The sequence below is a fragment of the Leptospira selangorensis genome (genome assembly GCF_004769405.1).
In the GTDB taxonomy this organism is placed as follows: domain Bacteria; phylum Spirochaetota; class Leptospiria; order Leptospirales; family Leptospiraceae; genus Leptospira_B; species Leptospira_B selangorensis.
In genome coordinates, this window is record NZ_RQES01000001.1 from 57,672 (window position 1) to 115,342 (window position 57,671).

The following is a 57,671-nucleotide window of genomic DNA, read 5'->3' on the forward strand; positions in this document are numbered from 1 at the left end:
ATTACAGGTAAGGCCCGGGAGGAATACTTGGAACACGTATCTGATCTAAAGGAAAAATTAAAACAAGTTACTGGTGAAACCAGCGAAAAGGCCAAACAAATCATCGATCAAACAGGAATTTATATCAAGGAAAATCCGCAAAAAGCAACTTTGATCGGACTAGGAGTCGGAGTCGGGATAGGCGTGATAATAGGAATGCTTATCGGTCGTAGAAAATAATACGGAAATTACCCATTGGCCGCTAAAAGAACGGATTCAGAAGAAATTCCTTACGGAAATAACGAGAAGCAGGATGGAACTTCGTCTTCAAGTTTCGAGCTGAAGGAACACCTGCTCGCTTTCATCAATTCAATCGCAGAGTATTTCGAAACTCTTCTTCTATACGCAAAGAAAATCGCAACGGAAAAGATTGTACTAGGCATCCAGGCATATATATTCTTCCGAATTGCTCTTTTCTTCATTAGTTTAAGTGTAATATTCTTTCTCGCCGCCTTTTTCCTCTATTTGCAGAGGCAATTTGCGGGCGATCCGCTACCTGCGGCCTTAGGAACTGGTGGTCTTTGCTTCTTCATTTCTCTAATAGGCGTTTTCGCTCTTGCTCGAAAACTTAAAGCGTAAGAGTGGAAGGAACTCCCGCCAATATGAGCAAGGCTAAGACTAAAGATAATCGAATCTTCTCCCTGAATCCTCTTTCCGGAGAAGACTACACTCCCTGGAAAGACCCGTCCAAAATGAGCAAGGAAGAACTCCGGCTCTATCTACAGATCAAAAAACTCCAGGTTCGATTGAGTTTCGAGAGATTACAATCTTCCATTAGTTATACAGGAATGATCATTGAGGCCTTCCAAAGCCTGGGACTTCAAGATTGGGTCCTAAAATTGCTGAACCAAGAGGCCGAGAACACTTCAGAATAGTCTGGAGTTCCTACCAACCCTTACTTCACCTCTCTGATCTGGATCGTCTCCACCCGATCAGCACCAGCAATAATATCCGACAAAATTACAACCTGATCTCCATCCTTCACTCGGCCGCTTGATTTCAAAGTTTCAATCGCCAGCTTGATAGTCTTCTCAGGATCGCTGGAAAAATCGATCCGATACGGAATTACACTTCGTGTCAGCCAAAGTTTACGACGAACCGTGGTCATATTCGTAAACGCATAGATAAGCGGAAATCTTGGATGGAAGGAAGCAACATTCAGAGCAGTAGTTCCCCTTCTGGTAATCACAATAATAGCAGGAGATTTGATAGAATCCGAAAGCATAGCCGCTGATCGAGCCATTTCTTCCTTCTTGTTGGAAGGAACTCTTTCCAAAACATAACCTAGTCCCGGTGCCTTCTCCACTCTCTCCGAGATCTTATGGAGCATATCCACACAACGAACTGGGAATTTTCCTGCGGCAGTCTCACCGGATAACATAATTGCATCCGCTTCTTCAAAAACCGCGTTGGCAACGTCAGTCACTTCTGCGCGAGTAGGAGAAGGATTATTGATCATAGACTCTAAAAGGTGAGTCGCAACGATCACTCTTTTTCCTTTGATCGCACATTCTCGGATAATAGCACGTTGAATTAGAGGAAGTTCTTCAATAGGAAGTTCCACTCCAAGATCGCCCCTTGCTACCATAACACCGTCAGCAGCTTCCACAATTTCTAACATGTTCTTAACGGCTTCTTGGTCTTCAATCTTTGCGATGATATCTGTGTGACCGTTATTTTCCTCGATAATCTTACGAAGTTGATGGATATCTTCCGCAGAACGAACAAAAGAAAGAGCAATAAAATCCACATCTTCTTCTAAACCAAAAAGAATATCTTTCTGATCTTTCTGAGTAATAGAAGGCAAATTAACTCGGATTCCCGGAAGATTTATATGTTTGCGAGAGCCTAATTTCCCACCATCGACAACTTTACATTTCAAAGCAGTCTCTTGGATCTCTTCTACCACGAGATTGATGAGACCGTTATCTACGGTAACTCTATCCCCAATTTTTAGATCTTTTACGATGTCTCGATAATTTACGAAGACGGATTGTTCTTCCGATTCTTCACCAGGAATAATATGAAACGTAAAGGACTCGCCTACTTTTAAGTCCAAATGATCGACTTGCAGATCGCCAGTCCGAATCTCGGGGCCTTGGGTATCCAATAAGATTGCAATAGGATGTTTTAATACATCTTTATTCAGGGACTTGATGGCTCGAATTATGGATCTATGAAAATCATGATTCCCGTGGGACATGTTCAATCTAGCGATATTCATCCCAGCTTCCGCAAGGGATTGGATCATTTTTTTGTCGGCGGTTGCAGGGCCGATCGTGCAGATAATTTTAGTTTTTCTGAAATTAACTAATTCATTCTTCATGTATATTCGGTTTTATTAAAATTGCTCTAATGATCCGAGCTCAGATTTTAGGAAGGGTTCTGTTCAGAAAATCTTCGAAAGAAATATAAAAATCGAACTTTTCCTGTTCAGGCATACCCGCGTTTTTCTGCTCGTCTACGATCCTTTTCGCCTTATCCAGTAAGGCCTTGCCGTTCTTTTTCAAGAACCTTCTGCTAATAAGGATCGGAAAAGAATACTGCTCTTCCTGGTTTCTAACCATAAAGGAATGGATTTCCTTTTTTGCATTCTTTTTCAGGAAGTTGATCAGAGTATTTTCATCCATATCTCCGCCTAAAGCCTGTAAGAGATATTCCCTATCCGGAAGTTCGTCTTGGCCCCAAGCATGATCTATAACATCTAAAACCGCAGAAAGATTTCGTTTAATTTCGGCCTCTTGTTCAGAGCTAAGTCCTGAACTTCTTGCAGGAGCGTTCGACTCTGAATTCGCAACTGCAGCTGCAGCTCTCGCTTTTGCGGTCGCTTCGGCTACTTCTCTGTCTTTTACTCTTCTTTCAGCAAGTTTTACCTTCTCTTCTTGAGCGACCTTAGTTCTTGCTTCTAGGATCTTTTTATTCTGCTCGGAAGCAAGCCTTGCTCTAATTTCTTCTGCTTCGAATCTATGAACTACATTATTCCCAAATAGAGATCTGAAAAATCTGGTGATAAAGGGAAGATATTTAAAAAGAGAAGAATATTCCAATTTTTCAAATTGAGAACTTGCCTCCCGAGACTCCATCATGTCCCGGATATTCATTTTTGCTAAAACACGGATCTCACTGTCGTTCCCAGTAGCTGCAAAAACTCTTTTTGCGGTTTCAACTGCTCCGTTGATACAATCCTTATGAAGAGCGAAAACGTATAGGCCCTTTTTATCCGCAAAATCAGCGCTTAGGATCATATCATGATTGACGATCAAGTTTTTGACTTCTTCTTCGATAGGTTCTCCGCGGAATCGAAGATAATTCAGATCCACTAATCGATTTGCGGATTTAATATAGTCGAGCAATTCGGAAAGTTTGGCCTTCTTCTCTTCTTTTTCTTTTTTCTCCTTCTCCTCTTCTTCAAAATGGATCAGAGAAAGAAGTTCCTCAACTGCGGTTTTTTGATCACCGTACGCCGGGCTTAGAAAAGGAAGGACTTGTCCTGCAATAGCGCGAGTATTCTGAAGATCTTGTTCCGAAAAATTGCCAAGCACACCTATCCTTTGCAATTCCGGGATAATCCTTTCGTTCAGATACTTTTTATAAGCATCCAGTCTCGCGATAATCTCATCTTGGACATTATAATAAAAAACGGAACGGTTTCCCGGGCTTAAAGCATTCTCATTCCTATAAAAATATAGAATTCGAGAATCCACTAACTTCTTAAGCACAGGTTTCAAATGGATATTGATCGTGGTTTGTTTTAGAACAGGAGTAACATCGAAATTATCCTGAAACAAATTCCCGATCTCGGAAGAAGCGTAGGTCTCGCTTAATTTATTATTATCGATACAATCGTAGATCCATTTCTGAAAGCCTTCCTTTCCAGGGAATTGCCTCTTCTCCTTGACCCATCTTTGAATGGAACTGAAAGAAGTTTGGTTCACTCCATCCACATATCTATGACTAGAACCTGCATCTGTTTGAGAAGGTCTGGCAAATACGGTGATTAATCTTAGGAAAGATGCAATCCTTCCATCGGAAGAATCTCCGGTAGGATTATAATCCACCATACAGATCTTTTTTATAACGGGAGGGTTTTGGCGAGCGCTCATTTCTCTAAGATAAGCGTTTACCCTTTCCTTATCCAAGGTTAGCTCCCTGGAAAGTTGTTCCGCACTCGGAAGAATTTTATTCGCAACGAACTTTTCAGTCCAATCGCCGATGATCAGTACTAATTTATGAATTCCCTTGTACTGGAAATCCCCTCTGGCCTCTAAAGCTTGGGTTAACTGTAAGGCCGAGTTATAATCCGCTACCTTGAGTTCCGGAGATTGGGGATCCAGCATGAGTCATCCTCTTCGACTAGAGTAGGTTTTTCCGATACATCAATTCCGCGTTTAAAATCGCGGCACCGGCAGCCCCACGGACCGTATTATGACTTAGGACAACATATTTCCAATCTAAAATCGGATCAGGTCTGAGTCTTCCCACTACGGTAGTCATACCTTTCCCTGTCTCCAGGTCTAGGCGAGGCTGGGGTCTGTCTTCTTCTTGACGATAAAGAATCGGAAAATCCGGAGCGAGAGGCAACTTTAATTCTTGAGGCTCGCCTTTAAATGAAGACCAGGCTTCTAAAATTTCGGATTCAGTTGGCTTCTTCTTGAATTTCACAGAAACACAAACTGTATGTCCGTCGAAAACCGGAACTCGATTACAATGAGCGGAAATTTTAAAATCCGCATTCACTATCTTTCCACCTTCAGCCTTTCCAAGACATTTCAGAGGCTCGATCTCCGCCTTATCTTCTTCTCCACCTATAAAAGGAACTACGTTCCCCAAAATATCCATGGTAGGAACTCCCGGATAACCTGCTCCGGAAATCGCCTGCATGGAGAATAACATAACGGATTCTATACCGAACTTTTCGTATAGAGGTTTCAGAGAGATGGTCACTCCCATGATCGTACAATTGGAGTTAGTGATGATCTTGCCCGGAGTTTTTTGGCTGGAAAGCACATCCAAATGATTCGCGTTCACTTCTGCAGAAAGAAGAGGAACATTCTCCACCATTCTATGATTTTTAGAATTGGAAATAATATGGATGCCTGCTTGGGCAAAAGAAGTTTCCACCTCTCCTGCAACAGAAGCGTCCAAACCGGAAAACGCCAGTTTCACACCTGGAGTAACCTTAGGGTCCGGTAACGTGATAATTATGTCACGAGCGTATTTAGGAATATCTCCAGAGATCTTCCAACGCTTCTTCATAACGTCCGCATATGTTTTGCCTGCGCTATTCTCGGATGCGCATAGATGGGTTACCTGAAAATAAGGATGGTTTTCCAAAAGTTGGATAAACCTTTGCCCGACGGAGCCAGTGGCTCCCAAAACAGCTACGTTAATTTTGCTCATAGAACTTATTTACCGCTCTCAGACTTAAAGTCTGCATTTCATTGTTTTTCTCTATTTTTTTCTAAGACCATGGACTGTCATTCGACAAATTTAGATATGAGCGAAGCATACTTAGAATTCATCTTATGAGTTCCTTCATACGTGAGATGATGGAAGTCCCAAAAATCAGTCGAAGGCAGATCCCTGCTTAGATCCACAAAATTGTCCCCGCCACCGCTGATCTCTTTCAGGTATGACAAATGCTCTTTATACCATTCCGAATCCCCATACCAGGAAAGGCTAACTGGGTTCTCAGGATTGTTTATTAAGAGAAATGGCAAATCCTTCTCTTTAAAAAAAGAAATGAGCTTCTTCATATAACGAAAATGAAGAATGGGCCGGAACTTTTCCTTTGCGATCTTCTTCTTAGAGTCCGCTAACACCTGAATGTACTGTAAACCTGGTCTTTTTTTTAGATCCGTAAGAAGGCGAAAGTAAAAGTATTCTTCGTATTCCTTATCGGACATCCCTAGAAAGCGTAGGTCTTCCAACCTTTCCTCTCTCACCGGTCTTCTATCCAAAAGAGAAAGATCATCTTCTTTTCCGAAAATCTGCTGTAACCTTACTCCCAGGATATCCAGAGCCCAATCCTTATGTTCTGGTCCCGCAAAATAAGGGATCCAAGTATTAGAAACTTCAGCACGGATCCAGTGATCCTTCTCCCCTGGATCCAAAAATCTAGGATCCAAAAGAATTTTTTTCCAACCGGGGCTCTTAAACTCAAAAGTCTGCTTAACAGTATGAGAAAAATTTTCCAGCTCTAGGATAAACTTTCCATCCTTAAGTACTTCTTCCACTACCTGGATATAAAAACCTTTGCGAGCCATATAAGGTTTAGGTTGAAAAGAGAAAACTTTCCCGGTCCAACCCCGAAAGGTCACTTTCTCCGGAATGTCCACACCATTATACTCTCTGAAGCTGGTGTTCCTACCAAAACGATGTTCATAGAGAGAAGTAGAAATTTTCCAATAAATTTCCTTATAACGATAAGAACCAAAAATAGAAGCGGCTAGATATTCCGCACTTTTCTCCAATCCGATTAAATCCCAAAATTCAAGGAGACTTTCCAAAGGAAAAATAATCTTGGATTGGGGAGCGTCCCTAAAATCCAAAGCATCCAAGATCAGCTTTGATTCTTCCGCAGTTTCGTTCTTACCGTTTTTAGGATCCAGAACGTAAGCCCTGTACAATCTCCAATCCACAAAGTTCACAGGATATACGATAAGATCCGGAGACAAACTCAGGAATTGGTCCTTCATCAAGTACGCATCCAAGGGAGGCATACCGGCATAAGACAAAAAGATAATATCCAGATCTTTCCCAGTGACCTTACGAAGTTCCTTCTCTAAGTCTTTAGGGTTAATCGAATAACCTGTAACACTGGAACCTATTACTAAAACACGGAATTTCTGCTTCGAAATTTTTTCGAAAGTTTTAAACTCGTGTAAAAAATTATAAAAATAATCCGCTCCCCAGGAAGATTCGTTAGGCAAGAGCCAAAACGAGTATCGGAACAAGAAGAAGTCCAAAAAAATAACTGAGATAACAACGGAAAATAAGATCGTTAATTTGGAACGGGACACAGCTCCATAAACTGAAAGTAATTGCCTCTTTGTCCAGAAATTGTTTCGTTTTCTACTTTACCTTGGATGAGGCATTGGCCAGGATTCCCAAGTGGTTTGGCTCTGGACTTCTATAATTATTTTCCTGGCCTCACTTATATTTTCCCTATTTACCGCGCCTAAAGAAATTTTCTGGAACATGGAAGCCCTGTATCTTCCTTCCGTGTTAATAGATGTGCTTAGGGATGGTGGTTCCTTAAGGGCCTGGTCGTTCGCACCTACACCTTATTTTTTTCCGGATCTACCGATCGTTTTTATATTCGGTTATATCACTGAAAATGTTTTCAGGACATTAACACTCTACGCGATCTTCCAAACTTCTTTACTCGCATATCTTTTAGGAAGGTTCATCCGTGCAATGGAGCCAAAAATGCCCCGGCCCCAAAGTTACGTATTCAGCTTACTCATATTATCTTTCTTATTTCTGATCGCTGAAAAATTTCCGTTGTTGTACTTTTTATATTTTCCTTCCGTACATATCAGCGCATTTCTCACGAGTCTCTGGATATGGCCTTATTTAAAAAGAGAGAAGGTGCCGAAATATTCCATCTTCCCTCTGCTTTCCCTACTCACGGTTTCGGATAGGATCCTAGTTTTAGAATTATATCTGCCGACTTTACTTGCTTGGGCGAGAAGGTACGGTCGTTGGGGAGTTTCTTTCCCGCTGATCTCCATCCGATTTTTTGCAACCGGACTCATCGGGTTAGGGCTTCATTCTTTCATAAAAATATTTTTAGCAATCAACTCACCCAATAAACTTTCCACACTTGAATCAATCTCGCATTGGTGGACTGATTTTTATACCGCAATACTTAGCCTAAACCTTTCAGGGATCTTTCTCGCATTCGCGATTTTAGGCGGAATTTTATGTTTAAGAAAAGGAAAAGAATCCGGGCATAGTTACGGATTTTTAGGATATTTCCAACTTAGTCTTTGTATATTACCGCCATTACTCGGGCTATATTCCGGCCAAAATTCACTCAAATACAGCCTACCTGCAATCGTGATGGTCCCTGTATTATTTGGGATTTTACCTTCTATCAAGAACCAAAACTATTTAAGCCATTCCAGGAATTTCGCGTTTTTAGGACTGATATTCGGACTTGGGATATTCACGATATTTGGAGAAGGAACGGGACAATTCAGAGATCCATGGGAGTCCATCACCATCAGACCGCCAGAAACAGTCTGCGTAGATGAATGGAAAGAAAAAGATTCGTTTGTTTTTGTGCTCTCAGAACCTCGAAAAGCTAGACGAATCCTCACATACTCCGAAAAAAGAGTCCTGGCATACCCGATAGATTTCAGCACATTAGAAGGATCTTATTCAGTTTCCAATAAGGAATGGTTTTTATTTCCACCGGAAGGTCCGATCGCAATATTGCCGGAAGGACTAGGAGAATCCAGGATCAAATCATTCTATGGGGAACCTTCTCGCGTTCTAAATTGTGAGTCCGGAAACGGAAAAATTTGGATCTACGAAGATACAGCAAAGATCCGAGATTATCTACAAAGACCAGTTCAAAAAACAAAATAAATAAACGGTTGGGACTCGGAAGAGAATACGGCTCCTAATAAAAACCCAATACCTACCAAAACTCCGAAAATTACCGGATGTAAACCTTCATAAAACTTACGAAAACTACCGTATTTCTCGTCTCGATTTCCTATCCAAGTGGCGGCAAAAAACAAAAAGAATGCGATAGAGAGAATACGCAAAGAAGAAAGCGTCGGATCCGCTCCGTTCGAAAAGTGAAAAAGTTTTTCGAAAACGATCCCTGTAGTTTTCCAATCCGGAGATCTGAAAAATACCCAACAAAGAACAACACCTAAGATCACAAAGATCCTATACGAGAACCTTCCTAAAATCCCAGGTCCGTTTTCAGCGGAGAAAAAATCGGGGCAAAATTTTTTACCTAATCTCTCCAAACCTAAAAAAATGCCGTGAAATCCACCCCAAACCACAAAATTCCAACTAGCACCATGCCATAGGCCGCCCAAAAGCATGGTCAAAAATAAATTCACATAAGTTCTTAGTTCGGATTTACGATTACCGCCCAAAGGAATGTATAAATAATTCCTAAGCCAAGAAGACAAAGAGATATGCCATCTTCTCCAAAAATCAGAAAATCCGGAAGCGAGATAAGGCATCCTAAAATTTTCAGTAAGTTTAAAGCCGAGAAGAAGAGCTGAGCCTAAAGCAATATCAGTATACCCGCTGAAATCACAATAGATCTGAAGAGAATACGCAAAAACCGCTGCCCATGCATAGGCACTCGAAAACTCCAAAGGAGAACGATAAAAAGAATCGGGCAAAATAGACAGTTGATCCGCAATCACCACCTTCTTCCATACGCCAATTAAAACTAAAACAAGACCTTCTCTAAGAGGGAGTTCCTTCCAAGCCACCCAGGTCCTAAGTTGAGGCAAAAAGGTCCTGGCAGGAACAATTGGTCCTGCAACCAACTGGGGGAAGAAGGAAAGAAAGAGGGCATAGTTCCAAAAATTTTTCTCAGGCAAAATTTCTCTTCTGAACACGTCGATCGTGTAACTTAGGGACTGAAAAGTGTAAAAAGAGATACCTACAGGAAGCACAATGCCCCATACAGGAAGACTTAAATTTAGCCCAAATGCCGAAAATACGGCATTTCCAGACTGCATAAAGAAAATGAAATATTTAAAAAATGCCAAAACCCCTAGATTCAAAACGAGAGAAAGTGAAAGTAAGATCGCACGAAACCTTCCTTCCTTCTGATCCATTATTCTACCAATCCAGTAATCCAGAACTGTCGTCCCGAAAAGAAGGAGCCCGAATTTAGGATTCCAGGACATATAGAAGAAATAGCTTCCAGCTAATAAAAATGGCTTCGGAACCCATTCCGGAAGCATTTTCAGCCTGGGAAGAATCCATCTCAGCCCAAATATAAGCAAAAAGAAAAATAAAAAGAGAGGGGTGGTAAAATTCATTACTTAAATTTAAGCATTATTAAAAATTCAACATTCCGGATCATTTATGATCATTAAATAGATTAATATTAATCATTAATTAGACCAATAAAAATCATATCAAATAGTCCACTTGCAGCGAACCCCGCAATTTGGACAATCCGCCGTGATTTCTGCCTTAACTCGCTTTCCCTTGGGAGTTTCGACCTTCCCAATAGCCACAAATTCAAAGTTTACTCCCTCTGGAACGTAGTGTCCGCCGCCGTATTTGGCAGATCCTTCGATTAAATTTGAGCAGGCATGGCATTTTACTCTTAATTTGATTACTTCGGCCATTGGAAAAGAATTTACGAACCTTCCTCCTTCCGCAAGAAGAAAGCGATATAGGCCTGTCAAAACCACATGGGGATGTTGATTTGATACACATGACTTTATGTCATGAATATTTGGGATTTTGATCTATTTTTAATGCCAAGTAATGGCCCCATAACCCCGCTCTCTGGCTCATTTAATGCAAAGCTAAGAATGACAGGTATTTCTTTATAGGTCGCCCAAGGATGGACAGTTCTGTCAAAATAGGGCAGCAAAAGTTTCTCTAAGGGAAAAAGCGACGACGCCTCCTGATTAACGTCTGAGAGCGAATATTAGGCTCCAAACGTCAGTTTCCTGCCCTTTAAGGACAATTTGCAAAATATCCCCTTGGGTCATCCTGCCCTATTCTTCATTTCTATCGAATCCCCGGCATCCATTATAATCAGAACCAAATGCTCATATTTGGGCAGTGCCAATTGACCCCGGATAGGCGAACTATCGCCCATGCACCGATAAATTGCCCAATCTACCAACACGCCTAAGGCTTTATTTCACGGACGATTTAAGCGGTCTCCAGGCAGATATTCTGACTTGTTTTGCAGAATTGATCCGCGCCGCATTCACAAATTCCTCAAATTCCAATCTGGCAAATAGTGAACTTTTCTGCTTATGATTAGGCACTTATGTAAAAGCCATAATATAGGCGCCTAAAGTCGATTTATGGGCAGAAACTGCCTATTTGTATAAGCATCCACCCATATGCAGGCAATTAAAGGCTACTGCTGCCCTTTTCTGAAATATGAATTTTACCCCTGTGCGCAGCACAGGGAAGTTTTGAGAATTTAAGCTCTTTTGCGAGCGGGGGCTTGTTTTTTGGCTGGAGCGGATTTTTTAGGGGCTACTAATTTCTTTTTATCTTTTTTTGACTCGATAGCGCTTGCATCGAAGTTCACATCCAATCCCATTTTCTTATTTCGTTTCACCATATATACGAAATGTCTAACGTACTGAGCATAAGGTTCAGGCACAGATTTAGGATCGAAGTCTAAAGGATTTTCTAAAAGAGAACGAACCACAGTTTGATTCAGATCTTCTTTGCTAGTGACCATGAGAGTTTCTAATCTGCGAAGAATTTCGTGATCGTTCACCTCGCTAGTGACTTTCTTCATCGCATTCAGAAGCCTCTGAAAAGAGGTTCGTTTGATCTTCACGGCCATATTTGTTAAGTTAGAATTTCTGGGGTCGGACGACCAGAAGAAAATTTATATGAGTCTTGTCCGACCTTAGATGCTACCTTTTCGAGTGATGATCTCAATTCTTGGCTTTGGGCTAGAGCTTCCTGTTTCACTAGGAAGGATCCACTCCCCACTGGGCGCCCAATGCTAGCCAGTGCAGACTCCCCTATTTCCAGCCTATATCTTAGGGTTGCCCAGGAGAAGGTCCGGTTTTCGTAAGATCCCCCAGGAACCTGGGCAATGCCCTGTATTTGTCCGGATCTCAGGTTTAATTCAGGCCCCAGCGGATTCTCTGGGGTTTTCCTTAAATTAGCTGCCCCAGTGGTAGGAACTCCCGACCCTAATAGATGATTTCTTTGATTTTCGGCGGAACAGACCGGGCCGGTAGCGAAGCCTTCCCCACTTAAATTTAGAGAAAACATACCGGCACAATCGGATAGAAAATTAGCGTAAGAAACTCCTCTGACTGGAGAAGTCGCATTGTCTTGAGTTCGCCCTTGGACCTGAGCCCATGGTAGGAACTCCTGGCTAAACCCTCGTCCGACTTTCAAGTCGGGCAATAAAACATTCAGGCCAAGCAGGCAGTTTTGGGAAAGAGGCGAAGATACTGAAAAAATTTCAGAAGTCGATTTCCGATTTTGGATCCTCAGTTCAGAATTAGGATCATTCCCCTTCTTCACTTTTTTATCTTCAGAAATTTTTGCGACTCTGGTAGGAACACCTTCATCGGCCAGAAGAGAATCTAGATCCGGAAAGTCAGACAATCTTTCTTCTTCAGAATAAGAAATTCCTTCGGCAAGAACTAGATCCACTTCTTCTTGGTAGATTGATTTTAGTTCTTCCGAAATGGACTCTTCTGCTCCAGACATATTTTGAGAAGAATATTCCGAGTCGGAAACCTCTTCTGCGAAGGCAGAGCTCGAGCCCAAAGCCAAGGAGGCAATAAGCAAGAACTGTGCCAAAAAATTATGTCTCATTCGAAAAAACATGACAGTATAGCCCATTTTTAACCATTTTTGGAGGAAATGGAAGCTTTTTTTACTGTTTTTCTAGGATTTTAGGCTGTCTTTCGGAATAGTCTCTTGGCTCGGAGCTTCCATTCCCAGAGCACAATTTCTTGTTCTTTGTTCTCTGCTCTGTCTTGCTCTTTTTCTAAAAGTGCATAGACCATACTCGCGATATCTTTGGAAAAACCTTTATCCAGTTCTGCTTCGAATTCTTTTTCTCTGGTCTCTAAAATTAAACCTGCAAGTCGGAAGCCTTCATCCAAATTTTTTAATTTAGGCGCCCAGCCTTTCAGCTCTTCTTTATTTTCATCATTTCGGATCATCACATCCAAAAAAGTTCGAATGAACGCGACCTCTTCCGACTTCAATGTGAATTCCAGAAGAAGTTGTTTTACTTTTTCCAGTTCCATTTTTCGGAGATGGATCCTAGCTAAGAAAACCGGATTTTTGGAGTGCATATTCAGGTTTCCCTTCTCCAATAAATCCGTTGCCCGGACCTTATTAAAATCTACGATACTGGATTCTTCCCTCAGACTTTTTTCCAGCTCCTCTTTTCCAGGGGACGGTCTTTCCCCCACTGCCGCGATTTTTTGGGCCACCTTTCTTTTGATGATGAGCATGTTCAAGGAAGGGAACCTGATTTTCAAGGCCACCAATTCCTGACGTGGGAACTCCTCGTCCAAAACCAGATGGTGCATTTCTACACCTTCTTCTCTGGCTCTGAGAAGGCTATCCACTCGCTCATAATGATAGATAATTACTGGCAGAATATCGCATTCACTTCCGCTGTTTAAGAAGATGGTCCGGACTTCATTTCCGGAACTGGAATGCTGGTAAGGGATCACAAGTTTTCCCTGTTTTACGTTTACAAAACTCAGCTCCCCTAATCTAAAATGAGAGAGGTCAAAATCCTCTCCTAAAAATGCGATCCTAGGAACCGGAACCACGATGGACTGATTTCTAGCTCCTTTTGGGACTTCTGGCCCCCTGGAGGTAAAAACTACGTACGTCATTTTTCCCAGGCGGACTTTTACCAAAAATCCGGCCGGGGTTTTTCTTTCTTCGTATAAGGAATCTAATTCCAAAATTTTAACCCAAACCCAGGTTTTTTAATTTATACTGCAATGAGCCTCTGGAAATTCCCAAGGCCTTTGCCATTCGTATTTGGTTGCCGCCGAACAATTTATCTGCCAAAAGAATTTTTTGGCGCTCCACGGCTTCCACAGCTTTTCGCAAATCCAGGTCCTCCGGATCCGGAAGAGAAATCCCTTTTGAACCTTCTTTTTTAAGGTCCGAATTTCGGATCTCTCCCGAGCCGGAATTTAAAACTGCCTCTTCAATCGCATTCCGAAGATCTTCCAGATTTTGGCAGGAACTACTCTCCACCAAAGACTCGATCGCATCCTCAGAAAGCGCCAAATCAGGGCGGCCATGTAATTCACAGACCTCTTGGAAAATCGGCCGGACCGCCGCAATTTTATCCGATTTTACCCAGTCTTTCCAAGCAGGTAATTCTAACTTATTTTCGGCCAAAAGAGAACGAAAATATAAAAACTCTTCTATTGATTTTTTGCCTGAGTTTTCTAAAAAAATAAGACGGGATTTTCCGGACTTTCTCTGAGAATATTCGAACAAGATCCTTTGTTGGGCTAAAGAATAATTCTCTGAATTTTCTAAAATTAGAGTTCCAGACTCGGCCATTTTTTCCCAATCGATTAAGGCCTTTTCTAATTTGGATGCCTGCTCCGGAAGGATCGAAACCGTTAAAATTGGCCTGCCAGGAAACTCCCTTTTTTGGATCCATTTTGCTAAGGTTTTTTTTCCGGAAGAAGCAGGACCCGAAATACAGATGCTCTTAGATTCTTTGAATTTTTCTAGTTGGGAATTTTTCCCATTCCCCAATCTGAAAATCAGCTCCCCCAACGGATCGGGACTCACGTCCTCTGAAAGTTTATAAACGGTAGAAGGTTCCGATTCTTTTTTCAAAAGTCGGGCCACCTTTTGGGAGAGTAAATGTAAGAGTAAAATTTGTCTTTCTTCCGCTCGGTTTGGAAGTTCTATCAGGAAAAATCCGAACATTCTTCCATCCAATAAAACCGGAGATAATAAACATCCCAGGGATTCATCTCGAAACAGTTCCACTTCTTCTGATCTAGGTAAGAAGAAGGGAGATTTGCTTCCTTCTAAACGGCTCCGGATTTGAGACCCCTTGGTTAGGAAAGGATAGAAGAATCCATCTTCCCCATATCCCCAAGAACCCGCTTCTTCCAAGGAGGAAGGATCCGATTCTGAGACCAAGGTAGCGAGCCCGGCCAAACCATCGATTAATCTTAAACATTCCGGAAATGCGAGAGGTAATAATATCCTAAGTTCTTTAGGATTTGGATTCCCCCATATAAATTCTTCCGGAGCGGATAGCATAGAAGGGAAAATGTTTAAAATTAAGCATGGTGTCAACCATGTACCTGGACTTTCTTTCGAATGTCGGACGTCCGACATTTGGGTCCGATTTTTCTGCAATTTTTAGAAAATTTAAGAATTAGTTTGAATGCTTCTCCCCTTCTCCTTACATGGAAATATAGTGTTGGCTTCGGTCCCGAAGTTGACTTTTTAATTTTTATTTTTGTTTAAATTCCCCTCTTTATTCTCTCGATTTCTGAAGGTAGATATAAGGACGGGATGTCGGACATCCGACAATTGAGATACAAGGGAACAGAATGATTGTAGTATCTATCGCAAACCAAAAGGGAGGAGAAGGTAAAACCACTACCTCTCTGAATTTAGCTTGGGGTCTCGCCAGAAGAGGTAAAAAAACTCTGCTGATTGATATCGATCCTCAGGCAAATTCTACAGGGATTTTCCTAAATCCGGAAGGGTTAGAAAAATCCATGCATAATATTTTCCAATCCAAAGCGAAAATTAGAGAAGTTATGCTTAAAACAGAAGTGGAGAATTTAAATATAGCTCCCTCTCGCCTGACTCTTGCGGAAGCGGAAACGATTGCCGCAATCGTGGATGCGCCATATATTCTGAGAGACGCCCTTGCGGACTTGGAAAAGGAAATGGATTTTTGTGTAATCGATTGTCCCCCTAGCCTTTCCATTTTTACCATCAATGCACTCGTTGCTTCCAACTATGTGATCATTCCTCTCCAGGCGGAAAAATTTTCCGTGGATGGAATTTTAGGACTTCAACAAACAATTACTAGTATTAAAAAAAGAATTAATCCTAGTTTGGAAATTATGGGGGCGCTGGTCACTCAACTCAAACCTCAGACACTTCTTACTAAAACGATCATCCCTGTTCTTACCAAATATTTCAGAATTTTTGATAACAGTATTTCTGATGGAGTAGCAGTGGGGGAATCTCACCTGGCAAGAAAATCGGTCTATGAGTACAATAAATCCAGCCGCCAGGCCCAGGAATATGAAGGCTTCATTGAGGAATTTTTGAATGAGCTCAAAAAGTAAAAGATTAGGCTCTCTTGCAGATGTTTTCCAGGCAGAAAAATTAGAAGGTACGATCCGCAAGATCCGCCTAGATAAGATCCGTCCTTCTGAAAGCCAACCCAGACAAGAGAGAAAAAAAGGTGTAGAAGAACTTGCCCAGAGTTTGGACAAGGACGGACTCCTTCAGCCTATCTTGGTTACGAAAAAACCGGATGAAGAATTTTATACGATTATTGCCGGAGAGAGAAGATACCATGCAGCTAGCCTTCTCAAATGGCCGGAAGTAGAATGTAAAATTTTAGATAAGGACGCGAAGGAAACTTTCCGCCTAGCAATTATAGAAAACTTACAAAGAGAAAATTTATCTCCTTATGAAGAGATAGAAGCGATGACCCATCTTAAAACTTCTTTCTCTTATACTGATTTGGAACTTGGAAACCTGTTCGGGAAAAGTAGAAGTTATATGACCGAACTTTTGGGAATTTCTTCTCTTTCCAAAGAAGACCTGAAGATCTGTAAAGACGCAGGAATAGAGTCCAAAAACCTTTTAGTACAAGCTGCTTCTGCAGCCAAAAAAGGTACCCTAAAAGATTTTCTTGAAAAATTCAATTCAGGTGAATTGAAAACCGTAAAAGACGCAAAAACTTTTAACCGAGCAGAAGAAGGCGGATTATTCTCTCCTGGACAGATCGGAACTAAAATTGGATCCGAAAAACCGGCAGTTTCGCCCTACCCTTATAAGATCGTAAAAAAAGGTACAAGCGTTATCATCTCCACCGAAAACGAAGATTTTCTTTCAGAACTTCATAAGCTCGTTAAGAAAGAAATTTCTAAAAAATTCGGGAAATAAGATCCGGACACTTCTCTTAAGTTCAAATAACGCTCACTGTTAAACGAAATAAAATAGTACAAACATGTACTTAGCAAAAGATTTTATGAGACTTGGGCTTAAAAAATCGGGAATGAGTTGACGGAGCTGAAAAAAGCCCCAATATGTGACATAATATTCTAAACGGAAATGTAGTACTTTCTCCCAACCCGGAAGAGAGAGGGAAGAAACATTGCCGTCGGTCTGAGATAAAAAAACTCCCCTGGTTTGCCCAGGGGCCGGACCTTCCCGAAGGAATGTTGTTGGATGAGACATAAGTAACCTTATGTCGGATAAATGTCAACTACCTTCGAACCTTTTTGCTTAAAATTAATTTTTTTGCCTCCGGGGCAAAAGAGGATCCAAGGTATGGGCGAGCATTTTCCATATATAAAATTCCTCTCGGATATCATTGATTCCGGGGTTTGGGCCACTTTATCCCCAGCCGCAAAGACTCTTTATCTCGTCCTGCTTAAATTTAGTGACCAGACCTTTAAGCCAGTCTGGCCTAGCAACGAAAGCTTGATCCGACTCACTGGCTTAAAAACTAAAAAGTCCATTAATGAAGGAAAGAAAGACCTAGTAAGAGCAGGCCTTCTTCAATTTGTTCCTGGGACTGGGCATAAGAATTCCACTTACTATTTTTGTTTCAACTACCCCGGTTCCAGAATTCCACCCCAGGGGGTTATTTTTGGAAACCCCGGAGGGGGATTGGGATCGGCCCCAGGGGTGTCGGCAGATAGCCTGGAGGGGGGTCAAACTGGAAACCCAAACAATATAAATATAACCATCCATAATACCCAGAACCAAAAACCTAGTTTAGAAAAGAAAGAGTTGAGTTTAGATTCTTTAAGAGAACGTTACGGAGACGGTATCTTGTCCGAGGCAATGGAAATTGCGAAGGCACAAGGACTAGGAGATAATTTACATTATATTCGAGGAATTTGCAAAAATCTGTCCGGAAATAAACGGCCGAATTTTGAGCATGCCTCCCCCATCCAGTCACAGGGCTCGGGACATTCTTCAGGAAAAGAAGCTTCTTGGATTGGATTTCTAGAATGGTGTAAGGGGAATCTTTCTAGAAGCAGCGTAGAAGTATTGGAAAAACTTCAGGTAGAACCGGACGGTAAGACTCTTTTGGTAAAAGATCCACTTCCTGAGACACTTAGGATGATCATTACAAAGTACTTCACAGACAAAATCCACCCCTCGATACTGGTTATATTTTCTGCAAAAGCCGAAGAAAACCGGGTACATGTTTAAAAGGACCACGTTAAAGCTCTTATGAATGAAGAATCCATCCGGATCAGCCATCCTCGACAAGTTAAAGTAAACGAAATTAAGACCAAAGGTACGTTCGAATTTAAGGAAGGAGGACTTCGTTCTTATTCTGAGCAGTTGGACCATCCTGGAGTTGGAGTTTTAACCTTAGTTTTAAATCCAGGTTCTAGTTTTAATCAGATCAAATTACATCAGTCGGAACAATCCGCCACATTCTTCCCTGACTCTTTTAAATTCGAAATTTCTTTGGATGGAAAAGTTTGGGAACCTATCCTACAGGAAACCGGTTTCAGAAGATTGAATAAAAAAGTGGGACAATGGAACTTCTCCTTGGTCCGCGCTAACTTCCTGAAATTGGTCAGTAAGGTTTCTGAAAAAGAAGGAGCCAAATTCAAAGTTTCTATCGGTGCTTTGGAAGTTGGGATTTCAGGAGTCACTAAATTAGAAGTGAGTTCTGAAAAAGACAGATTTTGGGTAAAAGAAAATTTAATCGATGAAAGACCGGATTATGGCTGGTCTTCCGTAGAATCAAATCAACCTAAGGAAGAATTTTTCCTAATGGATCTTGGCTCAATCAGTAGAGTGAATGAGTTGAGAGTTCTTACGCCGAAGGATGGTCACTTACCTTTTCCGGAAACTTTTACCGTATATTATAGCGAAGACGATCTCACTTGGAACCAGCTTCTGGAAGAGAACCAATTCTTATCTGAGTTGGGAACATGGTATCAGTGGAGATTTTTACCTACGAATATTCGCTTTTTGAAATTCGTTTCTCGCCCTCGTAAAATCCAGAACAAAGAAAAATATTCTACAAGCATCGTAGAAGTGGAATTATATGCGGCTCCATACTTGAGCGAGCTAACTCATAAGCCCACTGCAGAACCTTTACCTTATGCAACTGTTCTTAGATCCGGACTTGTGAGACTTGCAATTGACGGAGAAACTTCTGAAGGTGCCGCAGTTCAGGCAAATGACAGAAGGTTAAGAGATGGTTCTACCGAGTATAAAGGTATCGTAGAACTTGCTTCCGATGGAGAAGATAAAGAAGGTGTTGTTGTCCAAGGTAACGACAGAAGATTAAAACATTCTACTGAGGCCGCTTATGGTCTTGTGCGTTTAGCTGGGAACGGCGAAAATCGGGCAGATAGAGTTGTTCAGGGAAATGATGATCGTTTAAAACCTTCTTCTACCCAAAGTTTTGGTATCGTAGAACTTGCTGAGAATGGTGAGACTAAAGAAGGGACTGTTGTTCAGGGAAATGACGATCGTTTAAAACATGCGACGAACCAAAAATTCGGTTTGGTCCAATTGGCCCCTCCTGGTGATGCAAGTCCTGGGAAAGTGGTCACTTCCGATGATCCGAGGCTAAGACATGCTACTACGGAAAGTACGGGTATTTTGAGATTTGCTTCCAATGGAGAAGAGTCTGCGGATGCAGCAGTTCAGGGGAACGATAAGAGATTAAAAATTTCCACTCCTCAATCATACGGGATCGTGAAATTAGCTCGTTCCGGCGAAGCAAAAGAAGGTGCAGTTGTCCAAGGAGACGACGAAAGATTGCGTAACGCTAGTACTGAATATCCTGGTATCGTAACAGTTGCACCTAAGGGAAAATCTATCCAAGGTCATGTGGTTTCTTCTGATGATCCTAGATTGTCGGATGCAAGACAGCCACTTCCCCATACTCATGATTACGCTCCTAAAGAGCATGATTTCAGTTCTCATACCGGATATTTGAGATTAAAAGGTTCCGTAGAAGCTCCTTATGCAAATATCTCCCCTCCTCCTGAAAATGCGGGACTTGCATATGCAAGAAATGAGAGCGAAAAAGGTGCAGGCATTGTAGGTTCCGGTAGATTCTCCGGGATCCTAGGCTTCGGAGAAAAATTCGGAGTCAGAGGTGATAGTGCTTCCGGAGAAAAAGAATCCGCAGGTATTTTAGGTCTGGCTAAAAGAGGATTTGGTGGATGGTTCCACTCTAGATCCGGCCATGCGCTGTATGCGAGTGGAAAAGGGATCCCGAGTTTGAACGAAACAGGTTCAGGCAAAGCGATCTTGGCAGAAGGTGATTCTGATTTCCTCGGAACAGTATATCTCCAAACAGGAAAGGGTACGGATTGTATCGCTAAATTTTTCCCTGTCCAGTCTTCCGACGTGATTGCGGAAGGAGATCTTCTTGCAATGGGAGAAGATGGTAAACTTCATAAATCCAGACAACCAAACGCTACGAATATAGTAGGTGTTGCGGTAAAGTCTGCAGCATTGGTATTGGGGGACAAACCTCAGGCGGAAGGACAATGGTTGGTCGCTATTGCAGGAGTGGTGCTTGCGAATGTAGAAGCCCAATCTTATCCTGTACAGCCTGGCGATCTATTATGTTCTGGTCTTACCGGAGGCCATGCGGTCCGAGTCGCTCCTGAAAATTTAAAACCAGGCGTGCTTGTGGCGAAATCTCTGGGCTTACAAAGAAACGGTAGAGGACCGATCCAAGTTCTACTCTGCTGTAGTTGAAAATTCTCCGTATTTTCGCGGGGAAAGGTTAGAATGAAAAAGATATTAGAAATTTATAAAACGGCAAAAACGCCGGTGTACTCTTTCGAGTTTTTCCCTCCCAAAACTCCGGAAGGAGAAGTGAAATTATTCGAAGCTGTGGGCGAATTGTCCAAGGTGGATCCGGGTTATATCACTGTGACCTATGGAGCGGGAGGTTCCACTCGCGAAAAGACTATCCGTATCACTTCCGAATTGGCTAAAAAATTTTCGCTCCCAGCTGCTGCACATTTTACCTGTGTAGGCGGAAATAAGGAAGAGATTAAAGTTATATTAAAACAAATCCGAGAATCCGGGATTGAAAATTTAATGGCGCTTCGGGGAGATCCTCCTAAAGGAGAAGAGGCATTTAAAAAGGTAGAAGGCGGATTCGGCTACGCGAGTGAACTTATCTCTTTTATTAAACAAGAAGGTTTTGATTTTTGTATGGGCGCCGCTTGTTATCCCGAAAAACATCCGGAAGCTGCAAGTTTAGAATCCGATGTGGATAATCTAAAACGTAAAGTGGATTCGGGCGCTTCTTACTTGGTTTCTCAATTATTTTTTAAAAATTCAAATTTTGAATCCTTCCTAAATCTGATCCGCAAAAAAGGGATCAATGTGCCGGTGATCCCTGGGATCATGCCTATTACTTCTTTCACTCAGATTGAAAGATTTAAGGCAATGGCTGCCTGTGAGTTTCCCGAAAAACTAGTTTCCGATCTGGAAGAAGTGAAGGATCAGCCCCAAGAATTTTATAAAAGAAGTGTAAACTTCTCAGTAAACCAATGCCGTGAACTGCTCAAAATGGGAGCTCCTGGAATTCATCTTTATACTCTAAACCAATCTCCTGCGAGTTTGGATATAGTTAGAGAACTGAAAAATTAAAGGAATAAGTCCTTCTCTTTTTCTGGAGGAAGTAATCCGGTCTCAAGGGCTTTTTGTTGTAATAAGCGAATTGCCCTTTCTCCTTCTTTTCCTAAACTTTTAGAAAATTCATTCACATACAGATCTATATGCGCATCCGCCACTTCTCTCGTTGTGGTTTGAGAATGTTTTAAAATATAGTCGTACATACTTTCTCTGTTTTGATAAGCGAGAGTTAGACTTTCCTTAATCGCCGAATCCAGGTCATGTTTTATTTGAGCGGAAAGATCTCTGCGGATTGCGATACATCCGAGTGGAATATGCGCACCTGTTGTGCCTTCCCACCATTCTCCTAAATCTTCTACCTTGGCGAGCCCTCTTGATTCGTAGGTGAATCTTTCTTCGTGAATGACGATCCCGAAGTCAGCTTCCCCGTTTTTTACTTTATCCAAGATAAGATCATAACGTGTGGGAACCGGTGTGAAATCCCCTTTTAAATATAGATGTGTAAGTAAGTTGGCGGTGGTCCAGAGCCCAGGGACTAAAATTTTTTTTCCGTTAGGAGTTCCTACCGAGGCACCTGCTTTTTTTATGATGATCGGGCCGCAGTTCCTGCCAAGTGCCGAGCCGCTATCCAAAAGAGAATATTTGTCTGCCACATGGAATAATGCTGCGAATGAAATTTTCGTGGCCTGGAATTTTCCTTTGTCCGCGAATTGGTTCAATTGTTCCACATCGTATAGTTCTTCTTGGATGGAAAACGGTGCTTTGGTTTTACCTGAGATTAGATGATAAAAGATGAATGTGTCGTTCGGACAGGGAGAATATGCCAGACTGAGTTCCATTCTTCCAGGCAATCAGTTTTGATTCTCTTGGAAACGAAAAAAGGGGGTGGTAGGAACACCTGCCCTTAGGTCTATTGGAAAAGAATCGCAGGCAGACTTGGATATTATTTCGAATTCACATAAATTCCCCAAATTGGACGGGCTTCTCCCCTTTCATACGATCGCTATGGATCTGGATGGAACACTTCTGGATTCTCGGGCTTCTATTTCTAGCCTGAATCATTATGTTTTGCAGTCTGCCTTGGACCAAGGGGTCGGGCTGATCATCGCTACTGGTAGAAGGTTCTCTTCGGCTCTTCCATATGCTCGGGAGTTCCGCGGGAATGTAACCGTGGTGGCCAATAATGGGCAGGTGCTACGGAGTTCTCCCGACGGAGAAAGAATATCGGAAACATATATTTCCGAAAAAGCAACATTTGCAGTTTTATCTTTGGGAAAGAAGAAGGGCTACTCTCCCCTACTGCATGTGGACCGCTTCGAAGAAGGGATCGATATTTTAATCGAGTCTCCGATCACGGATGAAAAGTATCATAATTATTCAGGCGGTGATATCGCGAGAACCCAAGTGGTTTCAGATCTTCCGGAACATTCTTCCGATCGTGTGCTCGTAGTATGTTATCTTTCCTTAATAAAAGAAGAATTGATCCAATTAGAAAAGGAGCTTCTGTCCTTGCCTGAGTCTTCAGAGTATAGGACAGTAATCACTAAAATCCCGGGAGTATCATATTGTTTAGAAGTTTTGGAGAAAGGAGTCTCGAAGTGGACGGCCATCCAATCTTATCTAAAAGTTTCCGGTTTGGATGAGGCTGGAGTTATCTCTTTCGGGGACGAGTTGAATGATAGAGAGATGCTTTTTTCTTCAGGATACGGATTTGCGATGAAGAATGCGGTGCAGAGTTTGAAAGAAGGCGCTTCTTATATTACTAAATATTCGAATAATGAAGATGGGATCGCGATGACTCTTTTGGAATTATCCGTGCTTTCGTTTAGATAAGGCTTTTTGATTTTTATCAATCTTTACTTCGCAACCGGAGCAAGCGGCTTCATAACAACCGAAACCTGTCTCCTTGATTTGGGTTTTGCTAAATAAACTTCTAATGGAAGAAACGAGCGGAAAGCTTAAATAAACCGCTGTAGAGCCCACTACGAGATAAACAATTTTATCTTGGAAGCCTATGTCCCAAACCATAAGGTCATTTTGAAATTCGTTCTCAACACATGCAAGAGGAATATTTTTCAGATCTCTCTGACAGTATTTTGACAAATAAGGCCCTGAATTAGGTATGATCGAAGATAGATGTGGTCCACATTACAAGTTTTTCACTCTGAATCTTCCGACAGGGATTTGCTTTCTCTTCCTGATGCATTTTCTTGGAAGACTTGTATGCGTACTGTTCTTGTTTCAGATTCTAGGATCCATCCTCATCCGGAAAATCTTCCTGCTCATTGGGAAAGTAAATCCGGTTACGAAGCGTATAGGCTTCTTCTCGAAATTATCTCAGGTTTAAAATCTAAATTGTTTGGTGAGACAGAAGTTCTCTCTCAGTTCAGACAAAGATTCCAGGAATTACCGGATCTTGCTTTCGGTGATTATCTTGCAAAACTCAGAGACAATCTGATCGAAGATTGTAGAACTCTTCGCTCCGGTTATTTGCAAAATTTAGGAGAACAATCTTATGGTGGTTTGGCGGATAAATATTTATCCGAAGCTGCAAATCCTCCTAAAGAGATCGTACTTTTTGGGACCGGGCAGCTTGCCGAAAAAATCCTACCTTGGCTTTCTCATTCTAATAGAAAAACTAAGATCGTAGGACGTAATCCCCATCGTTTGGAATTTTTATCTTCTGTTTCCGGTTCTTCTTCTCATCTGGTCGAAGATTGGTCTCCGAATGGAGAAGCTTGGGTGATCGCAGCGCCTATGGACTGCTCCGCTTGGATGGATCAATTGGCTCCGGGAAATCTGGTCCTAGATTTTAGAGAAGAACCTTTGGAAGGATCTTGGCCCTCAGATATCGTATATATTTCCTTTGCCCAGATGCTTTCTTCCTTGAAAGAAACGGAAGAAAGAACTAGAAAAGTAAAGGAAGAATTAAAATCCGTTTTAGACGAGCTTTTGGAAGAAAGAGAACTGGAAGCTCATCAATTTGTATTCGGTTGGGATGACCTACCTTGTCCGACGTTTTAAGAATCGGTTCCCGAAAAAGTTCCCTCGCAAAATTACAGACCTGCCTCGTACAAGATCAATTGCACAAATTGTATCCTGAGTTGGAGCTCCAACTTTTTTTCAAAGAAGCGAGCGGTGATCAAGATTTAACCACTCCACTTTGGAAAATGGGAAGCAGAGGTGTTTTCACACAAGACTTAACCAAAGAACTCGTCCAGGGAAATGTGGATGTAGTAGTTCACTCCTTCAAGGATTTGGATTTAGAAGGTCATGAAGGCACTGAAATTTTAATGGTGCTCCCTCGTGCAGACCAGAGAGACGTTTTACTTTTTAAAAAATCTTCTTACGAGAATCCTCCTAAAGAAATTAAGATCCATTCTTCTAGTCCAAGAAGGGAATATAATCTTTCCGCATTTCTTCCGAGTGCACTCCCCTCTCGTCTTCAGAATTTACCGATCAGTTTTCATCCTGTAAGAGGAAATGTACAGACTAGACTTCGTAAATGGAAGGAAGATCCAGAAATTTCTGGACTCGTAGTGGCAAAAGCTGCGATAGATCGGCTTCTTGCGGAAAACTTTTCTTTTTCTTCTACAGAAGAATATTCAGAAGTTAGAAAAGAAATTAGATCTGCTATCTCTAACGAACTATTTATGGTCCTTCCTTTATCAAAAAATCCGAATGCACCTGCGCAAGGGGCACTTGCTGCGGAGTTCAGAAAAGGTGACGAGAAGACTAAAAAACTTTTACTTCCACTTTCGGATCAAAAAGAAGAGGCAGCAGTTTTGGAAGAGAGAAAAATCCTCTCTTATTTCGGCGGAGGTTGCCACCAAAAGATCGGTGTTTCCGTGATCTTAGGAGGCCCTGCGGATTTTCTATTCGTTCGTGGAAAAACAGATTCTGGGTCAGAGTTAGATGCTTTTGATCGTTGGAATGGAAAAGAATTCCCGGAACCTTCTTCCTTGGATCTTGTATTTCCTAAACCAAGACAAGGTTTTAGGATGAAACGTTCTCCTGTGCATGCTCCCGTTCCTAAAGAAAAATTTTGGTTCGTATCTCGTGCGGACTCTTTACCTAAAGACTGGGAATTACCAGGCCTTGAAACGATCTTTATCGTAGCAGGTGCGAAAACCTGGGAAAAGTTGGCCTCCAGAGATGTTTGGGTGAACGGCTCCACTGACGGTTTGGGCGAAGAAGATGCAAAACAAATTGTTAGCTTTTACGAATCCAATCCTGACTTCATTAAACTCACTCATGAAGAAAGTGATATTATCGAAGGTGTATGGAGAAGGTTCGTAACCTATAAGGTGGACTTCGAATCGGAGCAACCTGATCTCTCCGAATACTCTCATTTTTTCTGGATGAGTGCTTCTCAATTTGATAGAGCTTATAAAAAAAATCCGGAAATCGGATCTCGCATTCATTCTTGCGGGACCGGAGCAACGTATAAATATATTAGAAAAACATTAGGTGATTCTGCGAAAATTTTTGCGTTCCCTAACTTTGAATCCTGGGAAAGAGCCTGTAAGGGCGAAGTTCCGGATTTTCTTACAAAAAGAGGTGCCGTATGAGTTCCGAGAGTTTGCTGGGCCTAAGAAGAAATCGTCTCAATGCCCCGCTCAGAAATTTAGTGTCTTCGGAGAGTTTGAATCCTAAAAAACTGGTCCAGCCGATCTTTGTGGCGGAAAGTCTGAAATCTCCGGAAAAAATGTCTTCTTTACCTGGAGTATTCCGTGATAGCCAGGATTCCATTTTATCTCAAATCGAATCGGACCTGAAAAATGGCGTGGAACATTTCCTTCTGTTTTTGGTTCCTGAAAAAAAGTCGGATGATTCTATTCCGAAATCATTTTATAAAAACGTAATTGGCACTATCAAATCCAAATTTCCGGAAACTTTTCTTTGGGTAGATACTTGTCTTTGTTCTTTGACCACTCATGGCCATTGTGGTCTTTTAGATCCGAAAGGTAGAATAGACAATATAAGCTCCGTCAGAAGACTTTCCGAGTTGGCTCTTTGTTATGCTGAGTCAGGCGCTGACGGTATCTCCCCTTCTGATATGATGGATGGTAGAATTAGGAGTCATAGAAATATTCTGGACTCTAACGGTTTCCAACATGTCCCGATCATGAGTTATTCTACTAAATTTAAGAGCCATTTTTACGGTCCATTCAGAGAAGCAGCTGAGTCCGCTCCCGGTCATGGGGATCGTTCTTCTTATCAAATCGATGTAAGGAACAGGGAAGATTCTATTCTTTCATCTATCAGAGACGCGGAAGAAGGCGCGGATCTCCTGATGGTCAAGCCTGGTATAACTTCTATTGATCTGATCTTACCGATCAAAGAGCAGACCGGGTTGCCTGTGGGTGCTTACCAAGTGAGCGGGGAATATGCATCCATTGCAATGCTCGCGGAAAATGGATTTTGTAAATTTGAAGATGCGCTTAAAGAGACCTGGCAAGTGTTTTCCAGAGCGGGCGCATCTTATCTGATTACTTACGCTGCAAGAAGAGGGAAGGAGATTTTAGGCTGATGTTTCCAAGTTCTAAGGAACTTTTTGAAAGAGCAAAAAAAGTAGCGCCGGGTGGAGTACATTCTCCGGTTAGATCCTTTCGTTCCGTAGGAGGAGATCCTATATTCTTCCAATCCGGAAAAGGCGCTAAACTTACGGATGTTTCCGGAAAAGAATATATAGATTATTGTTTAAGTTTTGGTCCCTTGATCTTGGGTCATAGGGACGAAGATGTCCAAAAAATAGTCTCTGAAACCGCAGAACTTGCTTGGAGTTTCGGAGCTGCCGAACCTTATTCATTAGAACTTGCAGAATGGATCGTGTCTAAGATCCCTTGGGTAGAAAAGATCCGATTTGTAAACAGCGGAACCGAAGCAGTAATGAGTGCATTACGTGTGGCTCGTGCTGCGACCGGTAGGGACAAAATCCTAAAATTCGACGGATGTTATCATGGTCATTTGGATGCATTGCTTGTAAAAGCAGGCTCTGGACTTGCGGGAGAATCTTCTTCGGATAGCGCAGGGATCGGTTCAGAGTTAATTAAAAATACCTTGGTCCTTCCTTTGGACGATGAGAAAGCAGTTGAGGAACTTTTTGCGAAAGAAGGCAAAAATATTGCCGTGTTGGTGATAGAGCCTCTTCCTGCAAATTACGGTTTATTAATACAGAGAAAAGAGTATTTATCTAAGATCGTAGAGATTGCGAGAAAACACGGGAGTCTTGTACTTTTCGACGAGGTGATCAGCGGATTTCGGGTCGGATTAACAGGGATGAGCGGAGAATTGGGAATTGTGCCTGATCTAGTGACCTACGGAAAGATCATTGGCGGGGGATTTCCAGTCGGAGCTTATGCAGGTAGGGCCGACTTATTGGATCTGGTTGCTCCTCAAGGACCTGTATACCAAGCAGGAACGTTAAGTGCTAGTCCTTTTGGAATGAGGGCCGGTCTTGCTACCCTCCAAAAATGTGTAAAAGATAATGTGTGGAACGTTTTAGAGAGTCGCACCAAATCTTTTGTTTCCGGAATGGTCTCTATTTTGAGGGAGAGGGATCCTGAGGGAGATTGGGACTCCAGCTTACATTCTTCTTTGTTTTGGTTCCATAAGAAGTCCTCCTCCCCTATCCGAACTGTGGATAAAATTCCCGCAGGCCATAAAGAAGGTTTTGCAAAAGTTTTTCATGCACTTCTTGCAGAAGGAATTTATTTGGCTCCTTCCGGTTACGAAGTCGGTTTTTTGAGTTATGCTCATTCTGAAAAAATACTTTCCGAAACTTTGGAAAAAGCGGATACCGCATTAAAAAAATTGAAAGTATGAAGGTCTTCGATTCTAAAAAGATTGTTTTACCGGTTATCTGGGTTGTGACCACGGTCTCGCTCGGAGTGTGGTGGCTTTTTTTAGGGTTAAGACAAAATAGAATGGCGACTGAACTTGCCGCTCGTTTGGGATCTCAGATCGGTCTCGATTTTTTGGAAAAATTAGAAAGGCAAAGTGCCATGATCAAAATGGAAGGCACCTTCTTTCTATTTTTATTGGTAAGCGGCGGAGCAACCTTAGTTTGGCTGACTTTCCGGGAAGAAAAAAGAAATAAACTTATCCATGATTTTTTCTCCACTGTGACTCATGAAATGAAAACTCCTTTGGCAAGTCTCAGGCTACAAGCCGAGAGTTTGTTGGAAGAAGGTGTGGATGCAGGAAAAGACAAACTTCTTCATAGATTATTAAAAGACTCGGATCGTATAGAATCTCAGATGAACAAGGCATTATACCTGGCAAGTCTCATGAGATCGGAGGGATTATATTTAGAAGAGTTGGACCTCCGACACTGGGAAGAAAGTCTAAGAGAAGAGTGGTCCGAATTGGACATCCAGACCGAATGGAAAGAGACCAAAGTGTTAGCAGATAGAAGAGCGCTCGAAAGTATTTTCAGGAATCTTTTGGAAAACTCCGTGCAACATGGAGGAGCGACTAAGGTAAAAATTCTTTCGGAACCGATTTCCGGAGATAAGATCAAATTCAGATTTGAAGACAACGGAAAAGGTTTCTCCGGTGATTTTAAATTATTAGGAAGATTGTTTTTAAGACATACAAGCACTAGTGGTACTGGAGTCGGATTGTATATCGCAGAAAAATTAGCCGGAAGAATGGGGGGGAACTTCTCCGTTCGAAATTCTGAGTCAGGAGGATTTTTGGCAGAGCTTATTCTCCCCTCTTATCCTTCTCAAAGGAGAAACGGTCTATGAAAGCGAAATTATTATTAGTAGAAGATGATCGATCTTTAGGTGAAACTTTAAAAGAACGTTTGGAGAAAGAAGGATACGAAATGGTTTGGACCGTTTCTGCTCAATCGGCAAAAGTTTTAGCGGCGGAATCTAAGCCGGATCTGATACTTTTAGATGTACGTCTGCCGGACGGAGACGGATTCGAATTAGCCGAAGAATTAAAATCCAGAAAAGATTGCCCTCCATTTTTATTTTTAACTGCACATTCAGGAGCGCCGGAACGTTTGAGAGGATTCGAACTAGGCGCAGAAGAATTTATACCTAAACCGTTCCACTTAAAGGAATTGTTAATTAGGGTCAAACACGTATTAGAATCTCATAAACATTCCATAAAACAGGCTAAATATTCTTACGAAGGTTATCTTTTGGATTTTTACGGATATTGTATCCTTACTCCATCCAAAGAAGAGATCCATCTTTCCAGAAGAGACTGCGCTCTCTTAAACTTTCTGGTAGAAGAAAGAGGAAGAACAGTTAGCCGAGATGAGATCCTAGATCGCCTCTGGGGAGAGGAAAAATTCCCAACAAATAGAACTATAGATAATTCCATTGTTAGATTGCGCCAAGCCTTCGGAGACAGGGGCGAAGATGCGATTCGTTCCGTGAGAGGAGTCGGCTACCAATGGATCGGAGACTTAAAAAATGTCTAATACTAGATTTCAGGCTGCACTTAAACTTCAGCCACAATCCACTCCTCCAATTTGGATGATGCGTCAAGCCGGTCGTTATCATTGGCATTACCAAAATTTAAGAAAAAAACATTCTTTCGAAGAGTTATGTAAAGTTCCCGAACTTGCCGCAGAAGTCGCTTTTGGTCCCGTAGATGATTTTGATTTTGATACCGCAATTTTATTCTCTGATATTCTTTTTCCTTTAGAAGCTTTCGGAATGGGCTTACGTTTCGGTGACGAAGGTCCTAAACTTGGCTGGCATCTTTCCACATTAGAAGATTTGAATAAGTTTTACCCTTTAGAACAAGCGGTGGAATTTATGGGATTTCAAAAGGACGCGGTAATCCAGACCAGAAAAAGGATCTCCAAAGATAAATCTTTGATAGGATTTATCGGAGGGCCTTGGACCTTGTTCTGTTATGCTACCCAAGGGAAACATGATGGAAATCTAATACTTCCTAAAATTTCCGAAAAACTGAGAGAAGGTTTTTACGAGAAGATACTTGCTTTATTAAAAGAGAATATACGTCTACAATTGGAAGGTGGAGCGGAAATCGTAATGATCTTTGATACCGCCGCCGGAGACGCTTCTCCGGTATTCTTCCAAGAGGCGATATTGCCTACCATCCAGGTCTTGGTAGAGGCCTTCCCGGGCAAGATCGGTTATTATGCCAAAAATCTTGCCCCAGGTTCTTTACAATCTCTTCGAGAAGTTTCCGGTCTGACCGGATTCGGAATGGATCATAGGACTGATATCGTCGGCTTTTTAGGAAATGGTTCTCATTTTGTACAAGGGAATTTTGATCAGGCATTATTATTCATGGAGCCTGGAGAATTTAAGAAATATTTAAATCATTGGATCAGGCCGTTTTTAGATCTGGTCCCTGAAAAAAGAGCAGGATGGGTATGCGGTTTGGGACACGGAGTCCTTCCAAAAACCCCGGAAGCGAATATTAGAACTTTCGTAAGTACGATACGTGAGGCATTCGTATGAGTTCCAAATCTGATCTAATTCGAAAATATGATGTTCCCGCGCCCAGGTATACTAGCTATCCTACTGTGCCGTATTGGGAGGACAACCCTACCCGAGAAGAATGGATAGATGCGCTTCGCAGAAGGTTGGTCCCTGACGATTCTTCGGTAGCATTATACCTTCATATTCCATTTTGTGAGACTCTTTGTTCTTTCTGCGGATGTAATACTTCTATCACCAAAAACCATTCCGTAGAAGATCCTTATGTGGAAACGGTTCTGCAAGAATTTCGAAAATACCAGGAAGAACTTCCTGAGTTGACTAAGCGTGAGTTAAGAGAGCTACATTTAGGCGGAGGATCTCCTACTTATCTTTCCGAATCTAATTTGGAAAGTTTGTTAAAACCAATTTTAGATTCTTGGAATGTTGCTGATTCTCCCGAATTCTCCTTGGAAGTAGATCCGAGAAGGACCAGACTTTCACAGTTAGAAGTTTTAGCAAAATACGGATTTAGAAGGATCAGTTTAGGTGTACAAGACTTCGATCCGGAAGTACAAAGATTGGTAAATCGTATCCAGCCTTATGAATTGACTGCCGCGATTACTCAGGGTTCTCGCAAATTAGGATATAATTCGGTAAACTTCGATCTGATCTATGGACTTCCGAAACAAACTAAAGAAAGTATGAAGGAAACGATCCGGAAAACTTTGGAACTTAGACCTGATCGTATCGCATTCTACAGCTACGCTCATGTTCCTTGGATCAAGGCTGCACAAAGATTATTCACCGAAGATGATCTTCCTAAGGGAGAAGAAAAAAGAGAACTCTATGAGATTGGAAGAGAACTCTTTTTGAGCTCAGGATATAAAGAAATTGGAATGGACCATTTTGCTTTGGAGTCCGATTCGCTGTATGCCGCTTATCAAAACGGGAATCTTCATCGAAATTTTATGGGTTATACCACCAAGTCCACTGACCTACTTTTGGGATTAGGTGTGTCTGCAATTTCGGATAGTTGGGATTGTTTCTATCAGAACGAAAAGATCCTGAAAAAATACCAAAGAAGAATTTCGGAAAACGGACAGGCAATACTCAGGGGACATAAATTGAATTCTGAAGATTTGATCCAAAGAGAACTCATTCTAAAACTTTCTACTTTGGGGAAAGTAGAGGTTCCGGATTCGATTTTTGAAGAGGTCCGCCTCTATTTGGCCAGTATGGAAGACGATAATTTAATAGAGTGGAAAGGAAAAACCCTTGTTTTAACAGACCTGGGAAAACCTTTCTTAAGGAATGCATGCACAGGTTTGGACATGCGTTTGAGAAGAAAAAGTCCTGAAACCAAGGTATTTTCTCAGTCTATTTGACTCTCTTCTGAAATATTCGGGTCCAATAGCTGTTTCTACCCTTAGAAAGGATTCATTTGGAAATTAATTTCTTTTCGTCCAATACTTTGGGGACTTTAGTGGCATAACACTTTTTCGTTTTGAAATGTTATCTTTGCATTTAAAAAAAATTATTCCGATCCTATTGATCGTATTTGCTCCTGTTGGGATTTTTCCTGTTACTGTTCTATTGAGAGAAGGTGGAAAAGTAAAAGGTGATATCATCACCCAAAACCAACATTCCGTTCTTCTCCAAACAGAATCAGGAAAACGTAAAGTAGATAAAGATCTAATTCTTAAAATACTTTTCCAAGACATAAACGACGACGAAGAAGAGAAGATCCGTAAAGAGGAAGAAGACAAACTCGCTTCTGACAAAAAAGAGCAAGAAGACAAGGAAGCTGCTCAGAGACAACTTGAAGAAGACAAACAAAAAGAAGAAGATCTAAAAAAACAGGCAGCAGCGGAAGAAGAAGCGCGTCGCTTGGAAGAACTTCGTAAACAAGAAGCAAAACGTCCTTTGAATGCACTCTGGAGATCCGCGGCAGTACCCGGCTGGGGTCAATATTATACTGATAGAAAGTTCCAGTCTCTTCTCTACCCTACCCTATTCGCTATGACTGCATTTGTTGCTTATGATAAATTCAGAGTGTATAGAACTTCCGTAAAAGAGTACGGAGATCTTGGAAATCCATATACGAGAGAAAGTCTTACACTTGCTGCGATTGGCCAGGCCCAAGCTGCAGTTACCCCATCTTTATCCCCAGTTGATGCATATTTTGCGAATCAAAGAAGTCAGGTTCAGTTAAAAAGAGAAGAAGCAGACAAAAACTTCAGAGAATACCAGGGCGTCTTATATGTGTTAGGCGGAATTTATATCTTGAACCTGCTGGATTCGTATTTTTTTGCAAATTCCGTCAAATCCGTAGTCCAGTTTTCGGACGGGCAAAGTAAGGGGATGGTAATCTCGGCTATGCCTTCCAGCGTTGGAGCAGGAAGTGGATTTTCCAGCAACGGAACCTTTTCCGGATTGGAAACCAAATATACGATGGGTTACAGATTCGATTTCTGAGCTTGATAAAAACTTTTCTTCCTTTTGAAAGAAAATCTAGGATTTTATTGCCAATAGTTTCTATCCCATTACTTTGTATCCGTGGCGAAATGGGTTCCGGATCATATAGTAATTGGCGCAGGCTTTACCGGCCTTCTGCATGCATTCCTTTCCTTGGAGGAGGGTGAGTCCGTATTAGTACTGGAAAAAAAAGAAAGTTCGGGTGGACTCATACGTTCCGTCCGCACCGAATACGGGATCGTAGAAAGAGCGGCAAACGGGATCTTAAATTGTTGGGAACTGGAAAGTCTCGCTTCCCGCTTAGGGTTGGATATCCTACTCTCTAATCCTGCATCTAAAAAACGTTATATATTCTCGGATGGAAAGATGAGAAGAATGCCTCTTTCCGTTTTCGAAATAATCTCTCTTGTATTCTCCGTATTGACTGTTCCTTCTCAACCTCTCCCAGGTGAATCCATTTACCAATGGGGAAAAAGAGTATTAGGAGAAAAAACGCTCAGCAAAATTCTGGAACCAGCATTAGGCGGGATATACGCGGGTGATCTGGATGCAATGTCTGCAGAACTTGTTCTCGGAAAATTTTTACCCGAACAAGCTCCTCTTTGGAAAAATATTCTACATCTTCGAAATTCCAGAAAAGATAAACCGAAACTTCTTCCGGGAAGAAGGGGAACCGTAAGTTTTAAGGGTGGTATCGGAACTTTACTGGGAGCTTTAGAAGCAAGAGTATCTTCTCAAGGAAAGATCAAATATAATCAGGATATTTCTAGCTTAAAAGAATTGAGAGCGACTTATCCTAAATCCAAAATCACGATTGCGACCAATCTTGGAACTGCGTTGAAACTTCTGAAATCGGAGTATAAAGAATTCAAATCCTACCAAGGAATGTTGGACACTTTGCCTATAGTAAGTGTGACCCGTTTCGGAAAAGATTCTATCTTGAACGGCAAAAAAGGATTCGGAGTATTATTTCCCAAAGACCATAAAAGTTTTTCTTCCGAATTAGGAATTAGATCCAGAGGAATCTTATTTAACGATTTTATATTTGCCGGTAGGACCTCCGACGGGATCCATTCTGAAACTTTTATTATGGGTGGCGCTGGAGACAGAGAAATTTCTTCCAAAACGGAAGACGAGATCATCTCAGTGGTAGAAGAAGATCGTAAAAAATTATTCTCCGAAAGTGGAATACCCTTAAATCATTATGTGACCGTTTGGAAAGATGCGCTTCCTGTATATGGGCCTCAGCTTCATGCATTCAATCGGGATTTGGATAGAGTTCTGCCTGCTGAGATCCGAGTAGAAGGGAATTTCAGGAACGGGATCGGTTTAAAGTCTATTCTAGAACGGGCCTTCTACCTTTATAACCCGGGTCTTTCCGGTTAATTAGCGAGCAAATTTCTTTATTAAAATTTCTTTAAGTTCTTCTAAGTCTTTTTTGATCCAATTGGAATCTTCTTCGAATTTTTCAGGAGTCATTCCTTCCGTTTGGAATAATGTAAAAATCAGCTCACTCCCCTCTTCGTTTTCTATGATCCTGAGCGGATTGTAAGAAATATTTTCAGGGCTAAATATCACATAATGGTCCAAAATTCCGTATGGATTTTTATCCGTGAATTTTGCCGTCAGTTTGCCCATAGGAGAATCGATGGACCATTCCCCATTTTCTAAAGGAGAGATAGATTTACATAAACCGGAGGCCCATTCCGGAAAATTTTTAGGCTCTGAGAGATATTCGTAAGATGTCTTTTGGGAAACTGGGATAGTAACGCTAATATGTTTTGTATTCTTTGTCTTAATCATGTGTTCACTTTGAGAATTGATCTATCTTTTTTTGGATACTAATTTTGGCCTGAGATGTTTTTGCAAGTGAAAGTGCTTTACGAAAATTTTCCTCTGACTTAATTGTATTTATATCTAAATACAATTCTCCTAAAAGAGCAAAATAAAAATGATTTTCTTTCAGCTCTAATTTTTCGGCCTCGATGATCGCTTCTTCTTTTCCATTTGCTTTAGAAAGAGCATATGTTCTATTTAAAGCTGCAATTGGAGAATATTGTAACTGAAGTAGACGATTGTATAACTGCAAAATATTTTCCCATTTTTCTTTTGTATCTTCCTTTTGGGTATGCCAGTATGCAATTCCTGCTTCCAAATGATAGGTTGTGAGTTTGGTTCCACTAGCTGCTTTGTTTAGAAAAATTTCTCCCTTTTTGATCAATTCATAATTCCAAAGATTTGTGTTTTGATCTTGGTAAAGGATTTGATCTCCATTTTCGTCTTGTCTTGCTTCGAATCTAGAAGTATGAAAACACATCAATGAAAGAAGTGCATATACTTGCGGTTTACTAGTGATTTGATTCTCCACAAGCATGCTACAGAGACGGATTGCTTCTAAACAAAGATCTTTGCGTAAAGTTTTGTTTTGACTGATGGAATGATAGCCTTCGTTAAATAATAAATAGATCGTGGCGAGTACCGTATCCAATCGATCTTCAATCTCTTCCGGTTTTGGGAGTTGGATTAGGATCTTTTCTTCTCTTAATTTCTCTTTCGCTCTAAACAATCTTTTGTTGATCGTTTCTTTATTTGTTAAGAATGCATCGGCTATTTCTTCTATCCCGAATCCGCAGAGGATCCTAAGAGAAAGCCCAACCTGAGCTTCCGGAGAGATAGAAGGATGGCATACTGTGAACATCATACCAAGTTGGCTATCGTATATATTTTCCGGAGATAGATCTATTTCGGATTCCGAAAGTTCCGGTTGTGATTTGGTAAGTTCCGGTAGGATCTTGTTTTGAAAGATCGAGTTTCTTTGCAGATAATTTTTAGCCTTATTCTTTGCGACTGCATACAACCAGGCGGTGGGATTTTCCGGATTTCCTTTGATTCCCCAGGCCTCGGTTGCGGTTAGGAAGGTTTCACTTGCGATCTCTTCTGCGATTTCAATTCTTTCAAAACCTAGATGTTTGCAAAGAACGGAGACTATTTTAGTGTATTCATTCCTGAATAAATGGGGCAATATCTCCGGACTTTGCATAAATTCGGGGCGCCTACAGTGTTTCGGTTAACGTGTATTGTCCACGCCGGCTATCTTTCTCACTTCCACACTATTTCCCGGTCCATTTAGAATAGGGCATTCTTTAGCAATATTAGTAGCTTCTTCAAAATTTTTGGCCCTGATCGTGATAAAACCTGCTATGGACTCTTTTGTTTCGGCGAATGGTCCATCAGTGATGATCTGTCCTGATTTGATAACTTTGCCTTCAGTAGATAGTCCTGTTCCACCTACGAATTTGTTTTGAGCGGCGATCCCTCCTACCCAATCTTGGTACATTTTCATGTACACTTGCATTTGTTCCGGAGAAGGTTGTGCATCCTTTGTGATCAGATCCAATCGCATTAAGATTAAATATTCGTCCATTTGTCTTTCCTATAGTTTGTTCTTTTTATATATCAATCGAGATTTTGGAAATAGGACGTATCCATGAAAAAAGAAAAAAATAATCTACATTCCGAGCTTGTAAAACAAGCCCGAAACGGTAAATAGGGAGTGAAATTATTCGACTAATTTCTCCTCTAAACTTGTCTCAAAAATCCCACGATACATGATCTTATAAGGTTTGAATCCATCTGGAATCGAGAAGATGGCCGTAATAGTTTTAGAATCCCCTGGAGCAATGAAACCAGTGCCGTTTTGAGAGCGAGTATGTGGCCCTCCCATAGGTATTCCGTAGTTCCCTCCGACCAGAAGAGCGGAAATTAAAATTTTATTATCCATCTTCTTAACTGGAAATACTAATTTGCCTTGGTAAGTATTTATTGGAAGCCTAGCATCTACGGAAGGCTCTAATAGAAAATCAATTCCAGGAAAATATGTTCCGTCAGGCTCCATATGGAATGAATTGGGGTTATTATTATATGCATTTTGCAGATAAGGGTTATCTTTCACAAGATTATGAATATTATGCCCTTCTTTAACGTATTCGACTATCCCAAAAGTTCTAAACTTGTCGGATTTGTTAGTAACGGTTATCTCCGCTCCGAAATAGCGATCGCCCCACCAGTTACCGTTAACTGGCCCTAGAAAACCTATTCTTTTAATTTTTATATCCCAAATGTTTGATTGGTCGAGTTGTTTCTTAGTAAAATAGAATGGAGGTTTAAGGGAGACACATGAAATTGAGAGTGCCATTAGAAAGAATAAGATCGGAAATCTTTTTATCATTTGTTAATTCCTGTTAAATATTAAAAGATACGTTTTTACATTTAGTTTAACGTTAAGTTGATGGAAAGGAGAAAATTCAACTTCGGAAAGATGATATTTTGCGAATGTTTGAGCTTATGGATAACAATCACAGGTCACTTTTTCTTTCTTCGGGTTCCAGCCTCCGGAAACCTTGCAGATACAACTTAGTTGTCTGCCATTTTGAGCCGAATATTTTGCCTCGAATACGAATTTTGCTAACGCCTCTAAGAATGCAGGGTATGTTCCCGGAGCAGGGATCCTATAATATTCTGAGATCCCGTTTTGGAGAGCATGGTCTCTGATCTGAACTCCAATTTCTTCCAACGTTTCCAAGTGATCGCTGATAAAACTGATCGGATAAACTGCGACTCTTTTGGTTCCTTTCTGTCCCAACTCTTGTATCATGTCTAAGGTATTCGGAGTGGTCCATTTGCTTGGGCCTACCCTACTTTGGTAAGATAAATGTATTTGTCCTTTATAACCTTTTTCTTTCAGAAGAGAAGTTAGAACATTTACATTTTCTTCGATCTCTTTCGTATAAACGTCACCTTTTTTGATTAGGCGAAGAGGGATGCCGTGAGCACTGAAAACTATATCCAAGTTTTGCCAGTCAGGGATTGGTTTTTGATCGATATGAAGAAAATCTTTTTCAGAAAGTTTTCCTTGGAAAAAATCCAAGATCAAATCTCGGATGGACTCTAAATATTCTTTTCTGTCTGAAAATGGTCTTACCCAATTTGGATTAGAAGCAGGGCAGTACCCTAATTGTTTTTCCATGAGCATTGCCGTGGAAAGAACCGTGGATCTTGAAAAATGGGGAAATAGTGGAAGAAGTACCACTCCTTCTTTAGGATCTGTCCATTCGGAAGGAAGTTCTCTGATGTCCGGATGTCCGCAGCACATTGCCGTTTTAACTTCCCATTTTTCTCCTGACTCTTCTAAAAGTTTTTTTAAACCTTCCGCTTGTTTTTCAGTTTCGGAAACAAGAGGGGAGCCTCCTCCGAATCCCATGGAAGCATACGTCTCTTCTACTTTTTTAGCTCTTGTCTCTGCAATTTTTCTAGCAAGTCTGATCCTTAAAAATTCAGGAATCGGGAGGTCAAATACCAGTGGGTCTTCGAATAGATCTTTCAAAAATTTAGGGATTTCTTCGGCGTTTCTGGGTCCGCCCAAGTTGATGAGTAAAAGTCTGTTTTTCATAAAAAATGGCTCACTTGGAATTCGACGGAGTACTGTTTTGTGCTCAGATAATTTCTATATCTTCCCGAATAATTTGAAATAATATCCTCTCTACTCAAACCTCCTTGGGTTTGAAAACTTCCTTCTCCGTACAATCTATGCTCCGTTAATTTTACGAAAAATAACCAAGAGGGGAGAATGTATCCTGCTCCTAAATTGGTTTCCACTCCGAAGCCGGAAGAATCTCCGATGAAGTTTAAATTTCTTTGGTAATGATAATCTCTGAAATGTGAATACCAAACATTTCCGGAAAGACTCGCTTCTAACATCCAAGTTCCATTGGAGTATCTATATCCGAACCCGAGTGGAACTTCCCAAGTAGAAATGGAATAACTAAGTCCGATCCCGATCGGACCGTAGGTCACCGGTGCAGTTGCAATCCATTGCATCACATCGTATAAATAATATTTATAATATGTATAATAAGCGCCACCCGTAAGATAAAAACCTGAGCCGGGTTTTCTAGGATCCGGATTTGCTGTGCCGAAATATTTTCTGCCAAGAAAGCCGATCCGATCGTCTTTCATTTTCAGTTTTCCTCTTCCATCCGCAAAGTTTTGGGTTCCGGTGAACGTATAAGGTGTATCGTAAAAACTTGTGTTCGCGAAATCTATCTTTGTTCCCTTCTCCCTGCTCACACTGCCAAGAAAAAAGTCTTCGTCCCTACCCTCTCCTGTTCTTTGGTTCTTAAATGTGGTCCTGTATTCCAGATTGATCTCCCAGGTTTCCCACCAATGTTTTAAACCGATCCCGCCGTACTGGAATTCTCTGTCATAAGTGATCCTGGATCCTGCTTTGAGTCCTGATAGGTTCGGGAACTTTGTGCCTGATTCGAAAATATGTTGGCCTCCATTCTCTCCCATAAGTCCTGTGATAGAACTTCTGGTCATTAATTCGGATAGAAGTGCCTGTATTTTGGTTTGGGGAGCCGTTGTTCCAGGAAGATTTGTTTCCGATCTTATCTCTTTGGGAGATTCCGGCTCTTGAGCGAGTATGTTGGCCGTGGCAAATAGGCAGAATAGTACGATTATAATTCGAATCTGAATTTTCATTTCATCCTAGAATAGGGGTGAAATGATTTCATCCCTAGTGAATTCCTTTTCCGAGAAGAGACCTTAGCATTTTCCCCTCCCCTATCGTTTCAATTCGGTTTTTTCGCTCTTAAATCAATATGAGACATAGGTTTTCTTGACAAATTGGGTCTTAAAGAGGATCTATTATCAGGGTCAAGGTCTGAAGTGAAAGCCAAGGTTTTAAGTGTAGAAGAAGTCCTCTCCGAATACGTTTTAAGTTCGGAAGATGAGTTTCTGGAGAAGGCGGAAAAATGGTCCCTGCCCAAAGATAATAAGGGCAAGTACAAGACTGAAGTTTTGGACAAGTACTTCTCCAAAAAAACGAAACACTCTTATGAGTCTGTGATCATTGCGGTTTCCAATCAAAAAGGTGGAGAAGGTAAAACCACGGTTTCAATCTGCTTGGCTGAAGCTTTGGCAAAGGCGGGTAAAAAAGTTTTACTTCTGGATTGGGATGCTCAGGCAAATATCACCCAGTTATATGTTGGCCAGGCGGATAAATCAGTCTTTCATTCTTTAGGTTATAAAGAAGAATCTAAAGTGGATATTTCTGAAATTATAGTGAACTTGGCTCCCGGTTTGGATCTGGTTCCTTCTTCCATTCATCTGGCGAATTTTACTACACCATATGAAAGAGATGATTTCGATCTTTTGAAAGAGGCATTGTTGCCGATCCGTTCTTCTTATGAGTATATTATTATAGATTGTCCTCCTTCTCTCGGTTTGATCCTGGAGAATGCTTTGATCGCGGCTGATCTTGTTTTGGTCCCGATTCAGACTCGTGCTTTTAGCGTCCAAGGTCTGAAAGATCTTCATGGCACAATCGAGAAGATCAGAAAAAAAGCGAATCCTGGTCTCGGGCTATTGGGCGCGGTGTTAAATCAGTATGAGGATTCGAGAGCACTTTCCGGACTTGCTGAAACTGTCCGGAAATATTTTCCGGTGTTTGATTCCGTAGTGTATAGAAGAGAAGCAATACCTCAGTCACAGGCAAAACGTAAACTTTTATCCGAATATGATCCTAAAGCGATGCAGATGTTTTCTACTTTGGCGGAAGAAGTAATGAGGAGAGCAAATGGCAAAAAGATCTGATTTTGCAGGGCTGGATTTATTAACAGCTTTCGGTGGGGATGAATCCCTTAAAAAAGAAATTCTTCTATCTGATATTATAACTAATCCGGAACAACCTAGGGTTTTCGGCAAAGAAGATGTGAGTGATCTTGTAGAGTCCATGAAACGTTTGGGTCTGATAGAGCCGATTGTGGTTCGTAAATTAGGCAAGAAGTTCCAGATCGTAGCCGGAGAAAGAAGGTTTCAAGCCGCAAAAGTGATCGGATGGAAATCCATTCCGGTTGTGGAAACTGAAGCTTCCGAAGACAGATGTTATGAGATCGCCTTGGCTGAGAACGAAAAACGTAAAAGTTTAAATCCTTGGGAAGTGGGAAGAGCGATCCAGTTCCTGCGCAAAGAAAGAAAAAAAACAGCAGAAGAAGTCGGTAAGATCCTGGGTTATACGGAAAGATATGTGAAACAATTAAGTTCAATTGCAAGGTTGGACCAGAAATCTGTTTCGGAATTACTTAAAAGCGGAAGCGATCTTTCGGTTAAAAACTTGGAAACCCTCCTGAAAAAGAAGGAAGGACGGGGGGGTGAAACGATTTCACCCCGCAAGCCTGGAGAAAGGGTTACACTGGATCTTAAACCTTTGACAATTAAAAATAGAGAATCTTTCTTAAGAGAACTTTCTAACCTAAAGAAAAAGTACGGATTGAGCTAAGACAATATTTTTCTCGTTGGAGAAAAGTAGAGGCTCTCGAACCTGTTCTCATACGACAGTTCGGGCCGACTTTATTTATCATCGCCCGGGTTTCTAATAAAGGAATAGAATGAAAATTGGAATCATAGTTGGCTCCCAACAAAAAGTATCTCAGTCCGCAAAAGTAGGTGAATTTTTAAATTCTAAATTGAAAGAAATGTCCGTGGAAACTTGGACATTAGATCTAGGAAAAAATCCTCTTCCTCTCTATGATTCCACTCAGACAAATGATGATAAGCTATGGACAGATCTTTGGAAACCTATCGATGAAAATTTAAAAAGTTCAGAAGGTTTTATTATTATCACTCCTGAGTATGGAGGGATGGCGAGCCCTGCTATCAAAAATTTCTTCCTTCATGCGGGACTTGTTCAGCTGGGTCATAAGCCTGGGCTTCTTGTTTCCGTTTCTTCAGGTAGAGGCGGTGCTTTCCCGATCAACGAGATGAGAGCAAGCAGTTATAAGAATACTAAGATCTGTTATATCCCTGAACAATTGATCTTTAGAGATGTGGAACATCTAATTAATGGAGGAGAGCCTGTCTCTCCTGAAGATAGTTTTATCAGAGAAAGAAGCGGATTTGCTTTGAAGATCTTAGTCGCATACGCGGGTGCACTTTCTGAGATCCGTGAATCCGGAGTGGTCCAGGATCCAAGATTTAAGAACGGAATGTCCTGATGTGACATAATTCTGCGAACGCCTTATGCCAACGAACTGGAAGGGGAGGGGAGTTCCTTCACCCCGGGAATTGGCTCAAAGATTGTCTTTTCTGACCCGATGATATATTCTGGAGGCTGTTGGAATTAACGCCTCCGGTTAGGAAACGTAAAGTTTCGAAGTCAGATAGGACGGACCGGATCTTTAGATGTCTCGGTCTAAATCGAAAGTTAGGAATTCATGAATAAAATTAATATCCAGGCCGGCCAAATTATTTTCAGAGAAGGCGAGTTGAACAACTCGATGTATATCATTACCTCTGGGACTGTTGAAATATTTTTTACTCATAAAAACTCAGCCACTCGTCTTGCTTTGATGAAGAGGGGAGATTTTTTCGGTGAGATGGCTTTGTTCAGGGCCAAACCTAGAACTGCGACTGCAAGAGCAGTAATGGATACTGAAATGGTAGCGGTGGAATCCAAACAACAATTGGAGAGGTACCTTATCGCGAATCCTGAGTTTGCGGCTAAGATGGTGAGAATTTTGGCGGATCGTTTGGCGAATACGAACGAACTTTTGATCTCTAAACTGAACGAGATTACTACGAAAGAAATAGAATACCAGATAGAAGAGTAGTGGTCAGGTATACGTAATGCGGTCCTTGCCTGCCGCCTTTGCTTCGTAAAGTTTTGCGTCGGTAAGTGAGTATAACCTATTGCTCTCGTCCGCGTCTGTAGGATACTCTGCTACTCCTCCGGATACTGTGACTTCTATTCCAAAATCGTTTTTAGAGGAATTTCTTAAATAAGTCCTGAATCTTTCGATAGCCACTTTTGCGTTTTCTTTGCCGGTTTCCGGTAGGATAACAGCAAACTCTTCTCCTCCCACCCTGCAACTGATGTCCTCTGTTCTGAAGGCATACATCAAGGTTCCGGCTACCAGTTTTAGGATATCGTCCCCGAAAGAATGTCCTTTTGTATCGTTAATTTTCTTAAAATTGTCCAGGTCGAATAGGAATAGGCAGAAACTTCTTTTGTATCTTTTACTTCTGGTGATCTCTTTGTTTAGGACCAGGTTGAAATATCTTCTATTATAGATCCCTGTTCCTTCGTCTATGACTGCATTTAGGATAATCTCTTCGAAGGAATAAATATCCACGATCTTAGGGTTTTCGATGAGACGGTTCTTTAAATAAATATAATCTAGGAGGGCGACTACGAAGTTCATACTTCTGCCCAATTGTTTGCTCAGTCCCTCTGCGTGGGCGTAGATCTCTTTCCAAAGAGATCTGGCTTCGGATTCAGGTAAATCCAGGTTTGCGATAATTCTGAAAAAGTCGGAGTAGAAATAATCGTCCTTCTTTCCCATCTCTTCGAATTTATTTGCGAGGCTGAGAAGTGGAGCTTCCTTATCGTTTACTATCTCTAAGATTGCATTTTTTCTTTCTGAATTGATTTGGCCCAGACCCTTGAACCTGTCCCTCATTTCTATGAGTTCGTTCCTAGCTAGATTCGCTGTGGTCTCGTGAGCATTAAGGGTCTGCTCGGCAGTAAGTAATTCTACTTCTCCCAGCTTGGAAACTCTTTCGTAAAGCTCCAGTAGTTCCTTGAGTTTTTGGATTTCCTCGTTTTTTTCTTTTAGTTCTTCTTGTAGATTTCGCATTTTGGTTCGGGGTTATAGTCCAAGATCCTAAGGTAGGAACTCCTAACTTTCCGGTTTGTTATGGAATACTGGTAAAATAATTCTTTTCCACCCTAGGGGTAAACCAATTTAATGAATTACTTGGCGGTTTCATCTATGTCCAAAGGTCCTCATAAGAAAAAAGTTATTATCACTGGAGCTAGCTCGGGTATCGGCAGAGAGCTCGCTTTATTATATGGAAAAGAAGGTCATGATCTGGCTATCACTTCCAGAAGGAAAAATGTTTTAGAGGATATTGCAAAAGAGATCCGCTCCTTTAATAAAGGTGGTAAGGTGATCCTAGCCTCCTTGGATGTTTCCGAATCGGCGGACAATTTTAAAGTTCTTCCTAAACTTGCTAAGGAACTTGGTGGGTTGGATCTGTTCATTGCGAACGCGGGAATTTCTACCAACTCTTCTTTCGGTCAAAAAAGTTTTGAAGCTGATAAGAAGGTGATCGATACAAATTTGATCGGGCTTATGGCCGGCATCTCTGCTTTACAACCCATCTTCAGAGAACAGAAAAGCGGTCAGATCGTAGGAATTTCTTCGGTCGCTTCTTTCAGAGGTCTTCCCGGTTCGGCAAGTTATTCTACTTCTAAGGCAGCAGTTTCCACTTATCTAGAAGCTTTGAGGGGAGAAGTTCGAAAATTCGGCGTGAAGGTTACCGTAATTCATCCGGGATTTATAGATACCCCAATCAATCAAAAGTTGGAAACCCGTCCTTTTCTTGTTTCCGCAGAAAAAGGCGCTAAAAAAATTTACAATAGGATAGAGTCAGGAGTTCGATCCGCTACTGTACCTTGGTTTCCTTGGGCAATGATCGGAGTTCTGATGAGATCTCTTCCCGAGTCTTTATGGGAGAAGATCGGGCCTAGATAAAGGTTTTTGAATATGGTAGGAACTCCAGATCCTTCGAATATCTATAAGGTTCTTTTCGTATGTTTGGGGAATATCTGCAGATCTCCTGCGGCGGAAGGCGCATTCGTGGATTTAATAGAGAAGAGGGGACTTTCTTCTCTATTCGAAGTGGATTCCTGCGGAACTTCTCGCTATCATATTGGCGAATTAGCCGATCCAAGGACTAGACAAACGGCCCGCAAAAAGGGAATAGAGCTCACCCATAAGGCGAGACAATTTAAAAGATCCGATTTTGAATATTACGATTTTATTTTAGCGATGGACAGATCCAATAATAAGGATCTCGGAATACTCGCTTCGAATGAAGAAGAAAGAAAAAAAATTCATTTGTTCAGAAAGTTCCAAAAGGGCCAAGGAAAAGATTCCGAGGTTCCCGATCCATATTATGGAACTTTAAAGGACTTTGAAGAAGTCCACCAGATCGTTTCCGAGGCTTCGGAAGGATTCCTGGAATACGTTTTGAGTAAAAATGGAGTAAAGAATGCCTAAGGGTGAAAAAAAGAAAGTAGTAGTAATCGGAGTAGGTTTCGGGGGATTGCAGGCGATCAAAAAATTGTCCAAAGAAGAAGATTTGGAAATTATCGCTATCGATAAAAAAAATCACCATTTATTCCAACCTTTATTATACCAAGTGGCGACTGCAGTATTAAGTCCTGCAGATATCGCAATTCCTACCAGATCTCTTATCGGAGACAAAAAAAACGTAACGGTTTATTTGGGAGAAGTGGAGAAGGTTGATATCCAGGCAAAAAAGGTCACCTTCCAAGGGCATTCTGAAGATTATGATTATCTAATATTGGCTGCGGGAGCTAAATCGGGCTATTTTGGGAACGACCATTGGAAGAAATATTCCATCGGTTTAAAATCGCTGAAAGATGCACTTTCTATTAGGACAAAAATTTTAACTTCTTTCGAGCATGCGGAGCTTGCAGGAGATCCTGAGGTAGCTAAAAAACATTTAAATTATGTAATTATCGGCGGAGGTCCTACAGGAGTGGAGCTTGCGGGCTCCATCGCGGAACTTTCTCATGAGATCGTTAGAAATGAATTTCATACGATTGATCCTGCTTTGGCAAAAATCACTTTGATCGAAGCCTCTCCTAGACTTCTTGCAGCATTTGCTCCTAAGTTAAGCGAATTTGCAAAGATGCGTTTGGAGAAGAGGGGAGTAGAAGTCCTAACCGGAACCAAAGTTCTGGAGATAGACCAAAACGGAGTCAAGATAGAAGGTAGAACAATTGCTTCTTCCACAGTGATCTGGGCCGCAGGAGTTCAGGCAAATTCTATCGGAGCATCTTTAGGAGCTCCTACGGATAGAATGGGAAGAGTGATGGTGGATGAGTTCTGTAATATAGAAGGTCATCCCGAAGTTTTTGTGATAGGTGATATCGCGAATTATTCCAAAGGTTTAGAAAGACCTTTGCCTGGTGTTTCTCCTGTTGCGATGCAGCAGGGAAGATATGTTGCTTCTCTTATCAGAGGAGATCTGAAATCCAAAAAAAGAAAACCTTTCCACTATTTGGACAAGGGAAGTATGGCGACTATCGGAAGACAGGACGCAGTTGCCCAGGTTGGAAATTTCAGACTGAGAGGATTTTTCGGATGGTTTGTTTGGTTATTCATCCATATCTTCTATCAAGTAGGATTTAAAAATAAGATCTCCATCTTCATCACTTGGGTTTGGTCTTATATTACATTCCGTGCAGAAGCAAGATTGATCCAAGACGAGGTTGAAGCAAGCTCAGTCGGGTCTTCTACGCCGAATTAAAGCCGAAAATAATCCTTGAATAGGTCGTACATAATAAAAGAATAAGCCCGATGCGGACTGATCTTTGGAAAGGCAAAACAATCGTGATTACCGGAGGCTCTTCCGGAATAGGAGAAGCTTTATTAGAAAGTTTATCCCGGATCCAATGTAAGATTATCAATCTTTCCAGATCAGAGCCGGAGCTTGTTCGTAAAATTTCTAAGAAAAAAGAAAAACGTGCTGCGGAAATTTTCCATATTCAGGCGGATCTTTCTTCGGAAAAAGAGATCAACAAAGCAGTCGCTAAAGTGGCGAAACTTGCTGATGGGATCGATGTTCTTTTTAATAACGCAGGTATAACCGCTCATTCTAGATTCGATCAAACTCAAATAGAAGCATTCCGAAAGGCGTTTGACGTGAACTTTTTTGGTCCTGTTTTTCTTATGATGAGACTTCTTCCTTTTTTGAAAAAGAATAAGGGAGTGGTTATGGTAACGTCCACGGTTAGCGGTTTGTACGGAGTTCCTGCAAGAAGCGCTTATTCTTCTTCCAAATCTGCGTTACACGCTGTTATGGAATCTGCACGTATCGAGCTCTCCGAAGAAGGTCTTAGATTTATTATATTCTGTCCTCCTTATACCAAAACAAAACTAAGAGCGAATGGTATAGATGGAGACGGCCAGATATTGGGAGAATCTCATTATTCCGGCAAAAGTAAAACTCCGGAAGAAGTCGCAGAAAAAATGATCCGTTCTATCGAAGATCCAAACTCAAGACTTGTAGTTATGGATAAAAGCGGATTTTTCATGAAATGGATGAGGAATATTTCTCCTTCATTTTTGGAAAATGTATTATATAAAAAACTTTATAAGGACTTTCATTAAAGGACTTAAGTCTATATGGAAACTAGAAGCATTATTAAAGAATTCAAATATGATTTTCCTTTGGAAAAAGTTTGGAGTGCAGTTACCGTTAACGAGGAATTGATCCATTGGTTGGCGGATAAGGTAACAGGGCGTCCCAAACTTGGCGGTACTTTCTCCTGGACTTGGAACTTAGGTCCGGAAGGAGAGCTTACTTCTACAGGTATTTATAAGAAGATCGTTCCTTTCCAAGAGTTAATACTCCAATGGCAAGATCATCCAGCGGGTGATATAGAGCTCAAACTAGAGTTCGAAAAAGACGGAGATGATGCTACTCTTCTGAAACTCACCAACTCGGGATATCCATTGGGAGAAAAATTCGATTATTGGATCGAAGCCGCTTCCGAAGGCTGGGATGAAGAAAGTATGCATTTGCTCCAATACCTCAGGAAAAACTAAAATATCTCTTTAGTGTTGGATTATGTTTTCGGTTTCCGCTTGAACTCTCGGGTCCTTAAAAAAAGATGACATTAGAGCCCCGTTATAGGGTGTTCGCGGTCTTTTCTCCATAAGAGACCAAGGCTGCGAGCTGCTTTTCAAGGCGGTATACAGTGAACTTACCAGAACTAGACCCTTATTTCCAAAGTCTTACGGATATCACGGATACGATTTCGATCTTAAACTCACCTTACGAGTCCGAATTCGATTCAGATATTTCTAAGATGGAGAACTTCTTGAATGAGATCCAATCTACAGATTGGCTCGCTACAGAAAAAGAATACTTTAACTTATTCACCAGCCACTTTTCCTTTCATATCAAAATAGTAGAAGAGATCGTCCGCGAAGCTAGAGAGATCTTGGATCCTGAGCGTCGTATACATGTAAAACGTTTGGTAGGATATTGCAAAACAACCGAAGAATGGTTGGCAGATCTTCAAAAACGTCGTAGAGCTACCGAAACTCTAGCAACTGCTTGATATAATCTATTGACATCCCCGGTCAGCCGGGGAGTCTTGAGTTCGTGTCCGAGAACGAACTTCAATCAAAAGAAAAAATTAATTTTTTCACCCATCCTTTTTTATTCTACCCCGTACTCCTTTTTATATTCATATTCGCTCTAGACAAAATTTTCTTTTTGGATAAGGTCAGAGACTACGTAAAAGTAGAATTAACCTATATCTATTACGATGTTAAACAAGATCTTCTAAAAGAGATGATCTCAAAGTTCGGTAAGAACGCAGAGAAGAAGTCCGACAAAAAATTAGTACTTCTTATGGGCTCTTCCAGGATGTTATACTTCAAAAACGAAGAGATCGTGGATTTCTATCCCGACTGGGAAGTGTATAATCTTTCTTCCGCAGTAACTACTCCTGCATATTATTTATACTTTTTAGAAAGATTATTTGAAGCTGGTGTAAAACCCGACTTTCTGGTATTGGAAGCGGATCCTTTTCAATTTAATGCAAATAGTACTACATTCAAAAAATCAAATTTAGCGAATAGTTTCGATCTTAGATTCGTTCTTTCTAATGCCTGGACTCTTGGTAAAGAGAATGTGAACTATTATCTGGGGAATTATTTTTTCGGAGTTAGTAAGAACAAACCTTATATCACTAACGTTTATGCTCACCTAACCAGTAAAAAATTCGAAAAAGCGGATCTAATCAAAAAGCTGACCGTTGATTCTCTACATAAAGATAAAGGGAATGCGATCTCTCCTGCAGGTGGTTTTATGGAGAAAGATTTCGGCAAATTAGAAGCAAGTTCCGTTCGCACAATCGGTTGGATCTATCCTAAATATTCTCCTTCCGAGATGCAATTCTCCTTTTATGAAAAGATCCTGGATAGAGTGAAAGTCGAGGGAATTCCTACCTTAGTGGTCCGCCCTGAAGTTTCTCTTCCTTTGGAAAATCTTCTCAAAGAACTGAATATCCCGGCTCCTTGGTGGGAGCGGATCCGCCCGATCAACCAAAAGTTCGGTATCCCGATCATAGATATGGCAGAAGTATCCGACTACGATTGTAATACTTTTGCGGATAGTGGTCATATGGCGGTGGACTGTTATCGCCCATTCTTACGCTTTTTAAGAATGAGATATCCCGGAGAGTAATCCTTCCTTTTATTCTATTTTTTTCGCCGGGGAAAGGAGGTTGACGAGAAGAATTGTCTGCCTTAATTTTGCTTCGTTAGATTTCCCCCAAAAGGCGAACCCATGAAAAAAATTATATCTACAGCGGTTTCAATTTCTCTTTTGATCGGTTGTTCTTCTGCGAGTGTCGTTGAGAACAAAGGCAAAAATGTCGAGTTCCAAATTTTAGAGCCGAATATCAGAATAGAAAAATTCAAAGAAACATTCAATATAAAGGCAGAAGGTCCGGTCAATCTGGACTGCTCCGGTAAACCTTGTACTCCGGACCAAGCCAGTGCATTAACTCCTGATCAGATCAAAAAACTAAAACGTAACGGCTCCTGGAAAGAATATGTGGAGAAGGAAGATCTTCAAAAGAATAAATTCTCCGTCCTAACCCGTGTAGGTGATTATAAAGACGATAAAAGAGAAGGTATCTGGAAAACATTATACGAAACAGGAGAAACTTTAAGAGAAACTCCTTATGTGGCAGGCGTAAAAGAAGGTGAAGAGAAAAAACTCGCAAAAGATGGGACCCAACTTGAAAGCACAGTCTACAAAGCTGACAAGAAGAATGGACCATACTGGTCTAAAACAGACAAAGGGATCTTAAGCGACGAAGGTGCATACGCTGACGATAAAAAAGTAGGGACCTGGAAAGATTATTATAACGAAGACGGAGCAAAAAAATCCGTAATCGAATTCAAAGACGGCAAAAAAAGCGGCAAAGAAACGAATTATCATAAAGACGGGAACACTGTCTCTTCCGAAGGAAACAATTCGGATGATCTAAAAACGGGTTATTGGAAAAACTATTACGACAACGGAACTCCTCAATCAGAGGGTAACTACGCTCCAAAAGGTACCGGTGCAGATAAAAAATCCCTTAGAATAGGCGCTTGGAAAGAATATTACAAAAACGGAAAGGTATTCGCGGAAGGACAAAGAGACCATACTCGTAAGGGAGATTGGACTTTCTATTGGAGTACCGGAAATCCTGCGTATAAAGGAACCATGATGAATGAGATGATGATGAGTTCTGCGGAAGTATACGACAAGGACGGAACGATCGTCGGAAAAGGAAAACTCCTTTTCGATCTTCTTCTCATGGATGAAAAAACGGACGAGCTAAAGGCGAAATACAAGCCTGATTTCCCGTTTGCATATTATAAAAACGGCAAGAAGTCTTTTGAGATCGCTGCAAACGGTACTGCGGTCGAGTATGACGAGTCCGGAGCAAAGATCGGACAAGGGCCGATTATGCCTGGGACAAACCAAAAAAACGATTGTTGGACTACGCCTCAGGGTAAAAAATATTACGTGAACGGTAGAGAAAATCCTAAAATGGGAGAGTTACAAGGCTGTAAGTGATCTTTAGCTTTAAGTAACTCGGTTTCTTAAGTATAAAAAGCTCGGGGGAAACAACTCCGAGCTTGCCATATTTAGAAAGGCTTTTCTCACTATAAAATTCTTCTCTGAACTGTGTTGGAATTCCAACATGGATCCGGAAAGGAAAAGGGAATCCTCGCCTTGGAAAAAATTATCACAAATAACGATCTCAAAAAAATCAGCCTAGGGATACTGGTCGCTGCTCCTCTATTCTTCCTATTAGGATATTTTCTCAGAGGGTGTAGCTCGGTAAACCGTCAGGCAAAGGTAACCTATAGTGGTTCCTTTACGGAAGGGACCTTAGTTTCCTTAAATTCTAAAAATGTAATATTGCAAGATCCCGATTTTTCTATCCCTCTGGAAACGGTGGAAAAGATAGAATTTTTGGAAGATGCTCAAAGTTTAAATCCGAACCAGGTACCTTTGAGTGATTCAGAAAAATCATTCGTAGGGACTTATAAAATACAAATCGGGACTCATAAGGGCGTGCTGAGTATCTTTCCTCGCAAAACTGGAGGAATAGGAGCCACTTTACGTTTTACGAATTGGGGGAAAGGATCGAATGAGATCCTGACCGGTATTCGAGTCACAGGTAAGTCGATTCGATTTGTAAGATCTTGTGCAGGAGCAAGATGTTCAGAGATAGGAAGTAATGTTCCTTTTACCCAAACGTATAGCGGAGACTTGGACGGTAAAAAGATCCAAGGGGCATACCAAGGCACAAATAGTTCCGGCCGTTGGCTTGCGGAACGTTAATAGGAAATAATATGGAATCCACCGCCAAAGATCGAGAGAATATCCCTTTATCCGAATCAGATATCTATTTTGCAAAAGATACATTAGATAGGATCCGCCAAGAACTGACTGGAGAAATTACAGGCCAAGAAGCAGTAGTTAAAAATCTGCTTATTTCTTTGGCCTGTCAAGGTCACGTTTTGTTGGAAGGAATGCCTGGACTTGCAAAAACACTTCTGGCAAAATCTTTATCTTCCGCATTAGACCTGGATTTTAAAAGAGTACAATTCACACCCGATCTTCTTCCCGCAGACTTGATCGGAACAGTTGTATTCAATCCTAAGAATGGAGAATTCACCACACGTAAAGGTCCCATCTTTACCGGAGTATTGCTTGCAGACGAGATCAACAGAGCTCCGGCAAAAGTGCAATCGGCTCTTTTGGAGTGTATGGAAGAAAGAACAGTCACCATTGGAGAGAATACTTTTCCTTTAGAGAGACCTTTTTTGGTACTGGCTACCGAGAACCCGATAGATCAAGACGGGACTTATCCATTGCCGGAAGCACAGATGGATCGTTTTTTTATGAAGGTTCTCGTGGATTATCCTGATATGGATGAGGAACTCGCGATCCTTGAACAACATGGTAAACTTGCAGCAGGTCCAAAACGTATTAAAAAAACTGCAACTGCTAAGGATGTCCTAAAGATATCTTCGCTTGTGGATAGGGTTCATGTGGAACCTAAATTAAAAAGTTATATAGTTCGTTTAGTGCGAAATACTCGTCCGGAAGAAAAGACTGTGCCGGATCTTCTACCTTATGTAAAACATGGCGCTTCTCCTAGGGCGAGTTTAAGTTTGCTAAAAGCATCCAAAGCAAAAGCTTTATGGGAAGGAAGGGACTATGTTGCTCCGGAGGATGTGAAGGCGGTCCTTCCTGAGATACTTCGCCATAGAATTTTACTTACTTTCGAAGCAATTTCCGAGGACGTAGGGATCGAGTCAGTGGTCAGAATCGTTTCAGACGCGACCCAGGTGCTCTGATCTAATCGACTAAAATGTTCCGTAAAGAATACCAAAACCTGATCCAACTTTTGGATTTTAAGGAGAGAGGATTTTCTCTTCGGAGTAGACAAGGTACGGCTACGAGTTCCAGAAAGGGTAGGGGAGTGGACTTCAAGGATGTTCGCCCTTACGCAGTCGGAGATGATACAAGACTTATCGATTGGAATGTCACCTCTAGACTCGGAGAATTGCATGTAAGAGAATTCTATGAAGAGAAAGAAAGACTGGGAGTTTTTTTCTTAGATGTTTCCGAGTCTATGGATTGGAGTAGTTCGGAATGGACCAAGTCGGAGAATGCTTTCCAGGTTTTAGCTCTATTAGTTTTACTTTATGTACGAAAAGGGAATCTGGCTAAGATCCTATTATATTCCGATCGATTAGAATGGGAAACCGGATATATCCGAAATACTGAAGAAGCTCTTTCTTCGCTGGAAAAAGTCCGATCTTATCCTCATCGAAAACTAAAAACGGATCCTAAACTCCCGTTTATACTCTTAAAAAATAGGATCAGAAGATACACCGATTCTTATATACTTTCCGATTTTCACGGACTTCCTTCTTTAAAAAAACTCACAGGTCTCAGGAGATTCCATACTTTACATGCGATCCGATTTAAAGATCGTTTGGAAGAAAGTGCTCCTAGAGGGTTTTTCCAATTTTTCTTACTCAAAGATCCTGAAACGGGCGCTATTCCTTCTCCTGTAGGTGGAAGTATTAAGAAAAATCTGGAATTCTTATTTAAGTCCAGATGTTTGGAACTAGAAGGAAAAGATACGGATCCGAACAAACTTCTTGAATATTGGAGAAGTATGTCATGAAGGCGGGGGGAAACCGTCCGAGATCTTTGGATCGTATTCAGTTTTTCTACTATCTATTTTATCTATCTCTGCTGCTATTTTCGGTCCCGTCTTTCGCTTGGAAAGAAGATTGGGAACCTAAAGAAGTAGGGATTGGAGAGCAGGCGGAATATCTGTTGGAGTTCCAACAGGGAGAAATCCAGGATCCGGAAATACCTTCTAAAGGAATGGTTCCTGATCCGGATTCTCCGGATCTTCCTCTATTCGAAGTGGTCTCTTCCGAAGTTTCGGATACGAAGATCAAATTGAGTGTAGCATATTATACTTCTGGAAAATTTTCTCTTCCTATTATTTGGAAGGATAAGGACGGAAAAGAATTCCATTCGGAAATCGTTCTGACCGTTCGTTCTTCCTTAAGTGAGAAGGATAAAACTCCTGAGGAAATACTACCGCCTCTGGAGTTTTCCGGGAAATACGGCTGGAAATTAGCAGCAATCCTTGCTGGTTTAACCGCATTAGGTTTAGGAATTTTCTATGCCTGGTATCTGAATCAAACCGCATCTAAAAGGACCATGGATGCTCTTGTAGAAGCCGACCCATGGGTTCAAAAAATTCTAATATACGAAAGTAAATTGGATGAGATCATTAATTCTCCTCCAGTATTTGCCAGGACCTTTTATAGGGTTCTTTCCGGTTATATCCGAGAAAATATGTCCAAAAAGATGAATGCTCCGTTTGCACATCTAACTGAAGCAGAATTATTTCAACGTATTTATGATTCGTTCGGATTGGAAGAAGAGGAAGTTAGAAACTGGGAGAACACTTTCCGTAAGGCGCAATATTCCGGAGAAGAAGTCGAGATCTCTTCTGACGAAGCATTGAAAGCATGGGATTATTGGAAGGAGGCGCTTTCCAGATGACGGAATGGGAGTCTCCATATTATCTTTTTCTAATTATCCCGATCTGGGTCTGGACTTTTTATTCTTATTGGATAAAGGAGCCTGCATTAGGGATAGAACTTAGGATCCCAGGAAAGGTTCAATCTACAACGTTCTCCTTAAAACGATTTTTATCTTCTATGGCGCCTTTAATCCGCCCGATTGTATTGACATTGTTCGTGATTGCGGTTGCAGGCCCCGGAAAAAGATATAGATTCCTTCCGGATGAGACCAAGGGAGTGGATATCATTTTGGCATTGGACGTCTCCGGTTCCATGTCTAAGAGTAGGGATTTTTTACCGGAGACCCGTTTGGGAGTTTCTAAAAAATTACTCAAAGAGTTTATTAGAAAAAGAGAAAATGATCGTTTAGGTCTAGTCGTATTTGCCGGAGGAGCTTATCTACAATCTCCTTTGACAAGCGATCGAGAAGTATTAGAAGAGATATTAAGCCAAGCGGAAGAAGAAACAGTTCCAGAACAAGGAACTGCTATTGGAGATGCACTTATCCTCTCCTGTTATAGATTGCGTAGGTCTCCTGCAAAATCAAAGGTGATTGTGCTTATAACGGACGGTGCCTCAAATACCGGGCGTATAGATCCGGTGACTGCGACCGAGATCGCGAAAGGTGTAGGAGTTAAAATTTATTCCATAGGCATAGGAAAGGAAGACCAATCTTACGAAGTAAATTTTGAAATTTTGGATATACTTTCGAAAAGAACGGGAGGAGTATTTTATAGGGCGGAAGATATAAGCGAGTTAAGAGAGGTTTTAGCTTCCATCGACTCTTTGGAAAAAGATCTTTTGGTCCTCCCTCCGGAAGAAGTTAGAGAATCAGAGTCTTTAATTTTTCTGACCTATGCACTTGCGTTATTAGGTTTGGATCTACTTGTCCGATCTTGGGTGTTTCGGTATTACGTATGAGCGAAACTTTTTTAGAATCTTTTTGGATCTCGCTTGGACTGATCTTCTTTGCTTACTCTTTGTTTAAGCTTGTATTTTATTTTTATTGGAGCCGTTGGAAAAAGTCCTATCCCGGTTTGCCGAGAGAATCCAAGGTTCCTCCTTTTTATATAGTCCTTGCAAGGATCTTATTACTCGCTTCCGTATTCTATCTCTCTTATTTTGCCTATCAAAGAACCGAATCGACTAAGTCTAAGGAAGAGGAAGTCTCAAGAGGTGTGGACTTTCTATTTCTCGTGGATGTAAGTCTCTCTATGCAATCTGTGGATACTCGACCTTCTAGGATCACTAGAGCGAAGGAGACAATTTTGCGACTTCTTCCTCAGTTGAACGGAAACAGATTTGGTATGATCGTTTTTGCCGCTTCTCCATTTGTATACTGTCCTATGACTTCTGATGCTCGTGCATTTTCGGAGTATGTAAGGGGTTTAGACGTGGATATAGTGGGGGACAGAGGAACAGATCTAAAGTCCGCGTTTAGAAAAGCGGAAGAAGTTTTGAATTCCAATCAGGTATTAAGGAATCGTATTCTGATCTTAATCTCTGATGGGGAAGATATGGATTCTCCGGGTATTGTAAAATTTCCCGCAGAGGTTTGGGTTTGGTCCGTTGGAACTCCAACAGGAGGGCCTATCGGATATTCGGAAGATGGTTCTCGTGTGTATGGCTTCTTAACTAAAGACGGATCTTTAGCTCCTTATGAAAATTCTCCAGGTGTTATTATCTCCAAATCCAATCCCGGATTCTTAAAAGAACTGGCTTCCGCAAATGAAGGCAGATTTTTATCCTTGGATTCTGAAAGTCCAGAGATCTCTGATATAAGATCATGGATCGGTTCTATGGAAAAAAATACAGGGCAAAGAATTCGTAATGGACGAAGGGCAGAAGGCGCCAAAAAGTTTTTAATACCTGCACTTCTACTTTTGTTATTTGATTTTTTTGTATTGGAATTCTGGGGAAAATTTTTGATCCGAATTTCTAAAAAAGTCGCTCCTGCTTTATTAGTTCTGTTCTCACTTTGGGGAAGAGATGTTTACTCTTTCGAATTAGATCCAGGCGGAAATCGGATCAAGGAAGGCAAAAATTCCTACGAACAAGGTGATTATAAAAATTCTTTAGAAAGATATAAAGAAGCGGATCCGTATTTTCCGGAAGATCCTAGATTGGAATTCAACCGGGGAGACTCCGAATACAAATCCGGAAATTTAGATAGAGCAATACGTCATTTCGAAAAGTCGGCAGATTCAAAGGACCCGACTTTAAGAGCGCAATCTCATTTTAATTTAGGAAATTCTTATCTAAAGTTAGGAGATCGTAAAAAAGCAGCTGAACATTATCTTAGATCTTTAAAAGAAAATCCTAATTTAGAATCCGCCAAAAAGAATTTAGAATGGTTGCGTAAGCTCCCTCCTCCGGAAGGAAAAGAAGGTTCGGAGAATAAAGAAAATACATCCGAGGAAAAAGAAGATAAGTCTTCTTCATCTAAACAGGGTTCCAAAGGAAAAGAAAAAGCGGAGAAACAATCCAAGTCCGGGACAGGAAAGGATCAGAAAGATAAAAACAAATCTAAGATGGAAGATGAATTGGATCGAATCATGGAATCCATGGATTTGGATTCGGTAAAAAGAAGAAGTCCAGGTTCTCGGAATAAAGAGGTATTCTGGTGAAACGATTCCTTCTTCTTTTATTATTGGGAGTTTTTCCATTATTCGCACAAGGCTCCAAATTTTATCTTAGTCAAACTAGAGCAGATCTTGGAGACGCGGTATTTATCATTTTAGAAACGGAAGGTGGTGCCCAGGTCCGTTTAATAGAAAAGGAATTTAATGGCCAAGGTATAAAAGCGGTTTATTGGGGAACCGAAGAGAATACCACCATAGTAAACTTCAAAGTATATCGTAAAAAACTAATTAAGTACAGG

General features: G+C 41.2%; 57 protein-coding genes and 1 pseudogene (2 of these 58 cut by a window edge). 40 read left to right on the forward strand and 18 right to left on the reverse strand.

Features of this window, described 5'->3' with window-relative positions; translation table 11 throughout:
* The 3 genes in view from EHO58_RS00315 to EHO58_RS00325 are tightly spaced (at most 23 nt apart) and all read left to right on the forward strand, a layout consistent with a single transcriptional unit that may run on beyond the window.
* Positions 1–219: the 3' portion of a DUF883 family protein gene (locus tag EHO58_RS00315; RefSeq protein WP_135626938.1), read on the forward strand. Its footprint begins 60 nt before the window's first position; only the last 219 of its 279 coding nucleotides appear in the window; its start codon lies beyond the left edge, outside the window; its stop codon occupies positions 217–219.
* 15 nt (positions 220–234) lie between these two features.
* Positions 235–618: an LBF_4227 family protein gene (locus EHO58_RS00320; RefSeq protein WP_135677920.1), complete on the forward strand. Its 384-nt coding sequence runs from the start codon at positions 235–237 to the stop codon at positions 616–618.
* 23 nt (positions 619–641) lie between these two features.
* The gene (locus EHO58_RS00325) at positions 642–914 is read left to right on the forward strand and encodes a hypothetical protein (RefSeq protein ID WP_135677922.1); all 273 of its coding nucleotides are present in this window, start codon (positions 642–644) and stop codon (positions 912–914) included.
* Positions 915–934: 20 nt separating this feature from the next.
* On the opposite strand, the gene pyk is transcribed toward EHO58_RS00325, so the two are convergent.
* From pyk to EHO58_RS00345, 4 genes are all read right to left on the reverse strand, one after another.
* Complete coding sequence (gene pyk / locus EHO58_RS00330) at positions 935–2,365, reverse strand: pyruvate kinase (protein ID WP_100710676.1); 1,431 nt, start codon at positions 2,363–2,365, stop codon at positions 935–937.
* A 40-nt stretch (positions 2,366–2,405) separates the two neighbouring features.
* Positions 2,406–4,376, reverse strand: a complete 1,971-nt coding sequence (locus EHO58_RS00335) for a hypothetical protein (RefSeq protein ID WP_135677923.1) — start codon at positions 4,374–4,376, stop codon at positions 2,406–2,408.
* 16 nt (positions 4,377–4,392) lie between these two features.
* Complete coding sequence (asd, locus tag EHO58_RS00340) at positions 4,393–5,439, reverse strand: aspartate-semialdehyde dehydrogenase (RefSeq protein WP_135626934.1); 1,047 nt, start codon at positions 5,437–5,439, stop codon at positions 4,393–4,395.
* 77 nt (positions 5,440–5,516) lie between these two features.
* The gene (locus tag EHO58_RS00345) at positions 5,517–7,061 is read right to left on the reverse strand and encodes a hypothetical protein (RefSeq protein WP_135677925.1); all 1,545 of its coding nucleotides are present in this window, start codon (positions 7,059–7,061) and stop codon (positions 5,517–5,519) included.
* A gap of 178 nt (positions 7,062–7,239) precedes the next feature.
* Here EHO58_RS00345 and EHO58_RS00350 point away from each other — a divergent pair, with 178 nt between their 5' ends.
* On the forward strand, positions 7,240–8,637 hold the full coding sequence (locus EHO58_RS00350) for a hypothetical protein (RefSeq protein WP_135677927.1): 1,398 nt from the start codon (positions 7,240–7,242) through the stop codon (positions 8,635–8,637).
* Here the strand turns inward: EHO58_RS00350 and EHO58_RS00355 are convergent.
* The 6 genes from EHO58_RS00355 to EHO58_RS00380 all read right to left on the reverse strand — a co-directional run bounded on the left by EHO58_RS00355 (position 8,622) and on the right by EHO58_RS00380 (position 15,021).
* On the reverse strand, positions 8,622–10,067 hold the full coding sequence (locus EHO58_RS00355) for an MBOAT family O-acyltransferase (protein WP_135677928.1): 1,446 nt from the start codon (positions 10,065–10,067) through the stop codon (positions 8,622–8,624). The genes EHO58_RS00350 and EHO58_RS00355 overlap by 16 nt on opposite strands.
* 99 nt (positions 10,068–10,166) lie before the next feature.
* Entirely contained in the window at positions 10,167–10,382 is a 216-nt protein-coding gene (locus EHO58_RS00360) for a hypothetical protein (RefSeq protein ID WP_086445707.1), read from the reverse strand.
* A gap of 818 nt (positions 10,383–11,200) precedes the next feature.
* Positions 11,201–11,575 (reverse strand): phosphatidylinositol phospholipase, encoded by a 375-nt coding sequence (locus EHO58_RS00365; RefSeq protein ID WP_167483164.1) that lies wholly within the window; start codon positions 11,573–11,575, stop codon positions 11,201–11,203.
* A gap of 5 nt (positions 11,576–11,580) precedes the next feature.
* On the reverse strand, positions 11,581–12,462 hold the full coding sequence (locus EHO58_RS00370; RefSeq protein WP_244241021.1) for a hypothetical protein: 882 nt from the start codon (positions 12,460–12,462) through the stop codon (positions 11,581–11,583).
* A 188-nt stretch (positions 12,463–12,650) separates the two neighbouring features.
* Positions 12,651–13,685, reverse strand: a complete 1,035-nt coding sequence (locus EHO58_RS00375) for a hypothetical protein (RefSeq protein WP_135626928.1) — start codon at positions 13,683–13,685, stop codon at positions 12,651–12,653.
* 4 nt (positions 13,686–13,689) lie between these two features.
* The gene (locus EHO58_RS00380) at positions 13,690–15,021 is read right to left on the reverse strand and encodes a helix-turn-helix domain-containing protein (protein ID WP_135677931.1); all 1,332 of its coding nucleotides are present in this window, start codon (positions 15,019–15,021) and stop codon (positions 13,690–13,692) included.
* Between the two features lie 296 nt (positions 15,022–15,317).
* On the opposite strand from EHO58_RS00380, the gene EHO58_RS00385 reads away from it, so the two are divergent.
* The 5 genes from EHO58_RS00385 to metF all read left to right on the forward strand — a co-directional run bounded on the left by EHO58_RS00385 (position 15,318) and on the right by metF (position 21,615).
* Complete coding sequence (locus EHO58_RS00385; RefSeq protein ID WP_135626926.1) at positions 15,318–16,070, forward strand: ParA family protein; 753 nt, start codon at positions 15,318–15,320, stop codon at positions 16,068–16,070.
* Entirely contained in the window at positions 16,054–16,899 is an 846-nt protein-coding gene (locus tag EHO58_RS00390) for a ParB/RepB/Spo0J family partition protein (protein ID WP_135677933.1), read from the forward strand. The genes EHO58_RS00385 and EHO58_RS00390 overlap by 17 nt, the downstream gene beginning before the upstream one ends.
* 387 nt (positions 16,900–17,286) lie before the next feature.
* Positions 17,287–18,180, forward strand: coding sequence for a helix-turn-helix domain-containing protein (locus tag EHO58_RS00405; RefSeq protein ID WP_135677936.1), 894 nt, complete (start codon positions 17,287–17,289; stop codon positions 18,178–18,180).
* A gap of 21 nt (positions 18,181–18,201) precedes the next feature.
* Positions 18,202–20,709: a discoidin domain-containing protein gene (locus tag EHO58_RS00410; RefSeq protein WP_135677938.1), complete on the forward strand. Its 2,508-nt coding sequence runs from the start codon at positions 18,202–18,204 to the stop codon at positions 20,707–20,709.
* A 33-nt stretch (positions 20,710–20,742) separates the two neighbouring features.
* The gene (gene metF, locus EHO58_RS00415; RefSeq protein WP_135677941.1) at positions 20,743–21,615 is read left to right on the forward strand and encodes a methylenetetrahydrofolate reductase [NAD(P)H]; all 873 of its coding nucleotides are present in this window, start codon (positions 20,743–20,745) and stop codon (positions 21,613–21,615) included.
* Here metF and EHO58_RS00420 read toward each other — a convergent pair.
* The gene (locus tag EHO58_RS00420) at positions 21,612–22,439 is read right to left on the reverse strand and encodes a 1,4-dihydroxy-6-naphtoate synthase (protein WP_167483165.1); all 828 of its coding nucleotides are present in this window, start codon (positions 22,437–22,439) and stop codon (positions 21,612–21,614) included. The genes metF and EHO58_RS00420 overlap by 4 nt on opposite strands.
* A gap of 166 nt (positions 22,440–22,605) precedes the next feature.
* Between EHO58_RS00420 and EHO58_RS00425 the strand changes: the two genes are divergently transcribed.
* The 11 genes from EHO58_RS00425 to hemG all read left to right on the forward strand — a co-directional run bounded on the left by EHO58_RS00425 (position 22,606) and on the right by hemG (position 34,880).
* Complete coding sequence (locus EHO58_RS00425) at positions 22,606–23,433, forward strand: HAD family hydrolase (RefSeq protein ID WP_208728666.1); 828 nt, start codon at positions 22,606–22,608, stop codon at positions 23,431–23,433.
* Between the two features lie 303 nt (positions 23,434–23,736).
* Positions 23,737–24,624, forward strand: coding sequence for a glutamyl-tRNA reductase (locus EHO58_RS00435; protein WP_135677946.1), 888 nt, complete (start codon positions 23,737–23,739; stop codon positions 24,622–24,624).
* On the forward strand, positions 24,609–26,171 hold the full coding sequence (locus tag EHO58_RS00440; protein WP_135677948.1) for a hydroxymethylbilane synthase: 1,563 nt from the start codon (positions 24,609–24,611) through the stop codon (positions 26,169–26,171). The genes EHO58_RS00435 and EHO58_RS00440 overlap by 16 nt, the downstream gene beginning before the upstream one ends.
* On the forward strand, positions 26,168–27,133 hold the full coding sequence (gene hemB, locus EHO58_RS00445; RefSeq protein WP_135677951.1) for a porphobilinogen synthase: 966 nt from the start codon (positions 26,168–26,170) through the stop codon (positions 27,131–27,133). The genes EHO58_RS00440 and hemB overlap by 4 nt, the downstream gene beginning before the upstream one ends.
* Entirely contained in the window at positions 27,133–28,428 is a 1,296-nt protein-coding gene (hemL, locus tag EHO58_RS00450; protein WP_135677953.1) for a glutamate-1-semialdehyde 2,1-aminomutase, read from the forward strand. The genes hemB and hemL overlap by 1 nt, the downstream gene beginning before the upstream one ends.
* Entirely contained in the window at positions 28,425–29,354 is a 930-nt protein-coding gene (locus EHO58_RS00455) for a sensor histidine kinase (protein WP_135677956.1), read from the forward strand. The genes hemL and EHO58_RS00455 overlap by 4 nt, the downstream gene beginning before the upstream one ends.
* A complete protein-coding gene (locus EHO58_RS00460; RefSeq protein WP_135626914.1) occupies positions 29,351–30,043 on the forward strand; it encodes a response regulator transcription factor in 693 nt (230 codons plus the stop codon). Before EHO58_RS00455 ends, EHO58_RS00460 begins: the two co-directional genes overlap by 4 nt.
* Positions 30,036–31,058, forward strand: coding sequence for a uroporphyrinogen decarboxylase family protein (locus tag EHO58_RS00465; protein WP_135626913.1), 1,023 nt, complete (start codon positions 30,036–30,038; stop codon positions 31,056–31,058). The genes EHO58_RS00460 and EHO58_RS00465 overlap by 8 nt, the downstream gene beginning before the upstream one ends.
* Positions 31,055–32,404 (forward strand): oxygen-independent coproporphyrinogen III oxidase, encoded by a 1,350-nt coding sequence (gene hemN, locus EHO58_RS00470; protein WP_135677958.1) that lies wholly within the window; start codon positions 31,055–31,057, stop codon positions 32,402–32,404. The genes EHO58_RS00465 and hemN overlap by 4 nt, the downstream gene beginning before the upstream one ends.
* A 124-nt stretch (positions 32,405–32,528) precedes the next feature.
* The gene (locus EHO58_RS00475; RefSeq protein WP_135677960.1) at positions 32,529–33,494 is read left to right on the forward strand and encodes an LA_0442/LA_0875 N-terminal domain-containing protein; all 966 of its coding nucleotides are present in this window, start codon (positions 32,529–32,531) and stop codon (positions 33,492–33,494) included.
* An 81-nt stretch (positions 33,495–33,575) separates the two neighbouring features.
* Positions 33,576–34,880 (forward strand): protoporphyrinogen oxidase, encoded by a 1,305-nt coding sequence (hemG, locus tag EHO58_RS00480; RefSeq protein WP_135677962.1) that lies wholly within the window; start codon positions 33,576–33,578, stop codon positions 34,878–34,880.
* Here hemG and EHO58_RS00485 read toward each other — a convergent pair whose 3' ends face one another.
* The 6 genes from EHO58_RS00485 to EHO58_RS00510 form a co-directional block, all read right to left on the reverse strand.
* A complete protein-coding gene (locus tag EHO58_RS00485) occupies positions 34,881–35,297 on the reverse strand; it encodes an SRPBCC family protein (RefSeq protein ID WP_135677964.1) in 417 nt (138 codons plus the stop codon).
* Positions 35,298–35,301: 4 nt separating this feature from the next.
* Positions 35,302–36,534: an RNA polymerase sigma factor gene (locus EHO58_RS00490; protein WP_135677966.1), complete on the reverse strand. Its 1,233-nt coding sequence runs from the start codon at positions 36,532–36,534 to the stop codon at positions 35,302–35,304.
* A 27-nt stretch (positions 36,535–36,561) separates the two neighbouring features.
* The gene (locus EHO58_RS00495; RefSeq protein WP_135677968.1) at positions 36,562–36,918 is read right to left on the reverse strand and encodes a YciI family protein; all 357 of its coding nucleotides are present in this window, start codon (positions 36,916–36,918) and stop codon (positions 36,562–36,564) included.
* 135 nt (positions 36,919–37,053) lie between these two features.
* A complete protein-coding gene (locus EHO58_RS00500) occupies positions 37,054–37,722 on the reverse strand; it encodes a hypothetical protein (RefSeq protein ID WP_135626906.1) in 669 nt (222 codons plus the stop codon).
* A gap of 114 nt (positions 37,723–37,836) precedes the next feature.
* The gene (gene hemH, locus EHO58_RS00505; RefSeq protein ID WP_135677970.1) at positions 37,837–38,943 is read right to left on the reverse strand and encodes a ferrochelatase; all 1,107 of its coding nucleotides are present in this window, start codon (positions 38,941–38,943) and stop codon (positions 37,837–37,839) included.
* A complete protein-coding gene (locus EHO58_RS00510) occupies positions 38,940–40,034 on the reverse strand; it encodes a putative porin (protein WP_135677972.1) in 1,095 nt (364 codons plus the stop codon). The genes hemH and EHO58_RS00510 overlap by 4 nt, the downstream gene beginning before the upstream one ends.
* 186 nt (positions 40,035–40,220) lie before the next feature.
* Here EHO58_RS00510 and EHO58_RS00515 point away from each other — a divergent pair, with 186 nt between their 5' ends.
* From EHO58_RS00515 to EHO58_RS00530, 4 genes are all read left to right on the forward strand, one after another.
* Positions 40,221–41,147: a ParA family protein gene (locus EHO58_RS00515; RefSeq protein WP_100707410.1), complete on the forward strand. Its 927-nt coding sequence runs from the start codon at positions 40,221–40,223 to the stop codon at positions 41,145–41,147.
* Complete coding sequence (locus EHO58_RS00520; RefSeq protein WP_135677974.1) at positions 41,131–41,832, forward strand: ParB/RepB/Spo0J family partition protein; 702 nt, start codon at positions 41,131–41,133, stop codon at positions 41,830–41,832. Before EHO58_RS00515 ends, EHO58_RS00520 begins: the two co-directional genes overlap by 17 nt.
* A gap of 109 nt (positions 41,833–41,941) precedes the next feature.
* Complete coding sequence (locus EHO58_RS00525; protein ID WP_135677976.1) at positions 41,942–42,547, forward strand: NADPH-dependent FMN reductase; 606 nt, start codon at positions 41,942–41,944, stop codon at positions 42,545–42,547.
* A 219-nt stretch (positions 42,548–42,766) separates the two neighbouring features.
* Entirely contained in the window at positions 42,767–43,162 is a 396-nt protein-coding gene (locus EHO58_RS00530; protein ID WP_135626900.1) for a cyclic nucleotide-binding domain-containing protein, read from the forward strand.
* A 3-nt stretch (positions 43,163–43,165) separates the two neighbouring features.
* Here the strand turns inward: EHO58_RS00530 and EHO58_RS00535 are convergent, their stop codons facing one another.
* Positions 43,166–44,188: a GGDEF domain-containing protein gene (locus EHO58_RS00535; protein WP_135677978.1), complete on the reverse strand. Its 1,023-nt coding sequence runs from the start codon at positions 44,186–44,188 to the stop codon at positions 43,166–43,168.
* Positions 44,189–44,323: 135 nt separating this feature from the next.
* On the opposite strand from EHO58_RS00535, the gene EHO58_RS00540 reads away from it, so the two are divergent.
* The 16 genes and pseudogenes from EHO58_RS00540 to EHO58_RS00610 form a co-directional block, all read left to right on the forward strand.
* Complete coding sequence (locus tag EHO58_RS00540) at positions 44,324–45,088, forward strand: SDR family NAD(P)-dependent oxidoreductase (protein WP_135678182.1); 765 nt, start codon at positions 44,324–44,326, stop codon at positions 45,086–45,088.
* A gap of 12 nt (positions 45,089–45,100) precedes the next feature.
* Positions 45,101–45,616, forward strand: coding sequence for a low molecular weight protein-tyrosine-phosphatase (locus EHO58_RS00545; RefSeq protein WP_135626897.1), 516 nt, complete (start codon positions 45,101–45,103; stop codon positions 45,614–45,616).
* Positions 45,609–46,895 carry an NAD(P)/FAD-dependent oxidoreductase gene (locus EHO58_RS00550; RefSeq protein ID WP_135677980.1) on the forward strand — a complete coding sequence of 429 codons (1,287 nt, stop codon included), beginning with the start codon at positions 45,609–45,611 and terminating at the stop codon, positions 46,893–46,895. The genes EHO58_RS00545 and EHO58_RS00550 overlap by 8 nt, the downstream gene beginning before the upstream one ends.
* Before the next feature lie 50 nt (positions 46,896–46,945).
* Positions 46,946–47,758: an SDR family oxidoreductase gene (locus tag EHO58_RS00555; protein ID WP_135677982.1), complete on the forward strand. Its 813-nt coding sequence runs from the start codon at positions 46,946–46,948 to the stop codon at positions 47,756–47,758.
* A gap of 15 nt (positions 47,759–47,773) precedes the next feature.
* A complete protein-coding gene (locus EHO58_RS00560; RefSeq protein WP_135626894.1) occupies positions 47,774–48,196 on the forward strand; it encodes an SRPBCC family protein in 423 nt (140 codons plus the stop codon).
* A 152-nt stretch (positions 48,197–48,348) separates the two neighbouring features.
* Entirely contained in the window at positions 48,349–48,714 is a 366-nt protein-coding gene (locus EHO58_RS00565) for a PLU-1-like domain protein (RefSeq protein WP_135626893.1), read from the forward strand.
* Between the two features lie 44 nt (positions 48,715–48,758).
* Positions 48,759–49,847, forward strand: a complete 1,089-nt coding sequence (locus EHO58_RS00570; RefSeq protein WP_135677984.1) for a DUF1574 domain-containing protein — start codon at positions 48,759–48,761, stop codon at positions 49,845–49,847.
* A 102-nt stretch (positions 49,848–49,949) separates the two neighbouring features.
* Complete coding sequence (locus EHO58_RS00575) at positions 49,950–51,236, forward strand: LIC20035 family adhesin (protein WP_135677986.1); 1,287 nt, start codon at positions 49,950–49,952, stop codon at positions 51,234–51,236.
* Positions 51,237–51,395: 159 nt separating this feature from the next.
* Complete coding sequence (locus tag EHO58_RS00580) at positions 51,396–52,010, forward strand: LIC20036 family protein (protein WP_208728661.1); 615 nt, start codon at positions 51,396–51,398, stop codon at positions 52,008–52,010.
* Between the two features lie 11 nt (positions 52,011–52,021).
* Positions 52,022–53,032, forward strand: a complete 1,011-nt coding sequence (locus tag EHO58_RS00585) for an AAA family ATPase (protein WP_135677988.1) — start codon at positions 52,022–52,024, stop codon at positions 53,030–53,032.
* A 14-nt stretch (positions 53,033–53,046) separates the two neighbouring features.
* The gene (locus tag EHO58_RS00590) at positions 53,047–53,871 is read left to right on the forward strand and encodes a DUF58 domain-containing protein (RefSeq protein WP_135677990.1); all 825 of its coding nucleotides are present in this window, start codon (positions 53,047–53,049) and stop codon (positions 53,869–53,871) included.
* On the forward strand, positions 53,868–54,770 hold the full coding sequence (locus EHO58_RS00595; protein WP_135677992.1) for an LB_053 family protein: 903 nt from the start codon (positions 53,868–53,870) through the stop codon (positions 54,768–54,770). The genes EHO58_RS00590 and EHO58_RS00595 overlap by 4 nt, the downstream gene beginning before the upstream one ends.
* Positions 54,767–55,711, forward strand: coding sequence for a VWA domain-containing protein BatA (gene batA, locus EHO58_RS00600; protein WP_135677994.1), 945 nt, complete (start codon positions 54,767–54,769; stop codon positions 55,709–55,711). Before EHO58_RS00595 ends, batA begins: the two co-directional genes overlap by 4 nt.
* Positions 55,708–56,706, forward strand: a pseudogene (batB, locus tag EHO58_RS19815) (VWA domain-containing protein BatB); the annotation flags it as partial. The gene batA and the pseudogene batB, both read left to right, overlap by 4 nt.
* A 9-nt stretch (positions 56,707–56,715) precedes the next feature.
* Entirely contained in the window at positions 56,716–57,417 is a 702-nt protein-coding gene (gene batC, locus EHO58_RS19820) for a TPR repeat-containing protein BatC (RefSeq protein WP_341867002.1), read from the forward strand.
* Positions 57,414–57,671, forward strand: partial view of a BatD family protein gene (locus tag EHO58_RS00610; RefSeq protein ID WP_135677998.1) — the beginning only. 1,338 nt of this gene lie beyond the right edge of the window; 258 of the gene's 1,596 nt are visible here — the first part of the coding sequence; it begins with the start codon at positions 57,414–57,416; its stop codon lies beyond the right edge, outside the window. The genes batC and EHO58_RS00610 overlap by 4 nt, the downstream gene beginning before the upstream one ends.

Coding starts and splice junctions, on each gene's coding strand:
- EHO58_RS00325 (WP_135677922.1), top strand. CDS start 642: ATGAGCAAGGCTAAGACTAAAGATAATCGAATCTTCTCCCTGAATCCT.
- pyk (WP_100710676.1), bottom strand. CDS start 2,365: ATGAAGAATGAATTAGTTAATTTCAGAAAAACTAAAATTATCTGCACG.
- EHO58_RS00335 (WP_135677923.1), bottom strand. CDS start 4,376: ATGCTGGATCCCCAATCTCCGGAACTCAAGGTAGCGGATTATAACTCG.
- asd (WP_135626934.1), bottom strand. CDS start 5,439: ATGAGCAAAATTAACGTAGCTGTTTTGGGAGCCACTGGCTCCGTCGGG.
- EHO58_RS00350 (WP_135677927.1), top strand. CDS start 7,240: ATGGAAGCCCTGTATCTTCCTTCCGTGTTAATAGATGTGCTTAGGGAT.
- EHO58_RS00355 (WP_135677928.1), bottom strand. CDS start 10,067: ATGAATTTTACCACCCCTCTCTTTTTATTTTTCTTTTTGCTTATATTT.
- EHO58_RS00360 (WP_086445707.1), bottom strand. CDS start 10,382: ATGGCCGAAGTAATCAAATTAAGAGTAAAATGCCATGCCTGCTCAAAT.
- EHO58_RS00365 (WP_167483164.1), bottom strand. CDS start 11,575: ATGGCCGTGAAGATCAAACGAACCTCTTTTCAGAGGCTTCTGAATGCG.
- EHO58_RS00370 (WP_244241021.1), bottom strand. CDS start 12,462: ATGTCTGGAGCAGAAGAGTCCATTTCGGAAGAACTAAAATCAATCTAC.
- EHO58_RS00380 (WP_135677931.1), bottom strand. CDS start 15,021: ATGCTATCCGCTCCGGAAGAATTTATATGGGGGAATCCAAATCCTAAA.
- EHO58_RS00385 (WP_135626926.1), top strand. CDS start 15,318: ATGATTGTAGTATCTATCGCAAACCAAAAGGGAGGAGAAGGTAAAACC.
- EHO58_RS00390 (WP_135677933.1), top strand. CDS start 16,054: ATGAGCTCAAAAAGTAAAAGATTAGGCTCTCTTGCAGATGTTTTCCAG.
- EHO58_RS00405 (WP_135677936.1), top strand. CDS start 17,287: ATGGGCGAGCATTTTCCATATATAAAATTCCTCTCGGATATCATTGAT.
- EHO58_RS00410 (WP_135677938.1), top strand. CDS start 18,202: ATGAATGAAGAATCCATCCGGATCAGCCATCCTCGACAAGTTAAAGTA.
- metF (WP_135677941.1), top strand. CDS start 20,743: ATGAAAAAGATATTAGAAATTTATAAAACGGCAAAAACGCCGGTGTAC.
- EHO58_RS00420 (WP_167483165.1), bottom strand. CDS start 22,439: ATGGAACTCAGTCTGGCATATTCTCCCTGTCCGAACGACACATTCATC.
- EHO58_RS00425 (WP_208728666.1), top strand. CDS start 22,606: ATGGATCTGGATGGAACACTTCTGGATTCTCGGGCTTCTATTTCTAGC.
- EHO58_RS00435 (WP_135677946.1), top strand. CDS start 23,737: ATGTGGTCCACATTACAAGTTTTTCACTCTGAATCTTCCGACAGGGAT.
- hemB (WP_135677951.1), top strand. CDS start 26,168: ATGAGTTCCGAGAGTTTGCTGGGCCTAAGAAGAAATCGTCTCAATGCC.
- hemL (WP_135677953.1), top strand. CDS start 27,133: ATGTTTCCAAGTTCTAAGGAACTTTTTGAAAGAGCAAAAAAAGTAGCG.
- EHO58_RS00455 (WP_135677956.1), top strand. CDS start 28,425: ATGAAGGTCTTCGATTCTAAAAAGATTGTTTTACCGGTTATCTGGGTT.
- EHO58_RS00460 (WP_135626914.1), top strand. CDS start 29,351: ATGAAAGCGAAATTATTATTAGTAGAAGATGATCGATCTTTAGGTGAA.
- EHO58_RS00465 (WP_135626913.1), top strand. CDS start 30,036: ATGTCTAATACTAGATTTCAGGCTGCACTTAAACTTCAGCCACAATCC.
- hemN (WP_135677958.1), top strand. CDS start 31,055: ATGAGTTCCAAATCTGATCTAATTCGAAAATATGATGTTCCCGCGCCC.
- EHO58_RS00475 (WP_135677960.1), top strand. CDS start 32,529: ATGTTATCTTTGCATTTAAAAAAAATTATTCCGATCCTATTGATCGTA.
- EHO58_RS00485 (WP_135677964.1), bottom strand. CDS start 35,297: ATGATTAAGACAAAGAATACAAAACATATTAGCGTTACTATCCCAGTT.
- EHO58_RS00490 (WP_135677966.1), bottom strand. CDS start 36,534: ATGCAAAGTCCGGAGATATTGCCCCATTTATTCAGGAATGAATACACT.
- EHO58_RS00495 (WP_135677968.1), bottom strand. CDS start 36,918: ATGGACGAATATTTAATCTTAATGCGATTGGATCTGATCACAAAGGAT.
- EHO58_RS00500 (WP_135626906.1), bottom strand. CDS start 37,722: ATGATAAAAAGATTTCCGATCTTATTCTTTCTAATGGCACTCTCAATT.
- hemH (WP_135677970.1), bottom strand. CDS start 38,943: ATGAAAAACAGACTTTTACTCATCAACTTGGGCGGACCCAGAAACGCC.
- EHO58_RS00510 (WP_135677972.1), bottom strand. CDS start 40,034: ATGAAAATTCAGATTCGAATTATAATCGTACTATTCTGCCTATTTGCC.
- EHO58_RS00520 (WP_135677974.1), top strand. CDS start 41,131: ATGGCAAAAAGATCTGATTTTGCAGGGCTGGATTTATTAACAGCTTTC.
- EHO58_RS00525 (WP_135677976.1), top strand. CDS start 41,942: ATGAAAATTGGAATCATAGTTGGCTCCCAACAAAAAGTATCTCAGTCC.
- EHO58_RS00530 (WP_135626900.1), top strand. CDS start 42,767: ATGAATAAAATTAATATCCAGGCCGGCCAAATTATTTTCAGAGAAGGC.
- EHO58_RS00535 (WP_135677978.1), bottom strand. CDS start 44,188: ATGCGAAATCTACAAGAAGAACTAAAAGAAAAAAACGAGGAAATCCAA.
- EHO58_RS00540 (WP_135678182.1), top strand. CDS start 44,324: ATGTCCAAAGGTCCTCATAAGAAAAAAGTTATTATCACTGGAGCTAGC.
- EHO58_RS00545 (WP_135626897.1), top strand. CDS start 45,101: ATGGTAGGAACTCCAGATCCTTCGAATATCTATAAGGTTCTTTTCGTA.
- EHO58_RS00550 (WP_135677980.1), top strand. CDS start 45,609: ATGCCTAAGGGTGAAAAAAAGAAAGTAGTAGTAATCGGAGTAGGTTTC.
- EHO58_RS00555 (WP_135677982.1), top strand. CDS start 46,946: ATGCGGACTGATCTTTGGAAAGGCAAAACAATCGTGATTACCGGAGGC.
- EHO58_RS00560 (WP_135626894.1), top strand. CDS start 47,774: ATGGAAACTAGAAGCATTATTAAAGAATTCAAATATGATTTTCCTTTG.
- EHO58_RS00575 (WP_135677986.1), top strand. CDS start 49,950: ATGAAAAAAATTATATCTACAGCGGTTTCAATTTCTCTTTTGATCGGT.
- EHO58_RS00585 (WP_135677988.1), top strand. CDS start 52,022: ATGGAATCCACCGCCAAAGATCGAGAGAATATCCCTTTATCCGAATCA.
- EHO58_RS00590 (WP_135677990.1), top strand. CDS start 53,047: ATGTTCCGTAAAGAATACCAAAACCTGATCCAACTTTTGGATTTTAAG.
- EHO58_RS00595 (WP_135677992.1), top strand. CDS start 53,868: ATGAAGGCGGGGGGAAACCGTCCGAGATCTTTGGATCGTATTCAGTTT.
- batA (WP_135677994.1), top strand. CDS start 54,767: ATGACGGAATGGGAGTCTCCATATTATCTTTTTCTAATTATCCCGATC.